Origin of the sequence: Calothrix sp. FACHB-168, assembly GCF_963889195.1 — a bacterium.
Lineage (GTDB): Bacteria > Cyanobacteriota > Cyanobacteriia > Cyanobacteriales > Nostocaceae > Aulosira > Aulosira anomala_A.
In genome coordinates, this window is the sequence record NZ_CAWPNJ010000030.1 from 288,356 (window position 1) to 346,026 (window position 57,671).

Consider the following 57,671-nt stretch of genomic DNA (forward strand, 5'->3'; position numbering starts at 1 on the left):
AAATTGGCAGCTTGCAGGTTGGCAAAATCAGATTGATGTCCTCAGCTATCCTCAAGTTCAGCAACTACTAAATCCCCAAACAGCAATTATTTACTGGCATATTAGCCCAGCCGCCTTACATACATTCGTCCTCAAAGATCAGGCTCCGTCACCTATCCTCATATTTACCCCCATGCAAGATACAGGGGTATTTAGTTTAGGTAAAACCCCAATGCGGCTGCACGAAGTTCCCCTTCCCGAAGCCGTGAGACGTTTCCTGGCCTTTGAATCTTGGTTAGAAGACTGGAATCAACAATATCAGGAATATTGTAGCCATACTGCCGATAAACAAAATCAAAGTAACCATTCCTGGCGCATGGATATGGGACAAAGGCTATTAGCATTACAAGATATCCTGAATATCTCTAGTATTATTCAAGAACTTGAAGGTATTAGCCATCTGATTTTAATTCCCCACCGCGATTTACAAAAATTGCCTCTCCATGTACTGTTTGAAAATCCGGCTATATCACCAGAATTATTGAATATACAGGCGAATTTTACTATTAGCTATTTGCCTAGTGTCTACACGGGATTAACAGGAAAATCAGCAAATATCGGAGATAGAAATACGCAACTATTCCTCAGCGTCGAAAATCCCCACACCGCCGATTATCCGCCCCTGAAATTTGCCAAACTACAAGCCGAAATTGTTAGCCAAATGTTCCCCAATTCTCACCGAATTCAGGGAGGACAAGCTAATAAAAATACTGTTCAGAATGCCTTGGAAGATGAATATAATATTTTTCATTTTACCGGGTCGATAATTCACAATGCTAGCGAACCGAAAAAATCAGAATTAGCGTTAACAGATACAGATAAACTGACTTTAGAAGAAATCTATCAACAATCTTTAGTCAGTTACAATTTAGTTAATTTATCAGCTTGTGAAACTATCACTAATCACAATTATTCAATTAATAGCGAATATGTAAGTTTAGTGCATGGTTTTCTTAGTAGTGGAGCCTCCCAAGTTATTAGTACGCTTTGGACTGTCGAATCAATCGCCAATGATTTAGCCATTGTCGAATTTTATCGCCGACTACAACCAAATAAATCAGCCGCTACTACCTTAGCTGAAGTCACAGCTTGGTTACGAGAACTCACAGCTAGAGAATTAACTCAATGGTACGAAGATTTACTAAATAATTTACATCCCGAAGATTTAAGAATTAGGACGCATGTAGCCACACAAATGTATAGAAGCAGTAAACTTCCCCCAGAGCAAAAGCTATATTCCCATCCTTATTACTGGGCTGCATTCACAATCACAGGTAGGTCATAATTAACCCCTACACCAATAATTTATCAACTAAGGACAAATGACAAATGACAATTGTACAGACAAGGGTTCATCGCGTCTCTAAGTAATAACTAATGACAAAACTATGGAACCAAAAGCAGACAACGATACCAGATTAACCTGCGAAGTAGAAATTACATTAGAAATAATTGGTGGACGTTGGAAAGTCTTAATTATTCGAGAATTAATGGCAGGGGTAAAACGCTTTGGCGAATTACAGCGTGCTTTACCAGGAATTACGCAAAAGATGCTAACTCAGCAACTTAGAGAAATGGAAGATGATGGCATAATTCATCGTGAAGTTTACCCCCAAATCCCTCCCAAAGTCGAATATTCACTCACGCCTCTAGGGCAAAGCTTACAACCAATTCTCACTGCAATGCATGAATGGGCTGTGAAACATTTTTCGCAAATACCTCGCCATCGAATTAATGAATAGTATTTAATAATAGTAGCTATTAATTAACCGGATTTTATTTATAAAAATTAATTAAAGAAATCAATATTTTTTGATAAAAAATATTGCCTAACATGCTATTGATGATAAATTCACTGAAAAAGCTTACTAAAGAAATACTGTTAATTCTGCTAAATACCTAAATTTATCATCATTTATTTTGGTTATCTGAAAAATTCTAGATAATCATAACTATGTATCTTAAGTAAATATACTGTTTCCTAATATATTTTTTATTAAATTTCTGATTAATATTAAATTTGCAGCAAGAAGCTATCAGAAATATTGCCAACTACTCAAAATGTGGTTAACTTAGCATTGTTTAAATCTATATATTGAGTTCATCGCATCACAAATGAAAAGCAAACTCTCAAAAAATCAGACAGGAATACAGCAAAATAACAGCAAAGTTATCCAATTATTAGACTTGAATGAATTAACTAACCAAGAAGCTGAAATGATTACAGGTGGTTTGAATGAGTTGGTTGGTTCTATTTCTGTTAATTGGGATACAGGTGGTGGTACTGGTGGTGGTACTGGTAGTAGTGGTGGTACCTGGTGCGAAGCAAACAGCAAGTAACAACACAGATTTAACAGCAGTCAACCAATTGTTCATCTATTAATGTTGAGTCTAGAGAATTAGCGATGGTTGTTTGATAACAACACCCCTAGTTTCTTGGCAGAGAAAATTGGGAAATGAATGTAAACACAGAATGGCTTCTCGAAATGAACATGGAAATTAAAAAAAATCATCTGACAACAGCTCACCAAAATCGCAAAATTGCAGATTTATTAGACAACCTTACCGAGCAAGAACTGGAATTAGTTGTAGGAGGTACAAATATTTCGGCTATTAGTAAAACTGTAGAAAATAGTTTAGAAACAACTAAATTAGAAAAAAATGAAAAGTGTTGGGGTAGTTCTGGTGGAGGAAGTTCGGGTGGTTCTGGTGGAGGAGGTTCTGGTGGTTCTGGTGGTTGGTAGTTTTTCTGATAGTTCAAATGTCAGATAAGTAAGTCGGTAATTAAACTAAACTATTGACTTGACTTAAATAGGCTGCAACCCCTTACAAATGAAAAATGACAAATTATATCCCTAACTAGTTATCTTTAAATGCACCGTCATACTGAGATAATTTGTAATTTTAAAAATGCTTGGCTAGAGTAACAATTAACGTTTTTGAATTTAAATAATAAACAAATGCAGAACAATAATCAAGATAAAAATCATCCCAAGATTCAACCCAAGAAACAAAAGCCCCAAATCTTAATGTTGACTGAAGTCAGCGATGTAGAAGCTGAAATAGTAACAGGTGGTTCGGAAATAGTAACAGGTGGTAGTCTTTCTAGTGGGTGGAATCAAATGACTTGGGATAATTAATGATTAAGTCTGGCAAACTTGACTAAGTTATGGTGCGTTATGGACTAAAATCTATAACGCACTATGCAAGATTATAGCTAATACCAATTTTAAAAAAGAATGAGACAGATTGTAGGCGCATGGCAATGCCATGCGCAAAAACTCCATCCACAAGGGGACGGAGTTTTTCATGAGATAATTGAGATTAAAAGCCAATTTCAATAGTCAAGCTGCGAATTTTGCCTGTATCCATTTGGGCTTTATCTGCAACCTCTAAAGTCCAATTACCCTGAGGGCTTTTACCTTTGAGAGTAGCTAAATCAGGAGTATTAACTTCATCATAGGTTTTTTTGATGTTGTCTGTCCCTCCACCTTGGCGATTATGGAGAATTATCGGTAATACGCCTGATGCTGCGGGGGGAATCAGACTGACTACCAAATCGCCAATATAGGTATGCTCAATATCTACTTCAACTTTGATAGATTTGATCGCCTTGGTGTTAGCGATCGCTAAACTGAGTGTAGATATCTGCAAATCTTTAATCGCTACATCCTGTACGGCTTTGAAAATTCCCACAGGATCTGGTTGTGGTGGTAATGCTAATTCTACGGCTTTCAGGGCATTGACGCGACCGTAACCATATAGGCGGCTGTGTCCGTTAGCATCATAATTACCACCAGCGCTATCAATGCGATCGCAAGAACGTTTAATGATATCTTTGACTTCATCCCAACGTAAATTGGGGTTACGGGAAAGAATTAAAGCTGCAACACCAGCAACCCCAGGACAGGCGCTAGAAGTACCACCAAAACTATTAGTATAGTTACCAGCTAAATCTCCTTGTTCTGTCTTACCAGAATTATACCCGACTGCACCAGTGCGATCGCTTGTCCAAATCCCTGGGGTTTGGGAACTGTAGCCGTTATTACTGGGGAAAGCACACCATACAGCATTGCCATAGTCACTATAGGCGCTTCTGGTGCCATAGTCATTACAAGCAGCTACCGCAATGATTTTAGAATAGCTGGCATAGCCATCATTATCTACACTTTCGTTGCCATTACCAGCTGCAAATAAAATTACGCAGCCTTTACCATTGCGCCCTTTCGTAAAGGCGTAATCCATTGCCAATCTGGTAGAGTCGGGTAAGGGTACTTTTTGCTTGTGAACGGGATCGTTAGCATCCCACCAATCACCATCTGGTGGCCCCCAGCTACAAGAAATGATATCTGCACCATTTTGCGCCGCCCAGATAAATGCATCGGCTTCATCTTGGGAACCCAAGGCGGAAACGTAGCGAATTGGCATTAATTTGGCTTTGGGTGCAACACCTGAAGCACCAAAGTTACCATTACCACAGGCTACCCCAGCGCAAGCTGTACCATGATGATCTGAGTTACCTGGTCTGGGATTGTTAGTTTTAAATGTTACATCTCTTGGGGCGACAATCTTACCAGCTGTCCGGAATTCTTCATGATCGAGATCTACACCATCATCAATAATGGCAATGGTTGTACCTGTACCGTCGCTTAACTTCCAAGCGGCTTCGACGTTGGCGTGGGCGTTAATTTTTGTACCATTAATTGTAGTTTCTTTTAAGTGCCATTGCTGAGGGGAAATTTGACGTTTACGAAATTCCCGCACTAGTTCTGGATGGCACAAGTCTACGGCTTGTTCATTGAGTAGACTTTCAGCTAAATCAAAGATGGCTAAACCAGTATTTGCGGGTGCGCTGACAAAATAAGCATTACGGGCGTAATCAAGTTGACGTTTCACGGTCAAATTGTAACGCCGGAAAATTTCTTCACAGGTGCTTGCTTCGACTTCATCATCAAACTTAACGAATAAGTTTTCTGTATAAATTACTGGCTGATTGGAATTGGGATCGATTAATACGCGCCCAGCAAATTGAATTTGCGGTTCTTGATTGAGAATTGTTCTAGCTTGATCGCGTAAAGCACTATCTTCTGTCGGTGCTTTTGCTTGCAGAACTTCCACACCGGCTTGGCGAAAGCGGGTTTTTACCTCAAATTGCTTCAGAATACTCCGAGCTTCCGGTGATACAGATGCTACTTCAAAAGGGCGATCGCCTACAAGTAAACTGCGGTTTTCTGTCCGCACCACAATTTGATTATCGCTGATTGCCAGTTCATACTGTTCACCGTTCTGGCCACCATAGCGAACCTGAACCATAATTTATTCTCCTGGTATCCATTGACATCTCAGCCTCTGGCTGGCTTGTGCATATCTGGAAAGTGTCACCCGCCAGCCGCAGCTGAGGAATAGGTTAGTATAGCGAGTAAATACAAGTTTGCACTAGATTTTTCCCGAAAATATCTCACGGAAGTTTAAATATCTTAGTAAATTGCAACCTGGAGAAACTTTCTGCTGTCTAATGGCGACAAGTTTTAATAAGGACTTCAGTCCTGAAGATAAAGGAACTATTGAAAATTATAGAATTTAAATCAGATGATCGAGTTTTTTCTGTTGGCTCATTCTTTACCCCCAATTGCTGAAGTGAGATTTTCCGCAGACTACTTTAGTGCATATCCCCAACAAATCAGCATAGGCAAAGATGCGCCTGTGTTATATAGTCGTCAGCCTGGGTATTATGCTGTACACTCACAGCAACCGAGAGCGATCGCATCTAACGCAGCTTTAATATTAAATGAGGGAAAAATCGCCGTTTTTGCAGGTGAACCCAAGCCAACAACCACAGATACAGTTAGCCCTGTGTATACATTACCTGGTGGTTCTCTCGCCGTTCCCACAGGTTTAGTCTTTATTCGCTTTGCAGAAAATGTTGATGTTGAATCACAGCAAGCGGCGATTAATCAAGCCGGTTATGAAGTCGCCCAAAAATTAGCTTATGCACCTCATGCAGCTTGGTTACGTGCTAAATCTGGGAAATTAAGCGATGCTTTCCCAGGAATTCGTCAATTACAAGCAATCCCCAATGTAGAAAATGTTGAACCGCAAATGCTGATGGAACGAAGACAGCGTTAGGAAGAAGAAGCAGAGTTATGTTGATATATCTACCCTGCTCGCCACCTTGGCAATTTTTGAGCAGCAGGATAGAGTAATTTCTCTTGTTGGTTTCAATTTAGCGGACTTGCTTTACTTTAATTTATACGGTCATCGCTAAATAAAAGCACGGTTTACTGGGCTTTACAAAGCTCAAGTTTTGTATATTATTTAATTGCACTGCTCTACTTAGGGAACTCCAAAAAATAAATTATGCCAAATTGTAGGGGCGGGGTAACCCCGCCCCTACGAGTTGCGGGTTTGGTAAGTTAATGATTGGAATATTTTTTTATTTGGAAGTCCCTTAATACTATCTATCGCGTTTCAATAATCCTGCGGCAAAGATTTGTTGCGCACTTACTGAATTAACTTACAGCATATTTCAGGTAAATGAGGTAGGCGCTTCGGGGCATGGCAGTGCCAGTGCCCCTACAATCAACGATAATCGATACCTCACCAACTGGCAATCTGCTGTATATACCAATCTTCCCCTCCTCGCTTGCGGGGAGGGGTTAGGGGTGGGGTTAAACGCGCTGTAACTCCTCCAATCGCGCCAGTACTTCTTGACTGTGAATATTGGGATTTACCTTGACGAAAGTTTCCCGCAAAGTTCCCTCTGGATCAATGATAAAACTATGGCGCATAGAGACATAGCCAATCCAAGAACCGTAAGCTTTACTTACTGCACCGTTAGTATCAGCCAATAACGGGAATTTTAGCCCTTCAGAATCACAAAACTCAGCGTGAGAATCAACATCGTCTGCACTCACGCCAATAATTTGCGTATTCTTTTGTATATATTTGGGTAAGTCTTGCTGAAACCGCCGCGCTTCTATGGTGCAACCAGAGGTAAAGTCTTTTGGGTAAAAATAAAGTACTACCCATTTACCATGCAATTGGGAAAGAGAAATTGTCCCATTACCTGTGTTCGTTGGTAAAGTAAAGTCTGGTGCGGGTTGATTAATTTTTGGTAGTGTTCCACCTAATGCATCAGCCACCGGAGTAAAGTTGAGCCAACTCAGAAGCGCAACACAGCTGGCAAATAATATGCTGAAAAAATTACGACGAGATATCATGTACAGATCGGAATTATAACTTTACATAAGTTTATAATTCTTGGGTACTATTTGACTCTGACTGCGACTCAGGCGGGTTATCTGTACTGTCAATATATTGGCTATCGAGTAGAAAAGCTCCTTTGGTAAAACGAATACCCCAATATCCACCAGGACGACGATCAATTACTGTACCTTCTTCACCTAAGTGAATCACATCTGGTGGACGCAGCATAGGCATGGGTTCAGCTGTTTTTACGTAAGGTGGTAGCGCTACCACCCGGACTTTACTACCAATGATAAATTCTTTAGACATGAGACATTGTGATAATACAAGGAGTCGTCAATCAGTCAGAGGTGGGAAGGCGAAGGACAAACGCATCCACAACCCTGGATATCAAAAATCTTACCGCTTCTCCAAGGGTTAGGGGCTAGAGGCTAGGGATTAAGGATTGGGTATTGGGGGTTAAGGGGTGTTTGCAAACCCCTCAAACCTTCAAGCTAAAGCATGAGGCTATATTTAACAAAGCCCACTCATTTAAGCTCAAAAGGCGCAATTGCAGGGGGGTGCAGCACTCGGAGGTGACGGCGACTGTGAAAACACGCCCTAGCCCCTAGTAGTCTGTCGCAAAAATTTCGAGGGGTACAAAACGAACCGCAAAGACACGAAGTACACAAAGGAAGAGAAAATAAGAAGAAACTTACCCCACAGAATTAATGCGATGAACCACTAGTCCCTACCTAGTGACGTAAATGTTGGGTTTCGTTCCTCAACCCAACCTACAATTAAGTCTAAATTTAGAGTTTGAAAATACACCCTAGCCCCTAGCCCCTAGTCTCTAGCCCCTGATTCTCTGTTACCTATTTCCAAAAAAGATGTATTTATTCTATAAGAGTGATTATAACTAGGTTATTATTCATCACTGTCTTAAATTAAACAAATAATGGTGAACTCTACCCTCGTGTCCACAATCTATGTTAATTCTGTACAAGGGAATGATGCTAACGCTGGTTCGCGGTTGAGTCCCTTTAAAAGTCTCACCCGTGCTTTAAAAGCATCAACTAAATTTACAATTATTCAGTTAAGTCCGGGAACTTATAGCACTGCTACTGGTGAGGCGTTTCCCCTAATTATTCCGGTGGGGGTAATTGTTGTGGGTAATGAAGCTAACAAAGGCGCTGGTATTGTGATTATTGGCAGTGGCACTTATCAAAGTCCGAGCTTTGGTACCCAAAATATTACGCTGCTATTACAAGAAGATGCTAGTCTCCGGGGCGTAACGGTCACAAATACTACTTCTAAAGGAACTGGTGTTTGGATTGAATCAACCGCGCCAAATGTCTCTAATAATACTTTTATTAACTGTGCGCGGGAAGGTATATTTACTACAGGTTCAGCGAAACCGGCGATTTTAGATAATGTATTTTTGCAAAATGCTGCTAGCGGATTAACAATGGCACGCAATAGCAAAGGCGAAGTATTAAGGAATATTTTCCAGAAAAATACCTTGGGGATCGCCATTAGTGACTTTGCTGCGCCTTTAATCGCCAATAATAAATTAACTGAAAATCAAACTGCGATCGCTCTTTCGCGAGATGCTAAACCTGTATTGCGGCAAAATACAATTACTAACAATACCCAAGGCGGTTTATTGGTGAATGGTAACGCCATTCCTGATTTAGGTAGTACCCAAGACGCAGCTGGGAATATTTTCCACAATAATCAAGGATTCGATTTACAGAATGTCACTGCATTACAGCTCGTTTCTGTTGGTAATCAATTAAACCCCATCCAGGTAAAAGGAGCCGTAGATTTTCTTTCTGCGACAGTAGAAGTTCCCAGCCAGGTATCAGTTGGTACTAGTTTTTACGATCTCGGTGGACATTGGGCGGTGGCTTTTGTGGAAGCTTTAGTTGGTAAAGGCTTAATTAGTGGCTTTCCTGATAGTTCCTTTAAACCTAATGCGCCAATCACCCGCGCTCAGTATGCTGCTATAATTGCCAAAACTTTTCCACCACCGAATGGGAGTAAGGTTAGTAATTTTACAGATATCAAATCAGATTATTGGGCAGCATCAGCCATCTTAAGGGCTGCCAATATGGGCTTTGTCAGTGGATTTCCTGATGGTACTTTTCGTCCAGAACAAAACTTAACTAAAATTCAGGCGATTGTATCAATTGTGAATGGTTTGCAATGGAGTGGGGGGAACTCGAATGTGTTGAGTGTCTATCGCGATCGCGCCCAAATTCCCAGTTATGCTACTAATGCTGTAGCAGTGGCTACGCAAAAACTTTTGGTAGTCAATTATCCAACAACTGAACAACTAGAACCATTAAAAGATATTTCTCGTGCTGAAGTCGCAGCCTTAATTTATCAGGCATTAGTCGCCATTGGGCAAGAAAAAGCGATCGCTTCGCCTTATATTGTCAATCCTGAGATCAATATTCCTTCCTTTAGTGACCTAAAAGGCCATTGGGCGGAAGAATTTATTCGCGGATTGGTGAGTATGGGCTTAAGCAGTGGTTTTGCTGATGGTAGCTACCAGCCAGATAAACCCATGACTCGCGCCCAATATGCATCCTTAGTGGCGACGGCGTTTAACCCGACAGCGAAACGCCCAGCTATTGAATTTACCGATATAGCTAAGGATTTTTGGGCGGCTAAGGCGATTCAAACTGCGGCGATGGGTGGATTTGTTGGCGGATTTAGCGATCGCACTTTCCGTCCGGATCAAAACGTGCAGCGCTTACAAGTCATTGTCTCTCTAGTCAACGGCTTAGGTTTACCCGCAGCCGATATTGATAACTTACTAGCTTATAGCGATCGCAATACAATTCCCGAATACGCCCGTCAAGCCGTAGCTACCGCCACCCAACAGCAGATAGTAGTTAATTACCCAAATTCTCAGCAGCTTGTGCCAGTTCGGGAAGCGACACGTGCCGAAGTTGCTGCAATGGTTTATCAAGCTTTGGTGGCAATTCAGCGCACAAAAGCTATTAATTCCCCCTACATCGTCTCCCACGCAAGCAATTGACCAAGTAGAATAAGAAACATTTCCTATTAATTTAAAAACTCTTGGGTAAGCACCCTGTAGCTAAAAGCTCTTGTGCTGACAAGCAATGGGTAAAAAATATAACTTATGTCTGAAGCTCATAGCTCCATGTTAACACCAGTTACAGACAACTATGCCGACTTAGCAACGGCATTATTAACTCACTATAGCTTTGACCTCAGTGGTTACAGTGCCAGTGAGCTAATTAAACGTTGGCAAACCAATTACCCCATTGATTGGCTGCATATTGCCGTGATTGAAGCATTGTATCAAGGTCGCTATAAAGCAGTTTCAGTACAGCAAATTTTAAACTTTTGGCAACGGCGCGGTCAGGCGACTTATCATTTCAATATGGAATTTCAGCGTCTAATTTGTAGCAAATTCCCAGAAAGCTTAACTTCTATCCCCACCCCTATTTTATCTCCAGCAAAGAAAAGCCTCTCTCCGGAAAATAATCACTATCATTTAGCATCTGCCGATGTTTCTGGATTACCAAGCCAGTTAGATCGAGAATATAGCCAAAGAAAACTTACATCCGTAAAAGCCCTACAAGAAGCACAGCAGCCCGTTGTCAGGGAAGATAGGGTAGAAGTATCTTCTCGTGCTGTACCGCCCGTAGCGGCTGTACAACCCAGCATCCAGCCAGAGAATAATTATCGGGAACAGCGATTATTACCATCGAGTGCGAGCCACCATCCGATTGGACAATTTACACCTGAAACAAGCGATCGCACTGAATCTTTTACATCAAAACTTAAAGCTATGTCTAGCAAGCCAATGCTAGGTAGAACTCATACAAGAGAAAAAATTAAAGATGAGAATAGCGCTGTAAATTGACAATTATCGACAAAATATAAAAAATATAGAGTTTGTTTTTGATTGTATTTATGGATTAAATTCGGAAAACACGCGCTAATGAAAATGGTAAATTACTTTTTACAGTTATTGTCAAAATAAACCCTAAGTTATCTAATTAATATTATGCTCAACCCACCGAATTTACCATTTCTCAAATCTATTGGTTGGCAAATAAACAATATAAATCAATTAACTGAAAAAGAAATGCTCCAATTGTACCAGCGCAATTGGCATCACAAAAGTACTTTTATAAATTTTCCTAAAGAAGAAAAAGACTTTGTACATTATTTAGCCAAAAAATATAAATCTTGGATATTGCCAGATTTGGAAATGTTTAATTTAAGTCATCACAATACAATACTCAATATTCTGAATAATCTTAATTTTGAAGTTTTAAAAAATGCTTCTGCTCACTTTGCAGGTGGTACGCTTTTAGCTTTAGAATATGATGAATATAGGCTAAGTAAAGATATTGATTTTCTCTTTCCCTACGCAACGGAAAATTATCGATATTTAAGAAATTTAGTTTACGATGCAGGAATTGAGATTTTATTTCAAAACACTAGAGATATTCAATTAGGTGAAAGCACAATAAATCAATATGGTATTCGCTTCCCTGTTACGGTTAATGAAACAACTATTAAAGTAGAAATTGTAGCCAATGGAGCTTTTACTCTAGATCCTCCGATTTATCCAAAATGGGCAAATATTCCTTGTTTGAGTATCAGTGATAGGTTTACATCAAAACTTATGGCTAATGCTGATAGATGGAACGACTCTAGTACACAATCTAGAGATTTGATTGATTTAGCAATGTTACGAGTAAATAATCAAATGTCTTTAGGAGCAATTGCTAAAGCTGAAGCAACCTATGAAGTTAGAAAGCCGCTACTGAAAGCTATCAATAATTTTCTTGAGAAAGAAGAATATCGAAATAAATGTTTTCAGCAGCTAAATGTACCTGAAGAAAAAAAAGCAACGATAATGAATGGAATTGATTTGCTAATTGTTGATTTTCAATAATTTGAATAAAATTATCTAAATTAAGCAAGTCAGCGTAAATAAACCAAACTATATTACCAAACTTACAGCATCTTCCTGTAAATAGACCACGCTGTAGGGGCACGGCATCAGTAAAATTATTGTATGTACCAAAAGATTGTCGGTGCCGTGCCCCTACGATAGATGTGGTTCAAATAGGTGAAAACTGCTGTAAATAGCCTGTAAACCCTTACCATTGACAAATGATAAAGACAGCTCTAGCCAGTATTGTCGTTACGCCAACCTATTATTTGCGCCCCATTAAGAGATAAGTTGTGATTTTTCCAGCTTCTGGAAGTGAAATGTAACCTCGTTTTTCCAGCAAAAAATCATGACGCAAACGTTTATAAGTATTTTGTGTAACTTGAATTTGTCCGGGAATTCCTTGAGATTCCATGTAACTAGCTAGGTTTACAGTTTCTCCCCAGCGCTGATAGTTAAATTTTTCTACTTCCATAATCCCCAGAATAACAGGGCCGCTATGAATGCCGATGCGGATGTGAAAATTTTGGTGATGTTCGCTGTTAAATAAGGCGATCGCAGTTTGCATATCTAAAGCCATGTGCGCGATCGCTTGTGCGTGATCCCCTCGCCGCAATGGAAAGCCGCCCATCACCATATATACTTCATTCATCGGCTGGATTTTTTGCAGGCTATATCGTTCGCTGAGGCGATCGAAAGCAGCAAAAATGGGATTGAGTAAACTCACCAATTGAATTGCACTCATAGAGCCAGCAATTTCACTTAAACCCACAATATCTGCAAATAAAACTGTTACCTCTGCAAAGTCTTTCGCCACTACATCTACTGGTTGGGGAGGTTGCACAATTACCTCAGCCGAAATATTTTGTAATAGCCGTTTAGTTTCTTCCTGTTGATGACGTAGCGCTTGTTCAGCTAAAATTCGCTGAGTAATGTTGCGAAAAATCCCCCGAATCGCTGCTGGTTTACCTGCGACAAATTTACAATTAATATTCCCTTCTAAAAAGATTGTTTGCCCGTTTTTGCTGACAAATGCCGTTTGCACCTGTTCTAAAGTTGCTCCTGCCATCATCACGTTATAAAACTTTTGTCGGCTGCGTTGTTGATAATCGGGGTGAATAATATCAAAAATATTCATCTCGGCAATTTCTGATTGACTATATCCTAAAGCTTTTTGCCATGCTTTATTCACATATAAAAATCTGCCGTAAACATTAACAGACTGAATTAAATCGTTAGCATTTTCTAATAAATCGCGATATCGTTCTTCACTTTCTATTAATGCTGCTTCTGTATATTTACATTTGATAAAATTGGCAATTTGACTGCCAATAGCCACAAATAATTGCAATAATTCTGTATCTTTTGGTTGCACTTCTTGACTCAAAAATACCATCACCCCGATAATTTTATTGTCGTCTAAAATCGGGAAGCCAAATGCTGAGTGCAATCCCGCAGCTGCGGCTGGTTGCGATCGCTGTGTATCATCATCATTGGCAATTTCTTTAATCCACAATGGCGAACGTCTCGCCCAAATTCTCCCAGGTAAACCGACACCAGAGTTATAAGTCGTCTGCCAAGTAATTGCTTTAAATTCTCGCGCCGAAACTAAGCGAGTAGATTTGAGTTCTACACATCTGAGAACGGCATTGTTACTATCTGTATGCACCGATGTCGTGATATATTGACCAGGCGTCCATAATTCCCCTAAATCCCAACCTAAAGTTTGACAAATTGCCTGCAAAATTCGCGGCATTGCCTCTTTGACAGATTGAGCTTCTGATAAAATGTGGGTAATAGCATACTGGGCACATATACGTTGTTCTCGACGCTGGCGATCGGTAATATCCCTACCGATATAGATAATATCTTCTAAATTATCTAAATGTTTAATAACCGAACAAGAAAAAGCAATTAATAATTTCTCTCTTTTTTTGCTCCGACAAGCTACTTCAATATTTGAAGAATTTTGCTGAGATAGGGAATATTTTTTGAGAACATTTTGAAATAATTCATAATTATCAATAATTACAGATATTGACTTACCTAATAGTTCCGCTTCACTGTAACCAAATAATTTTTTAGTTGCTGAATTAACTTTTTTGATAATTCCCGCCGGACTGGTTACCAACAATGCATCAGCCATTGAATTGATAACTTGTTCCATGTAATTTTTGTAAGCTGTTAAAGTACTTGATAGCAGACTAGCTTCATGATATCGCTGCACTAATTTATGTTCTAAAGCTAACCTATCTGTCACTTCTTCAATCAGCACAATTAACTTACTTTCAGATTGGGGTTCAAGTTGTTCGCCAATAATATATATATCTATGTAGATTTCCGATATTTCTTGATTGTCAGATATTTCCTGACTGTCTCGTCTAATTCCTTCTAGTTCAAATAACTCCTGTTCTCCGGCGATGATCGATGCTAAAATTTCTTCTAAGCCGATAAATTCTGGAAAACTCAGGCGCACATCTTTTCCTAAACTTACCTCTTCCGGTTGAGCAGCAAACCTGGTTACAGCCTCTGACATATCTACAATATGTAAATTCCCATCTAACTCCAAGCGTTCAAATTTCCGTTGGAAAGAAGGTTTATTGAAAATCCGCTCTAATACCTGGTATTTCATATTGGTGAGGGAATAACCATTCAAGCAATGACTGAATGAAAACTCAGCAGCAATTATAGGGATGAAGATGAGAGTAGGATTAGATCGCGATCGCCATATATCCCCATTCCTCTACTGAGAACTTAGCAACTCATACCCAACATTTGGTTTTCGCAATTCACCACACAGCAACACTGATAACTCTGAACCTATTGTTACCAATAGTTATTCAATAGACAAAGTTTAGTCGATTCAGCCTAAAGATTGTTCATCTGTCTGCCATTAATTTATCTTATTTTTAAATCAATCTATCCTTAGTCAAGATATATTAATAATTTTATGGTTTGATAACTAAAATTTGCTCGCCTGAATTATAGTTAAAAAATTCTGATAATAACGCTTAGAAAGGCTTATCTCAACAATGAATTAATTTCACAACTCAGATAGAATGGCTATATAAAAGCATATCGCAAATATCCTAAATTATTTTTATTTTCCTACTTCTGTAGGTTTGTATAATTAAATATAGCTGGCAAGGGTTGTCATTGGTCATTTGTCATTTGTCATTTGTCATTTGTCATTGGCAAGGGATTCCCGTCTATTTAAGTTTTATAATATAGTTTTGTTGATTAATAATTACTTTACTTTTGAAAAGTGAATTTTTAAAAGCAGAAATTCACCATAATTATAGGTCAATAGGGTTCAGAGAATGTTATGCCAGAACAATAGTAGTATCCAGACCGCAAAAATTATGTATCAGCGATATTAGCTGCTAATTTATGTAGAGACTTTCTAGCCAAAGCCTCTACATAATAAAATCAAATAGTGTAAATTTTACCTATTGCCAGCCAATTCATCTAAAAAGGAAATTTTGACTGCCAAGTTGATGATATCTTGATTAGTCCTGCGATTTTTAATTTCCGCGTTATTCAAGGCCACAATATATGGTTGTCCATCAATGACGCCAATTAAGGGGCCGCCAGAAGAACCGCCGGCTGTGTCGCAATCATGAAATAGAACATTATCCTCCTCTTTCACAATACTACATCCCGCCTGAAATCCGGCTGTGTATCCAGGGCCAGCTGTCAAATATTCATAGCCTTTTTTCGTAGGATTAGGAAAGTCACCAGAGTAGCCAACGAAAAATAATTTTTCTTTATAATTAAGTAGTGTCTGAGGTGATAGAGATTTCCAGCCTAAATAACCATATTTCCGCCCAAGGGGCTTATCAATTTTCATCACAGCCCAATCGTTAACTTGGTTACTGTAGTCATTACCAGTAAAGTTTGTGCCATAAATTACTTGCACTGCTTGGGCTACATCTCTTCTATTGCTGACAGCACCATTAACTACATTTGGTCTAAAGAGAATTTTTTGACTGAGTTGATGAGTTTCTGGATCGATTACACAGTGAGCATTGGTTAAAACTATATCATCAGCAATTAAGGTACCAGTACAGTGATATTGTTTAGCATCAGTTGTTGTTCCTTCGACCCGGCCAATTGTTGACCAAGGATAATCGCGACTCAACATGGGGACGCGATCGTCTATACCATCAGGAATTCCTCTTCTACCACCAGTTGGTTTTTCAGTTTGTCTGAGGGACTCAGGTTTAAAGGGGTTACCATTACCTGAAATTTTTGTTTGACCTGGTTTGAATTCAGTAAATTTAGGTGCAGAAGTGGGTTGTGATTCTGTCTGTGCTTGTACGGATATCGAACCACCGACAGCGATCGCACTCAAAACTCCGACGGCAAACAAAGCTAAATATTTCTTGTATATTGGTTTTGTACTCATTGAATGATTTCTCCAGGATAGAAGTAGGGGTTAGGGGCTAGGGGTTAGGGGTTAGGGATGAGATGAAAAATTTTTCACCACTATAGTATTTAGGTAGTAATTACCTATTACTTGTTCCCTAATTACAAGTCAGAATGGAGCGGATATTTTATGCTTTGTTGTATCTCAAGCACAGATCATCAATTTGTTTGACTCGGCGGATTTATAATTACGAGATACTATATATCTAGCGATTTGCAGCTTATGCAGTTTTTTGGCAGTTGAGTGCAAAAATAGGTTTCACGGACTTCCAGAAAATCAAAAACTCCATCCACAAGGCTTCCGCCGTGAGCGTCAGCCGAACGGGGATGAAGTTTTTCAGCATGAGTGATGAGGAAAATATTACTTAGCTTTAATTGGAGTTAAAGCTACACCTTGGTAATAATGTCCCAAAATTTGTAGATGGTTTGCGCCTTGGCGTGCTAAATTATACGCTCCCCATTGACTCATGCCGATGCCGTGACCAAAGCCTAGCCCTTGGAGGATAAAGCTACCATCAGCACCTTTACTGACGTTAAAGCGAGTGCTTTTTAGCCTCAGTGCAGTACGTACTTGTTCACCTTTGAGTACTTTCGTACCGCGATCGCCAATAATTCGCAGGGCTTTCACGCTTTGAAATGGCGAACGTTCTTCGGGTATCATATCTTTGACATTACCGACACCAGAAATCATAGAACCGATTTCCCCAGGCGTGAAGCTTCTCACCCAATTACACTCTTTAATATTTTGATCGTAATCTTGAACTGCACGTAGGTAAGGTTCTTTGCTTTGCCAGACATCTTCGACATTTTCTGTATGTCCGCCTGAGCAAGCGTGGAAAACTGAGAGAATAATTTTGTTGTTGTAGGTTAATACTTGCCCAGCTGTAGCATCAACTGCGGCGTAGGTTCCAGGAGACTCACTACTGACACCTTTATAAATTTGCCAGCGATCTGGAGTATCGCCTAAATCAAAAATGGGGTTACTGCGTTGCTTTTCTCTTTCGTATAAAGCATAAGTGCGTGCGGCGATCGCTTGGGCTTTTAAAGCTTCTTGCGGCCATCGGGAGTCCATTTCCCCACCGATAACGCTGTAAAGATACTCCTCTGTATCTACCCAGTTAACGGCTGTTAAGCCTTTATCTGTGGGTACAACCAGAGTTCTACCGCGATACCAGCGATCGCCAATATAAACGAATCCTTTACCTGTAGGCTCAATCCAAAATAAACCAGATTGCCATTTATCTAAAGCGACACCACCAGAAACAGCTTGCGCATAAAACGCACTCATCGCTGGTAATTGTCCGAGAGTCCGTCCTGTTCCATCCTTGATGACTGCTGCTGTCGAACTCCCAACTTTTACTTGATTAACATTCCTCTCTATGGCGATGCGTAAGATTACAGATGCTTGCGCCGGTGCAACCAAAGCTATCCACAAGAGAATACCTAACCACCAATGTTGTCCTTTAATCTGGGAAAGTATAGAGCCAAATAAAATGGGAAATTTCATGCCGATCGTTTAATCACGTTAGTATCTGTTTGAGGCTGTGGAGTAATCGCATCTACAACTAAAGATGAGACGCTTTTCCATCAATGGAGGTTGCCACCTTTTACTAATTATGCATCGTAGTCCCAGCAAAGAAATGCATGGCAATCAATCTGTTGTTTGAGGTTTTCAATTGATTTAGAAAAAGAAAAATATTTAACTTATCAACTGTATCTTGACAACTCAGTGTTAAGGATTATATCTTTAATATATAACGAGCGTTCGATATAAATTAGTCCAATTATGCCGAAGATTGTTGATCGCGAACAATACCGCAAAGAACTGCTCGGTAAGTGCTTTGATTTATTTGCGCAAAAAGGCTATAGCGCCATCACCATGAGGGAAATAGCCCAAGGCTTAAATGTATCTACGGGAACGCTGTATCATTATTTTCCCAGTAAACAAGCGTTATTTGAACAATTATTAGAAGAAATTAGCCAGCAAGATGTGGCATTAGCCTTAGCAGAATTAGGAGGTAAAAAAACACTACCAGAAGCAATGGCAGCATTAGCCAGATACTTAATCAAAAACGAAGATTACTTTATTAAGTGGACATACATTTGGGTTGATTTTTGTCAACATCAAGACTCGGAACAAATAAAAATTAGTGGTGCTTTGAAGCGGGCTAATCAGCGATATCAACAAGCAGCCTGTGATTTTTTAGGAATTGAAGATCCAGTTATAGCTTCCTTTTTATTGAGTTTCGTCAATGGTTTGATTTTGGAAAAACTATGGGGAGATGAAACGATTTGTTTTACAGAACAATGCGCTTTATTAGGTAAAATGCTCGCGGCGTATTTGCAGATAAATAGGGGCTATAGCAATCCTATGTGAGTTGTGAACATTATTTTTTAATGAACCGCCAAGACGAGGCAGTGCGTTGGGCGGCTTTGCCGACTTGAAGCAACTGCCGTGCCAAGTACGCCAAGGATAAGAGAAAAAACTGAGAATTAGTGAATTTCACAAATGATTTAGGATTGCTATAGAGGGAGGACAAGGAGGACAATTGTACAGACGCGATTCATCGCGTCTCTAAGCAATGACAAATGACAAATGACAAATGACTAATTAAGAGGAAAATATGCTACACAGGGTGTTTTTTAAACCACAAAATCGCGGAATAATTGTATTAGGAATTGCGGCTACAGCAATTACTAGTGGCATTGCTGTTTATACGATTTCTCAATTTGGTCAATTTGGGCGCACTGCTTCCTCGGAAGTACCAGCTGCACCAGTGGTACAAAAAGTCACGGCTTTAGGAAGACTGCAACCAGAAGCTGAGGTAATTAAGTTGTCTGCGCCTTTAGCCTTAGATGGCGATCGCATTGCGAAAATTTTGGTAGAAGAAGGCGATCGCGTTAAAGGTGGACAAGTAATCGCCGTTTTAGATTCGCGCGATCGCTTGCAAACTGCGGTACTCCAAGCGCAAAAACAAGTGCAAGTGGCGCAGGCGAAACTCGCGCAAGTGAAAGCTGGGGCGAAAACCGGCGACATTCAAGCACAACAAGCCACAGTGGAACGTTTACAAGCCCAATCTCAAGGCGATCGCCAAAGTCAACAAGAAGCGATCGCCCGTTTAGAGGCACAATGGCAAGGAGATAGAATCGCCCAAGAAGCGACAATTAAAAAACTTGCAGCCGAACTGAATAATGCCGAAGCAGAATATCTGCGTTATCAACAATTATATAAAGATGGGGCAATTTCTAGCTCTGCATTTGATAGTAAGCGTTTGAGCGTAGAAACCACCAAACAACAGCTAGATGAAGCCAAAGCCGTTCTCAACCGGATCAATACTACTGCTAAGAGACAACTAGCAGAAGAGAAAGTAGCACTTAACCGAATTAACGCCACAGGTAATAAACAAATCAGCGAAGCCAAAGCCACATTAAATAGTATTGCCGAAGTCCGCCCCGTAGATATAGCCGCAGCGCAAACAGAAGTAGACAATGCGATCGCATCCCTCAAACGTGCCCAAACAGACTTAGCAGCAGCTTATATCAAAGCACCCACCGCCGGACAAATTCTCAAAATTCATTACCGCGCTGGCGAGAAAATCGGCGAATCAGGAATTGCAGATTTTGCTCAAACTGACCAAATGATAGCAGTTGCCGAAGTTTATCAAAGTGATATTAGCAAGGTAAAACTAGGACAAAAAGCCGTAATTACCGGTCAAGCATTTACAGGAGAAATAGGCGGTAAAGTTTCTCAAGTAGGCTTACAAGTTAATAGACAAAACGTTTTTAGCAACCAACCCGGAGAAAACCTTGATAGCCGAGTAGTTGAAGTGAAAATTCGCCTTAACCCTGAAGATAGCAAACGAGTTGCAGGTTTGACAAACTTGCAAGTACAAACAGCAATCGAACTGTAAAGTTTATTTAATGTAAAGCATAACGAATGTTCGATATAAAGTCTGATTAGAAATTCGCAAAAAACAGTAATTTCTCGCAGGTGGATATAATCATGATGCAAATTATATACCTTTTACTTTGTATCCTGGGCTTCGTTTTACCTTACTCGCAATTCATACCATTTATTTTAGAAAATGGTTTGGATATCAAGCTATTTTTTGACCAGCTATTTGCTAATCAAATTTCTGGTTTCTTTGGCATGGATGTGATTATTTCTTCCCTAACTTTCTGGACATTAGTATTTTGGGAAGGAACAAGCCTAAAAATGAGAAATCTCTGGATTTATGTATTGTGTAATCTTTTAGTCGGTGTTTCATTTGGGCTGCCTTTATTTCTGTTAATGCGACAACGCAAAATTGAACAGCAAAGTGAAATACCAAATTATTAAGGGGTGATTTCTAGATGTTTCCTAAATTCCGTAAAACACCGCTAGCTTGGCGACAGTTAATGAAAGAAAAAACCCGCCTCGCTGTAGCAGTGGCAGGTATTACCTTTGCTGATATGCTAATGTTTATTCAGTTGGGTTTTGAGAGTGCGCTGTTTGATGCAGCCATCAAACCCCATCGGAATTTACAAGCAGATTTAGTTTTAATTAATCCCCAATTTCAGACTTTATTTTCAGTTAAAAGCTTTTCTCGCGAACGCTTATATCAAACATTAAGTCATGACAGCGTGAAATCGGTAAACTCGGTTTACATCAGCACCGGACAATGGCGAAATCCCCAAACTCGTCTCGATCGCGCCATTTTAGTTTGGGGAATAGATCCAGCACAACCCGCTTTTTTATTCCCAGAAATCAAGCAACATCAAAATGATTTGAAGCAATTATATCAAGTCATGTTTGACCAAGCAGGTCGTCCTGAATATGGCGATATTGCTACTACTTTAAAGCAAACAGGTAACTTTCAAACTGAATTAAATAGCAAAGCTATTAATGTCAAAGGTGTATTTAGTAATGGTGCTTCCTTTGCTGCTGATGGAAATGTAATTACTAGTGATTCTACCTTTTTGCAACTCTTCCCCGATCGCAAAGCCGATCGCATCGAAGTCGGCTTAATTACTCTCAAACCTGATGCTGAACCGGAAAAAGTACGATCGCAATTAGAAGCGATTTTACCTAAAGATGTTCTCGTTCTTACCCCCGAAGGCTTTGCCCAAATTGAAAAAAATTATTGGGCTACCGGTACTGGTATTGGCTTTATTTTTGGCTTAGGTGTCGGTGTAGGATTTATCGTCGGGATCGTCATTGTTTATCAAATCCTCTATTCCGATGTTTCCGATCATTTACCAGAATACGCCACCCTCAAAGCAATGGGTTATAGCGATCGCTATTTACTCGGAGTTTTGTTACAAGAAGCATTATTCTTAGCTATCTTAGGTTTTTTACCCTCCTTTTTCCTGTCTTTAGGGCTATATCAGCTAACCTACACCGCAACATTATTGCCCATTTCCATGACAGTAGAACGAGCCATTAGGGTATTTATTTTAACTATTGTTATGTGTACTTTCTCCGGGGCGATCGCTATGCGCAAACTCCGCGCTGCCGATCCCGCCGATATTTTCTAGTTTAAATGTTGGTTGTTGATTGTTGACTGTTGACTGTTATTAAATCTCTCAAAATCCTATGTTTATCGAATCTCCATCAACCGCTTTAGAACCAGTAATTAGTATTAGTAATCTGAATCATTATTTTGGTTCGGGTGCGCTAAAAAAACAAGTATTATTTGATATTAATTTAGGCATTAAAGCTGGTGAAATAGTCATTATGACTGGCCCTTCTGGGTCTGGTAAAACAACGCTTTTAACCCTCATGGGGGGATTGCGATCGGCTCAAGATGGTAGCTTAAAAATCTTAGGACAAGAAATTTGTGGTGCTAACAAACAGCAATTAACTAAACTACGTCGCCAGATTGGTTACATTTTTCAAGCCCATAACTTGATGACATTTTTAACAGCTAAAGAAAACGTGCGCATGTCGTTAGAGTTACACGATCAGTATCTACATCAAGACTTGGATAGTAAAGCGATCGCTATGCTAGAAACTGTAGGGCTAGGAGAACGTGTCAATTACTACGCCGAAAACCTTTCTGGAGGACAAAAGCAGCGAGTTGCGATCGCCCGCGCCTTAGTCAGTCATCCCAAAATTGTCTTAGCAGACGAACCTACAGCCGCACTCGATAAAAAATCAGGGCGTGATGTTGTCGAATTAATGCAAAAATTAGCCAAAGAACAAGGCTGTACAATATTATTAGTAACCCATGACAACCGTATTCTCGATATTGCCGATCGCATTATTTATATGGAAGATGGGCAATTAAAAAGTGATGATATAGATGTTGTCGCTAAAGTCAATTAAGTATTTATTAAAAAATAAATCATCATATTTATACTGTAGGCTGGGCAATGCCAAGTTTACATAGTTTGTATGATTACCTAATACCAATTTACAAAAATAAGGTGACATATTGTAGGGGCATGGCAATGCCATGCCCTCTAAATTGGATTAATGTGTCGCCAAAATTATTTGAATTGGTATAAAATCTGCATATATTAAAAATGAATATTTCAACTATGACACATTGTCAAAGATTGACTGGAGATTTTAAGCTATGATACCAGCTTAGTTAATCCAGTGGTTTGTAATTTTAAGATTGTTGAGGAGTGGCAAAATTCTCGATGAATAATATTGGTAATTTATTTACAGCAGGCGGCGTGGTGATGTGGCCTCTGTTAGGATTTTCTATCTTAGCAGTAGCGCTAATTATTGAAAGAATCGTCTTTTGGGTGAAAATAAATAATCGGCAAAATCGCGTAGTCCGAGAAGTATTACAACTGTATCGTCTAGATAATGTAGTTGGCGCTTTAGATAAATTGCAGCAAAATGCTGATTTACCCATGTCGCGGATTTTTCTCGCCGCTTTAGAATTAGAAGAACCGACTCCAGAAGAATTCCGTTTAGCCTTAGAAAGCGAAGCCCAAGCCGAAATTCCCTTACTCAAGCGCTTTCAAAACATTTTTGATACTATCATTGGTCTGGCACCCCTGTTAGGACTTCTCGGTACAGTTTTAGGATTAATTATCTCTTTTGAATCCTTAGATATTGGTGATGTTGGTAGTACAAAAACATCAAATGTAACTGGGGGGATTAGTCAAGCCTTAGTATCTACAGCCTCAGGATTAATTGTCGCTATCTTTACACTTTTCTTTGCCAATTCCTTTCGCGGATTGTACATGCGCCAGATAGCTTGGATTCAAGAATATGGCGGACAGTTAGAATTACTTTACCGCCGTCGCTATGAAAGAGGAGACAGATCCTATGCGCCTACCAGATGAACCAGATATTCCCGCCCAGATTAACATCGTCCCCATGATCGATGTGATTTTTGCGATTTTGACGTTTTTTATCATGTCAACTTTGTTTTTAACTCGTTCAGAAGGGTTACCAGTTAATTTACCTAAAGCCGGATCGGCACAACAACAAGCCAGCGCTCCGATTACTGTTACATTAGATGCAGAAGGCAAAATCAGTGTAAACCGCAAAGCGGTGGATATCGAGGTATTAGGAGAACAAGTCCGTACATTTATGGGTAATAATCCCGAAGCCTTAGTGGTAATTAACGCCGATGAACGAGTTAATCACGGTAAGGTAGTGGCTGTCATGGATCGATTACGTCAGGTAAAAGGTGCTAAATTAGCGATCGCCACTCAAAAACCCTAGTCAGCTATCAACAAATCTTTATTGTTGGGGAAAAGTACAAGTTTCATCTTTTCCCTAATATTACGATTATTGTATTATTATCAATGAATATAAATTTCTGCTAATCAACTATTATCATAACTCTGACTCAACCCTTGATTTGTCATGTCTTAGGCTGACTGCGTGAAAAAAAGTCTTACTGCTAGTTATGATTCTTAACTCATTAGAATAATTAAATTTTAGCTCAACAGCAAATTTCAGATTTAATATTATTCTAGAAATACAAATAGATTTTTTCGCTACAGTTTTGAGGGCAAACCTATGACTATTTGGGTAAACGAACAAATCGATCCGTCAGGGATGATCCATGCTTGTATTGCTTCTTGTAACGAGTCTCAAGCCAAAGATTGTCATGAATCCTTTGAGAATAACTTAAACGAGAAACAAAAAGCATCCGGTTGGGTAGCCCAATTACGGAAGGTTGATTCTTGGGATGATGTACCCGTAAATGCTTTAAAGCTAGATTAATTTTATCGAAAATACAGAATGCAACAAATTGTAGGGGCATGGCATTGCCATGCCCTTTAGAATATATAGATGTACCGCCAACACTATTTAAATTGGGATAACGTTTTTGTCTTGATAGGCTGAAAATCGCATAATTTGTGCTGTGCGTACTATTTCCCGATGATATATCTGATAGTTTGAGATGTAGGTTAACTCAACGCAATGGATAAAACATTGACCTACCATCAACTTTCAGTTGGGAAAGTCTGCAATTTAAAACTCTATACTATCAACTGACACTCAATGCAAGTAAACAAATCAGGTTACTGGGAATTAAGTTAATAAAAGATAAAAATCAGATTAAAACTTAACACTTCACCCGCAAATCTGTAAATTAACTCCAACATTATAGAAATTTGCTGATTTTTATAAAGTTTTAAGAGTTATTATTAATTCCAAGGATTAAACTTAAAAACTTGCAAAAACATCACAAATGTAGTGAACTATTCGCCAGTTTACTCTTCTGAGCAAAGCTATCCCATTAATTTAGTTGGCAAAACGGGACAAGCTATTCAGATTTCCATTCATTCACCTAGCCAGTATATCTGTGCCAACTGCGAACGGATATTACCAGATTGGAAACAGAAATCTGTTTTATGGGTAGTGATTGTTTTGCAGCAATCACAGTATCAATTAGATAAATGCACCCCCATCATTGAAGCCGAAAAAGAACGCTTACGCGAAAAATTTATGCGGTTTGGTTTTGATTTAGCATTCAATCTGCGCGATCGCCATTACTTAACCGATCTCATAGATCCTCGCACCGGCTATCCTTTACTTTCCCATCCCGGAACAGTTCCCCATGACGACACAGCCGTCGTCAAAGCTTTACTTCATTACCCGATTATTAAAAATAAATGCCGAATGCTAGTACATCCAAACTGGGGTACAGCCGTCTATCCTAGTACCATCATCTCCGAAGCACCTCCCATCACAATTGAATGGGCGATTAAAACCATAGCTGCTATGCATGGATGGCAAGAAATGAGTTAAATATCATTTGCTAGAGACGCGATTAATCGCGTCTGTACAAGAGTCAGTTGTCAGTTGTTAACAGTCAACAGTCAACAGTCAACATTATTAAATTTGTACGTCAGATAACTAAAAAAATGTAATTACGAATTATGATGTGCTTTACCGCTTGATAAATAAAGTTCGGTAAATTGGTTCACCTTTATTTTGAGTCGCAATTTCTCGTTCTGTGGCAACTGGTAACGGATTTTCTGCCATCCAATCTTGGGAACTAAGCTTTTGAAAAGCTGGATGTTGGCAAAAATTATTACGCATTTCAATTGCTAAAGATTCTATATCCGATTGCAAAAATACCACACCACCAACAGCAAGATAATTTGCTAATTCTGAGACTAAATCTGGTTGCACTATTCGCCGTTTCGCATGACGAGTTTTAAACCAAGGATCGGGAAATTGAATTGTCACTCGCTGTAAAGTACCAGCAGGTAGAGAAGATAAAAGAGTTTCTAAAGATTTATTGACATTACAAAATAAATAATGGAGGTTTGTGAAACCTAAATCAGAACATAACTGATTAGCCTCTGTTACGAGTGGTTCTCTAATCTCCAAACCGAGAAAATTCCAGTTAGGTTCTATCTTTGCCATATTCAACAAAAATCTACCCCTAGCACAACCAATATCTAGATGTAGTGGCTGGTGCGGTTGAGCATAAACTTTTTCCCAATCTAGGGATTTGACTGCTGTTTGATACTTTTGGGCAAGTGGATTAACATGTTGACGTACTCGGACAGGGGACAAGATAGACTCTCCTTAACGTAACAATATTGAATTTAATATTTTACACTAATTGCAATAGCTTTCGTGAGCCTAAAGTAAATATCTTCAAAGTAAAAACAAATAAATATTAAATATTTATTTTTGCTGAATACTGAGTGATTTTTGATTTTTTATACATATTACTTACCATCTAAAAGTTGTCAGAAACTCACTAATGGTAGATATCATCATACCTAATATATATGAACATCTATGACCAAGATAATCTGCATCAAGGCAGAGTTGGTATATTCTGCCGAGAATTTCATACGGAAATCATAAATCCTTAATGTGTATAAATATTAAGTAAAAGCAATCCGTCTCAGGGTTACAAAGCAAGCGTTATACTCTTTGGAAAAGACTTGTTTTAACTCTACTTTTAAAACTATCCCGAATCAATGTCTCTCAATTTTCGTTTTGCCATAGTGAGCGATTTACACATCGCCCTTCCCCACACCATCTGGGATCATCCTAGCCGATTTCATTTAGTGGAGGTCAGCATACCAGCTTTTGAAAGTGTCTTAGAACATTTAACACAACTAGATTTAGATTTTGTTCTCCTCCCAGGTGACTTAACCCAGCATGGCGAACCAGAAAATCACGCTTGGTTACAACAGCGTTTAGCACAGTTACCTTTTCCGGCGTATGTTGTCCCTGGTAATCATGATGTCCCTGTGGTGATAGCAGATAAACAATCCATTGGTTTTGCTGATTTTCCCCATTATTACCGCAAATTTGGTTATGAAAATCCTAATAAACTTTACTACACTACTCAATTGCTATCCGGAGTCCGGCTGATTGGGTTAAATTCCAACAATTTTAACGAGCAAGGTCAACAGATAGGACGTTTAGACAGCGAACAGCTGAATTGGTTAGAACAAGTACTAGCAGCCAGCAAGAATGAATTAGTGCTAGTGATGATACATCACAATGTAGTTGAACATCTGCCTAATCAATCTTGTCATCCAATGGCAAATCGCTACATGTTGCAAAATGCCAGGGAATTAGTACAGTTACTACAGCGCTACGGGGTGAATTTAGTTTTTACAGGACATTTACATGTACAAGATGTTGCCCATGCAGGAGGGGTATACGATATTACTACTGGCTCTTTAGTCAGTTATCCGCATCCTTACAGAGTTTTAGAGTATCACAGCGATAACTTGGGCAGACAATGGCTGCAAATTTTGTCACATCGAGTAGAATCAGTACCAGATTTTCCCGACTTGCAACAGCTATCTAAACAATGGATGGGCGATCGCTCTTTTCCCTTCCTGATGAAATTATTAACTCTACCGCCATTAAACCTACCAACCCAGCAAGCCCAAGAACTAGCGCCAAGTTTGCGGGATTTTTGGGCAACCATTGCCGATGGTGACGGATTGCTAGATTTTCCCCAATTTCCCCAAAAACTACGCCGTTATATGCAAAAATATGGCGCAATTTCCGCCGGCGGTACTCCCACTTTTATTGATAACAATAGCAGCATCTTGCTGGAGAAGAATTGAAGTGTGAGACAAGGGAAGGGGAAGAGGGACAATTGTACAGACGCGATTCATCGCGTCTCTGCCCAATGCCCAATGCCCACTCGCCCTGAGCGAAGCCGAAGGGATGCCCAATGCCCAATGCCCACTCGCCCTGAGCGAAGCCGAAGGGATGCCCAATGCCCAATGCCCTACACCATCTTCTCACCTTCGATATCTAAGGCGCGGCAAATGCCAAATACTGAGGTGTAACCGTGTAAAAAGGTGCTACCAGCTACAGGGCCGATTTCGCCGTTACAGAAAAAACCGCCGACGGGGATATCTTTGATGTAGCGCCTAAATAGTTCAGAATCAAAATTGGGTTTGCCGTAGAGTCCTTCACCACGCCCAACACAGGAAAACATTAAAGCAGCTGCGGCTGCAACTTCATCAGCTTGGCTGTCTTGATATTGTTGCAAGAGAACTTCTAAATCTTCTGCGGAGGCTTCAGCATCGCGGAGGTGAAATTGCAAACGTTGTCCGGGACGCACGCGATCGCCAATTGCGATCGCACCTGCTGTAGGATCTACACCCAAAATCCCGCGAATTAAAAAGTCTCCCTGTTGTAAAGATGGTTTAAATCCATCCATTGCTACCCCAACAAACAAAGAATGTTGGGCTAAAATACGCTCTTTTTCGCTAAGATTGGCGATTAATTCCCGCAATAGCACTAACGGTACTTGCTCATCCAGTTCTAAGATAATATTGCGTTCGGCTTTAGTAACTTGCATTGGCTCGCCAATTGGTCGGCATCCTTGAGCCACAATGGTTTCTAAGACAATATTGCCACTCAAAGCCAATCCTACAGTACCTTCGCGATAGAGGCGATCGTTACAAAATAGCGCCATCCGCCCACTCATCCCCCCGGCGCTGGCTTGTCCGCCTATTGTTACCGAGCCGGGATAAGCAAAATCTAGCCCCTGCAATAAATCATTAATTCCCGAAGCGAAGGAACCGCATAGCAAAATAAACTGGGGTGTGGGTGATGGCGGTACGCCAATCAAATCAATCCAAGCATCTGGTGAACTATCCAAATCCGGTAATTCATCCGCTAGTATGTGAAAAACTTTGACATCCACCCCTGGTAAATGAGCCAAAGTCAGACTTAAAGCTGCTTCTGCTTCTAGTTCTTGAGTTTGTCCCTTAGTTGTAGTGCCAATCACACCGCCACCACTACAGCCAATTAGTACCGGGACAGAAAGTTTCTCAGCCAGCAAAGGTAAGAGGCGGGAATACTCGCTAGCAAATGCAGAGGAAATGAATACCAGCCCTAAATCTGGAGGTGCTGTTAACGATGACACAGCCCGTTCTACCACATCTGTAATAGCTGCTTCTAAAGAAGGACGGGTTGACAGGGCATTTGTCCATTGCATTCGATCTGCCATGAGTTTTAGGCTTCTTTCTTTGGTTGGGCTGTTTTGCGTGATTTTTGCTCCTGGGGAGAATTTGCTGTGATATCAGGAGCTAGGGTTTTGATTCCCTACTAGATGCATTAAATATATTGTATGATTATACTTTTGTAGTACCGACTCTACAAAATCTTCAAAGATAAATATAAATTTAGTACTTATGCGATCGTTTATTGTATTAGTTATAGTTCATCCGACTCAAACACTAACTTAACAGCTAAGTGGTTAGAATGGTGAACGATACAACTAAAAACCGCCATTTTTAGATTTTTCTATACTGGTATTAACACCACACAACGAAACTAAATCTATGAGCGACATCCAAGAACAAATCCAAGTAGAAGTTGAACAAGCACGTGCTGTCTGTGACATCTCAGGTAGCAACTCTGCTGAATGTGCTGCGGCTTGGGATGCAGTTGAAGAACTGCAAGCTGAAGCCTCTCATCAGCGCCAAAATAAGCAGAAAAATTCCTTAGAAAAATACTGTGATGACAATCCAGAAGCAGCAGAATGCCGTGTTTACGATGACTGAAAATTAAGTTGGTAAACTGGCTTTTTGTCATTTTGGTCTAATAGACAAGCAACCAGGATTCGCTTTACTGATATTTTGCACCTTGATGTAACTCCTATTGGCATGTTTGTTCAACTTATCTTAAGATTTGCTGATTAAGTAGGAACAATCATCAATAGCTTTAAGGTTGTTAGAGGTAATATTTTTGAGGCTTAAATTTTCCCCAAACCTCTCTCCTCATCAACATTAGAGCTTGTAGGAAATCAATCTCACATCTATACTCTAGAGCAGTTTTTATAACTCATCTGGAGATTGTGATGATTTAGTGCAAAATAAAAGTTACGAAACATTGAGTTGCTTGTTTTTTTGCAAATTGTTATAAAGATTAAGCCCAATAATTCATCCCACACTGTCCCTATGAGTCAGATGTGGGGTTTATTGTTGAAATAGCTAAATAGTTGGTTTTATGTAAACTGTTAGCTATCATGTAACAGCTGTTAGCTGACTAATAGCTGTGACTCCTCTCTATTAGGAAGTACAAAAAAATACATAATCCAAATCATCCTATATTTAAGTGAGTAGGGTGTGCCAAGCAGTTGTATTATTTTCTGACACCCTACAAATTGGGTATTGTTTCTATGTAGATCCTTGAGGGTAGTTGTTTTTAGTTTCATTAGTTAATTTATAGTTTAGGAAAAACTATGGAAAATGATGTTTGGTTTCGCCAATTTGTTTGGATTGATTACAGACTGGCGGTAATATTTATGGTGATTATTCCCCTGATTCTGCTAATTTGGGCTTTTGTGCAAAAAGCTGATGGTATACAACGCTTATTAACGATTTATTGGCGAGTATCTAGTTTATTGGCAATTACTATTTACTTAATGATTGGTGGGTTTGGCGTCAGTTTTCTCTCTGGTTTGCTAGGGCGTGTATTGATCCCAATTTCTTTATGGTTCTGGGTAGATCTCAATGATGAAATTGAGTATCAAGCAAACGGGGCGTTAAAATTAGTTTTTACTTCTTGGCGATGGGCGATCACTATTTATGGAATTTTAGGAACTATAGCCTTTATTCCTTTTGTTGGTTGCGCTTTTTCTGCTGGAACTCTCAAAACTTCCTATTGCCAAGTTTGGTTAGAAGCTCCATTATTATTTAAAGAATATTTTCATGCCAATAGTAAACCTGCATTTCTCGGTTTTCTGGGCATCACATCCTTAATTATTTATGTGCTTTATCTGAGCTACTTTGTTTTAATTAAGCTAGGTAAACAGGGACGTTCCGCTACCCAACAGTAATTGTGACTGCAATCAACTTCAAAATACTTTAAGCTAGGCGATCGCGGAAAAACCCACAACCAAGCATGAAAATCTGTCTTTCCCATGCCCCATGCCCATTTTCACGTTAGTCTACAACATTCTCTATCGAGCAAAAATGAATTCCATTGGTAAGCGGCTGGAACAATATACTAATAAACGCCCCCAAGAAGTCTTAGTTGTACAGGTGGAAGTTGACAATGAGGAAGATACAATTGCTATCTTTAAGGGTTTTTCTAGTTCTTTAGTGCGCCCAACAGCATTTGATCCAGATGTCCCAGTGTTGCCAGATGGAGCGAAAATTATCAGTATCGATCGCGTCGCCACACCTTACAATCCACAAGCACCTCGTTATATTCAACAAGGAATATTATGGGAAGAGATGGAAGCTCTATTATTAAAAGTAGGTGTGTGAAGTACTCCGGCTTGCTTCGCTGAAGCCGGAGCTTCACAAAGACAACCATCAACGTTTCGCGTCTCATTCGCCGTTGCCATGTTGGGTATATCACAAGGATATTCGGGACTAAACCCGATGATGGTCTTACACAGCGTCTTTGGTATTACTACCTTTATCTCCTCATGGGGAGAACCCGCGCAGCCGCCCGCCTCCCGCAGGCAGTTTTATTACTTTCTCGTACACCTCTGTATGGCTTATCTTTTACCGCAGAGCGCAATCATGCGAACCAGTGACCGAGGTCTTTCCCCCTTTCTCACGCTCTTATACTTGGTAAGCATATTACTGCTACTGTGACCGTTTGTTATGAGCCGTGTGGGTGGGTCAACAACCACCTATATATTACCATAAATGTATCCATAGTAGTGATACATTATGAAAGAAAAATCTATCAGAATTAGGCTTTCCCAAAGAAGATACGATAAGCTCAAGCTCTATGCAGAGTCCAAGGAAAAAACAGTTACCCAGTTATTTGAAGACTGGATTGACAGGCTACCAAATCCAAAAATTGGCGACTCCGACGCTCGTTCGCTCTTAGCGTCGCCCCTTGGGCGAAGACTCGCTAACGCTCCGCTATCAACGGCCCCTCTCTCTTATCAACCTAACGGTTGATATCGGTCGGGGGTCAATCGTCGCCGCCCACTGTCCATCCCCACCTTCAGCGCTGAAGGTGGGGACTTCCATGATTTCGTTAAGGGGACAAGGGACAAGGGACAAATCACAATTGTACAGACAAGGGTTCATCGCGTCTCTAGGGACATCCAATTTTTTAAATACCCAATCAATTTGTAGTGCGAGCATCTTGCTCGCTGGTGTTCATTCATCGTGCAAGACTTCGGCGTGAGCGCTCAGTCGAACGCTGCTCGCACTACGGAATTTGGGTAATTTATTTTTTGTAAGTCCCCTAACCAATGACTAATGACTACTGACAAATGACAATTTCCGGTTCTGGATACACTCTTCCCGTTTTTGCTTGTGCTTCTGCGATCGCAGCTTTACATTGGTTACGCTATCATCAACCTTTAACTGTAGTTACCGTAGATTTAATTACACCAGCCGAAGTTGCTGAGATCCCCATTGAACAGGTAGCCGGCTTATCTGAAAATATGGCTTTGGCAATTACCCGCAGCGATCCGGGGGATAATCTTGACTTGACGAAAAATACACCGATTTGGGCGATGGTGGAATGGGCTGAGGGTGAAGGCGAAGCAGTAATTATTAAAGGTGGCGAGGGGATTGGTAAGCAAGAAAATGGTGCGGGAAAAGCAGCGATTTACGGTTATGCGCAAAGATTATTGCCAGAGAACTTAAGCCGACTTTTAGCACCAGGAGAAAGAATTACAGTCACAATTATTTTACCGGCTGGGCGATCGCTCGCACTACGCACTTCTAATGCGGCTTTTGGTGTGGTGGAAGGGCTTTCATTATTGGGAACTTCGGGAATTTCCCAACCTTTAAGTACACCAGAACAACTCGCAAATTTTCGCGCTGATTTACAACAAAAAGCTAGCCAATTTGACAGCTTGGTATTTTGTATTGGGGAAAATGGTTTAGATTTAGCCAGAAAAATTGGTATTAATCCCCAACAGTTAGTCAAAACTGCTAATTGGTTAGGGCCAATGTTAGTAGAAGCGGATATTCTTGGCGTGAAAGAACTCTTATTATTTGGCTATCATGGCAAACTCATGAAATTAGCCGGGGGGATTTTTCATACCCATCATCACCTAGCTGATGGTAGGCGCGAAATTCTCGCTACCTACTGTAGTTTAGCGGGATTAAAACAATCAGATATCCAAGTTATCTTTGATAGTCCAACGGCTGAAGCTGCATTAACGTACCTGAGATCCTTAGATGTAACTACAAGCAGTAATTGGGTGAATCAAGTTTATACTGCGATCGCCGAAGCAATTGACTCTCGCGTACAAGAATATATCCGCAATCATAGCCAAAATGGTATGTCTAGCCTAGTGTGTGGTTCAGTAATGTTTGACCGCGATCGCAAAATTATCGTGAAGAGTAAAACTGCTTGTATGTTATCCGGAAAATTATGTTAACTTAATATGAATAATCATAAATAATCCCAATAAATAAGTTTTTTGGTAGCAACTCTAGGGTAATTTTGTTTTTTTAATACCAGGCCAAATTGCTAGGCCAAACTGACGCACTGATTAAGCGCGTTTAAGGGATTTATTTACCATTATTCAGCCCTCTGCCCAATAATGGTATCAACTTGAACCACAGAGCAACTCTCTAGTCTAACACACACTCTCTTGCCATCATGAATACAGCGGTGACTCTACTAACTGAACAATTACCCCAAGTAAATGAGCATTGGGGACAGCTTAATCGCCAAATAATTGTGATCCTGGACTTCGGTTCTCAGTATTCTGAGCTAATTGCCCGTCGCATCCGCGAGACGCAAGTATACTCTGAAGTCCTGTCCTATCGTACGACAGCTGAGCATTTACGGCAACTTAATCCCAAAGGAATTATCCTGTCTGGTGGCCCGAGTTCAGTTTATGCAGAGTACGCTCCCCATTGTGACCCAGAAATTTGGAATTTGGGGATTCCCATTTTGGGTGTGTGCTATGGAATGCAACTGATGGTAAATCAGCTAGGTGGGGAAGTAGCAAAGGCGGATCGGGGCGAGTATGGTAAAGCTTCACTATATATAGACGATCCCACAGATTTGCTAACGAATGTCGAAGATGGCACGACGATGTGGATGAGTCACGGAGACTCTGTAATGAAGATGCCACAAGGATTTGAACTGCTGGCACATACAGAAAATACTCCTTGTGCCGCGATCGCCGATCACGAGAGAAAACTCTATGGCGTGCAATTCCATCCAGAAGTAGTCCATTCTGTCGGCGGTTTGGCTTTAATCCGCAATTTCGTTTACCATATCTGCGACTGCGAACCCACCTGGACAACAGCAGCTTTTGTAGAAGAATCTGTACGGGAAATTCGCGCTAGAGTTGGCGAGAAGCGCGTATTATTAGCCTTATCTGGGGGAGTTGATTCTTCTACCTTGGCGTTTTTACTTCATAGAGCCATTGGCGATCAGCTAACTTGCGTGTTTATTGACCAAGGCTTTATGCGGAAGTATGAGCCAGAAAGATTAGTCAAGTTATTCCAAGAGCAATTTCATATTCCTGTAGAGTATGTGAATGCTCGCGATCGCTTTTTGAATATCATGGTTGGTGTTACCGATCCTGAAGAAAAGCGTCGCCGCATCGGTCATGAATTCATTCGCGTCTTTGAAGAAACATCCAAGCAACTCGGTCACTTTGACTATTTAGCTCAAGGTACCTTATATCCAGATGTGATTGAATCCGCAGATACCAACGTCGATCCCCAAACAGGGGAACGAGTAGCGGTAAAAATTAAGAGTCACCACAACGTTGGCGGATTACCCAAAGACCTGAGATTTAAACTAGTAGAACCACTGCGGAAATTATTTAAAGATGAAGTCCGCAAAGTTGGGCGTTCGATTGGCTTACCAGAAGAAATTGTACAACGCCAACCTTTCCCCGGCCCTGGTTTAGCAATTCGCATTCTCGGTGAAGTGACTGCGGAAAGGTTGAACATCCTCCGGGATGCGGATTTAATTGTCCGTCAAGAAATTAACCAACGCGGCTTATATCATGATGTATGGCAAGCATTCGCTGTATTGCTACCAATTCGTAGCGTCGGCGTCATGGGCGATAAACGTACCTATGCTTACCCCATCGTATTGCGGATTGTCACCAGCGAAGATGGGATGACTGCTGATTGGGCGCGTATCCCTTACGATGTGTTGGAAGTAATTTCTAACCGAATTGTCAATGAAGTTAAAGGTGTAAATCGGGTGGTTTACGATATCACCTCCAAGCCACCTGGAACTATCGAGTGGGAATAACTAGTACCGCTATGGGGAAGTCAAAAGTCAAAAGTCAAAAGTCAAAAGACTTATATTCTTGGCTTTTGCGCCATTTGGCATAGTATGTTTACGCCGTGGTGTATTAGTTTTTCAGCGAACGGAAGAAAGAATTTAGTTTCACCCATCTGAATTTTATTTAATTGAGGGACAAAGCAATGCTTTGTCCCTTTTTTGCGGGGAAATTCATGCAAGGGCGGGGAAACCCATTGGTGTCAACTTAACGCGAAACCCTTATCAAGACTGGATTTTGCATCAAATCGTTTACCATCAAGATCCGCGTTACCCCACCCCAGTTTTGTCTAAAGCCAAAACGTCCCCTCCCCGTTTACGGGGAGGGGAAAAAGGGGAGGGGTAAAAAGCTTGTGGGGTAGGCGTTTGAACTTAAGTTGACACCAATGGGGGTTCCCCCGTCCCTACAAAAATCTTAATTATGTATCGGAACGCGGATTGGTATAACAAATGACCAATGACAAATGACAAATGACCAATGACTATTCTTGGCATCACTCTACTTAATCATGAAGAAATTATATAAATTTACTTGGGTATTACCTGATTTTGCGATCGCTTTCACGCTTAATCCCTTGTATAAACAGGATTAGCACGATGTTAAATTCCCTAAGGTGTGACACCCCCAAGAGGTCTTGACCCCCTGCCGGCTATTTATGTTAGAAAAAGCTCAGTGTTAGTTGAGATGGATCAATTAAATATATCTGTATGAAACATCATCGGGAGTGGGAATCTAGCAATCTGCTCAAATCTGCCATTATTGGCTTTCTCATAAGTACAGCTAATTTTTGATGCGTAATTTCAGAATTTATTTGATGGTGGTAAAAACTAATTTTTTATGTAAAACGGTAGGAAACTCTATCCCCTTGTGGGTGGAGTTTTTCATTGGTTATTTATCTAGATAAAATTTAAATCCGTCAAATTAATATTTTTCTTCGGATAAATTTACAAATATTTTATAAACAGGAGAAAATTTGGCAAATTTTATATTTTTTTAATTATACAAACACCATTATTTCATAAATATAACTATTGATAATATGCAAATACTGGATAAATATATGAATATAATTTCAATTCAAAATAAATATATGTTACGAGTATCATTAAAATTAGTAAATTAATAGTAGTTGGCTTAGTTTATTCAAAAACTAAATTAATCAGTTTCTATCTCGCAAGGATTTTATCGCTGATTATCTCGTGTTTACTGCAATAGCTCATTATTTCTATAATTCGTTAATATATAAAATCCCTCACAAATTAGGAATTAATTTTGATTGATTTGGTCATACCATATACTTATTTATGTTAGATAAAAACCAATTCAAGTTTATCAAAATTTTTGAGCATATAGCAGTAAAACACTTTACTAAAAATTTAATTTTTTCTAGATAAAATATAAAGATAAATAAAGTAAAAAACCAGTATAATCACTGACCAGAAACTAGTGTATTTATGGAAATAAACTGATAAAATAATCACTACAGAGTGAACTTTCAAAACCTCATTGGTAAACCTCAGATGAAGTAATCAATATAGTTAGCAACTGAATTTAGCCACAATCTACTTGATAACTGCAATTGTCAGTAGCCAGAGCATGTAAAGCAAAAATTTTTCGGGATCAGCCGTTGTGTGTTTGCAGAATCAATATTCGTCAAACTGCGCCAAAAGTTAATCATAGGACTTACGCACCGAACAAAAAACCCTCACAAGGGTGGTCAAAAGTCAAAAGTCAATAGTCAAAATTCAGGTTTTTGGACTATGGACTATTGACCATTGACAAAAAGCAGGAAAAATATCTGACACTGCGTAAGTCCTAAATACAACCTACATCAGCACAGGTTTGGAACAGTTGGCGATTGAACATAGCTGACAAAAAGCAACACCAACGGATATAGCAGCAAATCGCCGTTAGTCAATTTATGATGTTAACTGGAAAGCACAGCCATATGGGGAAAGAATCAATCTCCCCCCAACTACCTCAACAACTAGAGATACTCCAGCTACTAACTAACCTGACAAATCAGCGACTTATCCATTTACCAGATTTATTAGAATTAATAGTCAGGGAAGTGCGTAATACTGTGGATAGCGCTCAGTTTTGTTTGATAGCTTTATATAACGATCAAACTCAAGAGTTAGAATTAAATAGCACTGTGGGAATAAGTGCGGAAAAATTACGTTTTCTCCAGCTCAATAGAAATCTCAAAACTAAACATAGCTGCTGGGGTGGATGGGAAAACTCAATTGGCGATGATGAGCCTTTTTATCGCAATTCTAGTTTACTAAATCAGGTATTTGTTACTGGTGTATCCCAGCTATTTAAAGGAAGTAGGGAAAAACCAGACTCTGTTGTGGATGAGTTAGTGTCATGTCCTTTATTGTCCTATACGCCAACATATTCGACGTTTACCCCAGCTTCTATGTATGCTGTAGCCATTAAATCAGCGCAAGCAGGAAGATTGGGAGTATTGGCTCTTGGAAATTGGGAAAATCCCCATGCTTTTAATACAGCATCACAAAATCTTTTAGATGCATTGGGTGAAGTAGCGGCGATCGCGATCAACAATGCTATTATGCTGCAAGTTTTGCAGGAGCGAGAAGAACGACTAGCCAAACAAAACGAAATTTTGTTAGCGCAAAATCGCGAACTCGAACAAATTCGCCAGCAAATGCAGCTACAAAACCAACAACTACTAGAAGCAGCAGAGTTAAAGTCACAATTTTTAGCTACCACATCCCATGAACTGCGCACACCCCTGAACGTGATTTTGGGGTTATCACAGGTATTATTGCGTCAGCGCACCTCCAGCTTGTCTCAACTACAAATAGAAATGGTGCAACGCATTCTCAACAATGGAAACCATCTGCTGTCCATTATTGAAGATATGCTGGACTTTGCCAATGTGGAAGCCGGTAATGTCTGTTTTTACCCAGAAGAATTTAATTTAGCGGATTTAGTATTAACAACCGTAGCCGAACATCGTTTTTTAGCCGAAGAAAAGCTATTAGATTTACAAGTAGAGATTAACCTGGCTGATAACTCAATGATGAATGACAGCGATCGCCTCAGACAAGTTTTAGTTAAGCTGTTATTAAACGCCATTAAATTTACAACCACAGGTAGAGTCACAGTCAAAGCTTGGGACATATCCAGCGATAAAATTGCGATCGCGGTGCAAGACACAGGTATAGGAATTGCACCCCATCACTTAGAATGTATTTTTGAGCAATTCCGCCAAGTCGATCAAAGTAATAGTCGTCAATATGAAGGTATGGGTTTGGGTTTAGCCATTACCAGATCCTTATTGCAGATGATGCAAGGTAAAATCAGCGTCTTCAGCCAAGTTGGAGAAGGTTCTACATTTCAAATTGAATTACCGAGAAAAATTAGTCAATAGGCATGGGGCATGGGGCATTGGGCATTGGGCATTGGGCAAAAATCAAATAGAATTCTTAATTTTGAATTTTGAATTTTGAATTTTGAATTATTTGTCTCCCTTATCTCAATCTATCCTCTCGGCTATTCTCAACTTAGCAGAGCGCGATCGCGGATTTTGCTCTATTTCTGATTCTTGAGCTGTAATGGGTTTTTTTGTTAAAACTCTCAATAATGGCGAATTTCGTAAGCTGTGCTTGACTATTCTGTCTTCTAAGCTATGAAAGCTGATAATGGCTATTCTTCCCCCAGGAACTAGAGAATTGGGTGCTTTCTCTAAAAAGGTTTCTAGAACTTTTAACTCGTCGTTGACAACAATGCGCAATGCTTGAAACACCCTGGTAGCTGGGTGAATGCGTCCATAGCGGTATTTTGGTGGTACGCAAGATGCGATCGCCTCGGCTAATTCTACAGTAGTCTGTAAAGGACGCCGTTCTACAATGCGTCTGGCGATGCGTCGCGATAATCTTTCTTCACCGTATTTAAAAAAGATATCTGCTAATTCTCCCTCATCCCAATCATTAATCACATCAGCCGCAGTTAATGATTGTCCTCGATCCATGCGCATATCTAAGTTAGCTGCAAGACGAAAGCTAAAGCCGCGCTCTGGTGTATCTAAATGATATGAACTCACACCTAAGTCGGCTATTATACCATCAAATGTACCGTGTGTAAATTCATAAGTTGCAAAGTTGCTATAAACGAAATTTACTTGTTCTTCATATCCAGCTAAATACTTTTGTGCTGCTGCTAAAGCATCCGCATCTTGGTCAATGGCTGTAACCTGGACATTTAACGCCGCTTCTAGCAATAGACGACTGTGACCGCCACCACCAACTGTTGCATCTAGATAATGTCCCCCTGGATGCACCGCTAAACCTTCAATTAACTCCCGACTTAAAACGGGAATATGGGAAAACATTGTTGCTTCTGCATCCGATGGGGTTTGCGAGTCTATGTTCATGTTGATTTTTGTCTCTTTAACAAAGGGTAAAGAAAAACTTAACAAATTGCAATTTTAAGGATTTGATAAAGTTTTTTCTGAGATTTAGTTTACTTCTGGCGATGGGTTGACATATTGTCACTGAGGGGATTTGCGGATTTTTGACCGATGAGTTTAGTAGCAATTTACAATATGCTCATCTGTGTCAATGAGTATTATTACTCATTTGAATTACTTTGATCAGGTATTAAACTAGTCCTGAATATTAAGCTCCAGGGTATGGGAAGATAGTTCTGTTTAATTTTGATGAAGTTCTTCCCCTGAAATTTTGCATTTACCACCGTAAATTTACGCAAGAGGTTCGTCATAATAAAAATGGCTGAATCTCAGTAGATTAAGTTTGTCGTCGAGAGTGAAGACAAACAACTTTGACTTGCACATTATCAGTCCGATGGAGGTTAACAAGATTATGAAGATGTTAAGCGAAAAAGAATACCTCGCATTAAAAAAATGCCTATAGAGAATAAAAATTAGGCGATCGCACAGAATAGCGCATAGATGAAATAATAAGTTTTGTATGGCAGAGCTATCTGAGACTAACCATCAATAGGAAATTTGCTCAAATGTTTAAGCAACGCTCTAATCAGAGTCACTTCTTCGCAAACTTAGCGAACACTCAATTACCCAAAACCCTCAACTATTGGCGGTTGCGGCTAATTGAATCAATTCCATTTTTGTTAGCCTGTACAGTATTAATCAGTGTAATTAGTCTGAAAAGTCCTGTATTACTTTTTTGTCTATTAATGGGCAGTTTAATTGCCATCGTCATACAGCAAATAGGACAACAAATCAAATTACCAAAACGCCAGTTAATTTCACTGCAAATATTAGCAGTAGTCGCTCTATTGAGTATATTCTGGCTGGACTACTTCGCCGCCCCAGCACAAGCGCAATTTTTCAAAAAAGCCGAAGACTTCTTTCAAAATACCCTAACTCAAGGTAGTAGTGGCAGTAACACTCAACTAGCTGTGGGATTAGTCTTCAACGTCTTACGCGCATTGTATCTACTATATATAGCTGTCGCCTTAATTGGCGTAGTCAATGCCGTGCGCAAAGACGAAGATTGGCAAAACATCGCCAGAACTCCTTTATTAGTAGTAGTTGCAGTCACAATTGCAGATGTACTCACCGGCTTTGTCATTGGCAATCCCAGTAAATAAAGGCGCATATTGTAACCAATGACCAATGACCAATGACAAATTATCATGTCTCAAGAGCCAGATAAAGAGTTTCGTCCAGTCAATCAAATATTAGGTAGCCAACCATCATTAGGGCCGCTACCAGCAGATCAAATTCTACCTTGGACAGTCATTGCTTTAGCTGCCTACTTTATAGTTAACGGCATCTTTGGCGGACTATTCCAAGATGACTTTAAAAAATGGTTGTGGACAATCCTCATCGCCGGTTGGGGAATGGCTACTTGGTGGATATTAACTGGTGGTAGAAGTTGGAGTTTTTTAAGTAAATTCATCGGCGTTCCCGCATGGACAAGAGGCTTTGCACGTTATCAAAGCTTGTTAGAAATAAATCATGAAGCAAAAAATCGGAAAACAAAGCATCGGTACCGCCGGCAACGCCAGGTTAACACCCTTTGAAGACGCTTTACATTTAGCGACAATGTTGCGCGTCTCGTTTAATAGACGCGACGTTGGCGGTTATATATTAACTAAAGGCAACCAAAAAGATAGATTTTGCTTTGTATTTGGGTTTGAATGCCGAGGAATTCACAGTACCCTCAGAAGCGAACAAATTGATACTATTTTTGACAACATCGAAGCTGGGTTAAAGGATATCCCTAGCGGCGAAAAAATGACGTTGCATTTGGGTTCGTTTATTGACGATAAAGAACGCCAAAAAGAATTAGCTGAGTTAGCCAGAAATACCAGTTCGCGAGATATTAAATACTTGTTAATGGCAGAACGCGCCAGAACTAAGGAACTGACAAATTCTGGCATTCGTAAACCGAAATTTCTGCGAATTTACGTTACATATACCGTCGAACCCAATGCCAGCAATGCCGATGATTTGATTGAAAAATTCTTAGCTAGAAGTGAAGCTTGGTGGTTGAAATTTAAAGGTGATATTGCGGAAGTTGAAAACCAGCGTCTTGAGACTGTAATTACTAACGCCTATAAACAAGGTTTTAGTCGTTGGGAACAGTTGTTATCTAACAAAATGGGCTTAGATATTAAGCCATTAACAGCTAAACAACTATGGGGAGAAATTTGGCGGAGATTTAACGATACACCGCCGATAGAAATTCCCCAATTGCTCACCTTAGATGAAACGGGACTCCACGAACAAGCTTATTCAGAATTACCGAGTACAAAACTTTTAGTAGAAAATATTCACAGCACCACCCTACTGATGGAATCTGGCGTGCCTTGTGCAGACAGGCGGTGGGTAAATGTGAATAATAGCTATATTGGCGCTTTGACATTTTTAGAAAAACCTGGTGGTTGGGCAAATAAATCTTCTCAACTGCGGTATTTATGGGAATTACTTTCTAGAGAAACCGTAGTTAATACGGAAATATTTTGTCAGTTGACAGCCGCTAATCCGGCGTTAGTTAAAACTACCTTACAACGAGTTTTGAAGCAGTCAAATATGACAGCGCTGATGGCTCAAGAAAAAAGTCGGACAATTGACGTTAATGCCCAATTAAAGTTAAAGAAATCTGTCGCCGCTCAAGAACAACTTTATGAGGGAGCCATACCTATATATACAGGTATAGCGATTTTTGTCCATCGTCCAACTGTGGAACAATTGGATGAAGCTACAAGATATATTGAAAACTGTTTCCAACGTCCAGCCAGGGTAATTAGAGAAACCGAATATGCTTGGAAGATTTGGTTACAATCTTTGCCCATAGTTTGGGAAGGTTTATTAGTTAAACCCTTTAACAGAAGACAATTATATTTAACTAGCGAAGTTCCCGGATTAATGCCTGTGGTATTAACAAGACAAGGTGATAGTCAAGGGTTTGAATTAATTGCTTCTGAAGGTGGGACACCCGTACATTTAGATTTATTTACTCAGCATAAAAATTTAGCTTTGTTTGCGACAACTAGAGCCGGAAAATCGGTGTTAGTGTCGGGAATTTTAACTCAAGCTTTAGCCCATGATATTCCCGTTGTGGCGCTAGATTTCCCCAAACCCGATGGCACATCTACCTTCACTGACTATACAGAATTCATGGAGAGAAATGGAGCCTATTTTGATATTTCTAAACAATCAAATAACTTATTTGAGCAGCCAGATTTGCGTGCTTTAACTGCAGAAGAACAAAAAGATAGGATGCTCGATTATACAGCCTTCCTAGAATCGGCGCTGATGACAATGGTATTGGGTTCATCGATAGAAAACCCCCTATTGGCACAGACAGTGCGTTCCATAATCAACTTAGCATTGTCAGCCTTTTTTAGCGATCGCACTATCAAACAGCGTTATCAAGAAGCAATGGCTGGCGGTTTCGGTTCTCTAGCTTGGCAAAAAACCCCTACCCTGAAAGATTTCTTATATTTCTGTTCCCCAGAACATCTGCAACTCGATTCTCTCAGCAGCAGAGTAGAAGATGCATTGAGTCAAATTCAATTACGCTTGCGGTTTTGGCTTTCTAGCCGTGTCGGACAAGCAATTTCTTCCCCTTCCAGCTTCCGTACAGACGCCAAACTATTAGTATTTGCACTCCGCAACCTCTCCGATAGTGAAGATGCGGCTGTACTTTCCTTGAGTGCTTACTCTGCTGCTTTACGTCGCGCACTCAGCAGTCCCGCCTCGATATTCTTTATCGATGAAGCGCCGATTTTGTTTGAATTTGACCAAATTGCCAACTTAGTGGGCAGAATTTGCGCTAACGGTGCTAAAGCTGGGATTAGAGTCATTTTATCGGCTCAAGACCCCGATACCATCGCCAAATCCACCGCATCCGCCAAGATTTTACAAAACCTCACTACCAGATTAATCGGTCGAATTCAACCGGTAGCTGTGGATAGTTTCGTCAATATCTTGAAATATCCCAAAGAAATTATCGCCCGCAACGCATCGGAAAGCTTTTTCCCCCGCAAAGAGGGAATTTATAGCCAATGGTTGCTAGATGACAACGGAATTTATACATTCTGTCGCTACTATCCCGGTTACGAACAACTAGCCGTAGTTGCAAACAACCCCAACGAACAATCTGCGCGTCAACAATCAATGCAACGCCACCGCGATAAATATGAAGCAATTTCCGTCTTTGCGCGTCAATTAGTCGCTTCTTTGCGCGGAAGTTAGAAGGAGGACAAGGGGGACAAGGGGGACAAGGGGGACAAGGGAGACAACTGACAACTGACAACTGACAACTGACTAATGACTAATGACAAATTTATGAAAAAAACTCTTATTTTCACGCTTAGTTTAGGATTGCTAGCCACACTCCCAGCAATGGCACAATTAGGCAGTGTTTTAGCCGATTTTCAATCCTATTCCAGCGAATTACAAAACTATCTCAAAAATAATTTGAGTTCGACATTAAAGCCTGTTGAGATGCAGTCTCAAAGTGCGCTGAATGAATCTACAGGACAGATGAATCTACCTAATCCGATTACAGCAGGAGATAGGTTAGAGAATGTGATGGTTGTCAATTCTATCTCTGATAGATTTGATAACAATCCGGCGCTGAAGTCGAAAACAGCTACTAATGAAATTAATCGCCTCATTACCCTTAGTTCTATAGCTAGCGTTTTGGGTAAAACTGGTCAAATCAGAACAAAAATTAAGTTACAAGATACAGAAAAAACTCTAGCAAATATTTCCCAAATTGCCCAAGAAGCGGATCAAAGCCATCAAAATTTTCTGGGTAGCTTTCAATCACAACTCGGTCAATTAACTACTGCGGGTATTCCTGGTTTAGGAGCATTATTAAATAGCAATGAATCTGATTTACAACTGAAAAATATTCAAATTCAAAGTCAACAATCCAGAATTGTTGGAGAAACACTAGCGCAGACAATGCAGGTAAATCATTTCTTGCAATATTCTAATTTAAATTTAGCCAATATTTCCCAACAAATCGAAGACAATAACCGGGCGCGGCGTGTTGATTCCTCCGCCGAAGCTGCTAGGCTTTTACGCACAACTTCGCAAATGGATTTATTTGGGAGGAAAGAAAAGTAAGAGTCAATGGTCAATAGTCAACAGTCAATGGTCAACAGTCAATGGTCAATAGTCAATGGTCAATGGTCAACAGTTAACTTTCCTTCTGCCCTCTGCCCTCTGCCTTCTGCCTTAATTTAAACTTAAAAATGCAGTATATTCTACAAATTCCAGCGAATACAGGTATTAATGATGTTCTCGGTAATGGGGTAACAACTGCCCAAAGTATTGCTGAAAGCTGGGAGAATCAATGGCTAGATTTATTACAAAAAAATCCCAGTGACAATATATATGGTTCACTGACGAATTTAGGCATATTTTTTGCAGTAGGAACTTTATTAGTTTTCCTCATCCAATGGCTGAAAGATGTACTTGAGGGTGAATATTCTCGTCCGATTTCATCGATGATTTGGCCGTTTGTGGTGGTGATTTTATTAAATAATACTGGGAATGGAAGTATTCTTTCGAGTTTGACTTTAGGGGTACGCAACTACATTAATTCGGTGAATCAACAGGTAGTGACTACAGCAGATACCGATAAAGTTTATCAGCAAGCGCTGAATATGAGTGTGGCGGAAGAGGTGGCTGGTTCTTTGTTGCGTCCTTGTCAGTCTTTGAATGGGGAACAACAATCCCAATGCTTTACTAAAGCTACAGAGAAAATCAATAATCTTTGGCAAGAATATAGAAATTCCTATGGTAATAAAACTTGGATTGAAAGATTAGAAAATAAGGTAAATCAGATTAGCTACGGTACAGGCGATGTTTCGGAAACTGCTTTTAATGCTTTGTTAGGTTCGACAGTTCAAACTAGTATTAAAAATTTCTTATTTTCCTTACAGTATGCTTTTCAAAATTTAATTGAAGCAACAATGTTACTGATAGCAGCTTTAGGGCCGCTAGCGGTTGGTAGTTCATTATTACCTGTCGCAGGTAAACCGATTTTCGCTTGGTTGACTGGGTTTATTTCTCTGGGAATTGCCAAGATTTCGTTTAATATTATTGCGGTGTTAACTGCATCTGTAATTGTCAATGGCCCGGCACAAGATCCAAATGCTGACCCTGATTTGATGTGGTTCATCATTTTCTTAGGAATTTTAGCGCCAATTTTATCATTATTGACGGCGGCGGCGGGAGGATTTGCGGTTTTTAATGGAATTGCGAATACAGCTAACTGGGTAAAAGCGAGGGTCTAGATGGTAAGGTTATTAGAGAAGAAAAAACAGACAGTTAGTATTTTAACAATTTTTGCGATCGCTACTTTTGGATTGCAGGTATTATTGCTGCTATTTTTAATGATGCAAGGCTTGAATATTCGCCAGCTTAGTTTGCGAAAACAGCCGAATTTTGTGCAGACAGTTGATGGTAAACCTGTTGGAAATACTGATAATTTAGCACGAGATCCAGAAGGAATTCGCCAATTTGTAAGTAAAACTATGACTTCAATTTTTAATTGGTCAGGAACTTTACCGCCACAAACAATTGAAGAAGTAGGTAACCCTAAACCAGATTTAGGAATATTAATTAAAACGCCATCTGGTGGAAGTCAAAAAGTTACTACTAGTAGTTGGATTGGAAGCTTTGCTTTATCTGAAGATTTTCGCAAAGGCTTTTTAAGCCAAATTGCAGCTATGACTCCACCGGAAGTTTTCGCGAATAATCAAGAACAAGTTATTTCCGGTAAATTAGTGATTAAAAGGGTGTATCCTCCTAAAGAAATTGAACCAGGTAAATGGCAAGTGGGGATGGTAGCCGATTTAATTCAAACTAAAAAATCTGATGGTAAAAGACTCATAGTGCCTTTTAATAAAGATATATTGGTGAGGGCAGTAGATTATTTTGATTATCCGCAAATTGAGCAATTAACAGTTTTGCAAAGAGCAATTTATGCTGTACGTGCTGAACAGCTAGAAATTTACGAGATGCGCAATTTATGTTTAATCGACGCCTATGATAATTTACAAGGTGCAAATTCAAATCAATGTGAAATTGAACGCAAAACTGGTAATTTTACTCGATAAAATCACTATTTAAAAACAAATGAAAACTGTAAGGGCGGGTTCACAGATATCATCAAATATCCATGAAAATCTCTCACAAACCCGCCCCTACTAACAACTAACAACTGACAACTGACAACTGACATAATGCAGCTACTTAAATCAGAAAATAAAAAGACTAATATTTTACCAATGTTTGCCGTTGGAACATTGGGAGTTAATATCTTAACTTTATTTGTTTTGATGTTTCATGGGTCGATGTTGCAGCGATTGAACCAGCAAATCGCCTTACCAAGCCTGGTACAGCTAATTGATGGTCGGTCAATTACAGCCAATCCACAAGAGAATCAAGAAAGATATCAACAAACTATTCGCCATTTTGTTGGCGAAACTATGACTTTAATGTTAACTTGGTCACAGCAACTACCACCAAATACAGTTTGGGACATTAGCTCTCAACTGGTGACTGAAGATTTTCAACCAAAATTACAAACACAAATAAATAAGTTAAATTCTGAAAAAAGAATATCTAGTTCTTATCAAGCTACTGAGCAGATATTGGCAATTCAAAGAATTTCTCAACCCGAACAAATCGCTGAGGGTAAATGGAAAGTCGAGATGATTGCTAATCTCTTAGTTTTTCACAACTCAGATAGGCTTGGTGAATCAATTCCCGTAAATCAGCAAATTTTTATCCAGACTACCGATGAACCTGTTGCTTCTTTACCTCAATCTCCCACTGCTTTACATTTGGCTGCTTATCGCCTTGGTGCAGCTAGACTGCAAATTTACAAAGTTTGTGACTTAAAAGATAAAACCTGTTCCGAAAAGTTACCTTAGGACGTACTATGACTCGCTACTCAAGTTCAACCAAAATTTCCCTAAATGATGATTCTCAATTAGAAATCGATTCTCAAGATTGGGAATTAAGGATGGCAAAGTTAGTAGGGTTAGACAATGGAGAGTTTTCATTTGACCGTGATGACACAATAGAAGAATCAGTTAATGAATCAGCTAACTTAGAACCATCGTTTTCTCAACCATCAGAAGTTAAAACTGAACAATCTTTTGCTTCCAATCCCTTTGCCAAATTAGGTTTGGTAGGTACGGCGACTTTTGCTGTGGCTTTGTGTGCTGGTGGGTTTTTAACTCAACTTATGTCTAGCAACAATCAAAAGGCAAAAAAGAAGAATATCGCTTCCCCGGTAAAAACGCCGCTACTTGATGAATCGCAACCCAAAGAGTTAGAAATTGAAACTCTTAAAACTAAATTAGCGCTGACTGAACAAGCAGAGGCGGTACAGTTAGCACAAAAACAACTGAGAAATATTCAAAATCAACCGCCAAATCAACCCCTATCAACAGTTGCACAATCTACCGCAACAACAAGCAACGTACCCAAAATTATGACTGTTGAGCGCATGGTTGATTTACCCACTCCATCACAAACACCCATCGCCTCTCAACCGTTACCAGTACCCCAACCACCCCAAATAGTAGCTGTCAAACCAGATATTCCCCCAGCAGTTAAAGCCACGCCTCAACCTAAATTAGATCCTTTTCAGATGTGGAATAATTTGGCTAAGTTAGGTAGTTACGGTCAAGTACCTGTTAGAGACATAGCATCAGCAAATATTAATACTCCAACAGCCAGCAATCCCCATCCAGAACAACAAGCAAATAACCCTGCTGCGGCATCTACACCAGAATCACAAACAACAGCCAGTGAAACAGACAACTCTACTCTGATAGCGAATAAAGAAGCCAAGAGTTCCAAATCCTTAGCTGTAGGAACAAGCGCTAAAGCGGTGCTAGCGACGGCTGTATTTGGCGAAACTGCTAATGCATCCGCTAACAATAGCGATAATGAAGGCGAGAGCGCTAAAAATACCTTTGTGGTGCGGGTACAAGAGCCTTTAAAAGGTGTAGATGGCAGCGTGGCTATTCCGGCGGGAACTGAGTTATTAACAGAAATAAGCTCCCTTTCTGAACAGGGATTAGTACAGCTGAAAGTTGTAAAAGCGATCGCTAAAGATAGCAATGGCATCACTGAAAATAGTTTACCGCCAAATGCGATCGTGATTCGCGGTACTCAAGGTAGACCGCTAGTAGCCAAACAATATCCTAATCGCGGCTCATCTATTGCCGGTATGGATATAGGATTGTTTGTCTTGGGTGGTTTGGGTAAAGCTGCTGAGTTAATGAATCGTACAGACTCTCAAGTTGTAAGTACCAGCGCCGGAAGTACTGTAGTTACCACCAATAACCCCCAACGCAACATGATAGCCGCCGCCTTAGAAGGTGGGATGAACACGGTAGTACCGCAAATTGCCCAACGCAATCAACAAGCCATCTCCGAGATGATGCAACGCACTAACGTCTGGTTCTTACCCGCCGGTACAGAAGTGGAAATCTATATCAATCAAACAATGGAGTTTTAGGATTTGGGCATGGGGCATGGGGCATTGGGCATTGGGCATTGGGCATTGGGCACAGACGCGATGAATCGCGTCTCTACAATTGTCCTCCTTGTCTCCCTTGTCTTCTCTCCCTGCTCCCTGCTCCCTGCTCCCCTGCCTCCTTGCTCCTCCTCATGTGCCTTGGTTTATATATGAGAAAAAATCGCCTTTTTTGCCTGGATATATTGAATAATTCTAAATTTCTGCCTTGGGCTGCTTTTGGGTTTATGGCTGTAATTGTATTGCTAGGAGGCCGCGCTGTAGCTGAAAATGCTGTTTTACGCTCGATTTTCTCTTGTCAAGCTCAAGGTTTAAGTGGCGTAGTACCTACCATTAAAATTTGGTATCAACAGGGAACAAACCTCAGTTTTATTCCCTCAGGAGAAAAAATTAGAAAAGTTTGGTTAAATGACCCATCCCAGGTAACGATAGACTTTGACGGGCCGATGTGTATGCAATTCGGTCAAGGTGCTGGTACAGGAGATTGCCAAAACTCTTCAGCTAATGTCATGCAACTCAGACGAATTAAAAAACTGGCAATTCCCGGCTTACCTTATACAGATAATACATTATTAACCGTAATTACCGAAGGTGGGCAAAGCACGAAATTGTATACCTTCCGCATTTTATACGGCGATGGCAGTCCAGAGTATCATACTTTAGCTGTGTTCCCTGATACTGATGCTTCTAGTACCTCACCTTGCGTAAGACCGCCGCAGTAAGGGACAGGGAAGGAGGACAAGGAGGACAAGGGAAGGGGGACAAGGAGGCGAAATGACTAATGACAATTGTACAGACGCGATTCATCGCGTCTCTAACAAATGACCAATGACAAATGACCAATGACCAAATCATCATAAAAACCCTGCTGATTCATAAAGGCGTTTGAGCATAGCAGTAATTTTTGTACCGTAGTCTAAATCTGCTGACCAGCGCCCTGATAATTGATCGACTAAGGGCGCAACACCACGGGTGACAAAACGAAATCTGGGGTCTACAACTTCGTTTACTAAAGGTTCTAAACTGGCGTAAGCTTTTAAATGTTGGATATGTGCCCTAACGCCAATTCTCGCACTGGTAAAAGATGCGGCTTCGGCACTACCACCAATTGTACCTAACCCGGCAAAGTTATTTTGCTCTGGTCTAATATCATTACCAAAGCGTAAAAATCCGGTTTCTACACACATTTGGCAGAAAGCAATATCGTAGTTGATTCCTTCTGTACTTGCTTCTTCGCGGTAGAGTTTGGGGATATCTGGAAATTGCACTAAAGCATTTTCATTATTATTTCGCAGAAATAACTGTAATTGGACTTCGGAAGTATTACCATTGGAGATAATGCGGTCAAATTGACCAGGACAAACTACTAAAATTGAACGTAAACTGACAGTGCGAGTTGCTGCATCCCAACCTATAGATACGTTAAAATCTCGCAGTTCAATTGCTTTAATATAGACTACTTTATGATAAGTAATCCGGCGAACTTCTGGTATTTTGGTTAAATCAACTCGTAAGCGGTCAGCTAAATCAATGGGGATATAAGCATTGCCATTAATTAATATTCCTTGTTCTGAATATTTTTGCCCGTTAACTGTAATATTAATTGTTGGATAAGTTGGTTCTGGGGGAGTTCCTTGATTTGGGTCAACTGCGCGACTCCAAGAAGCCAAGCCATCAGAAATTCCTAAAGCAAAATCGCGACGACGATTTTGGAGTAAAGCACGGTCTTCTGGACTGCTGAGGAAACCGACTTGCATTAACAAAGACGCGATCGCAGTTTGTCTACAAAATATTAATCGCCCCAATCCACTATCGCTATCAGGCCTAACTCCCCGATTTGGTAACTGGGGAACACGGCGTAACAATCCTAACAGTAAAAGTTCCGCATTACTTTTACGCTGATTATTATTGGCAATATAGAACACGCTAGCCCCCCGGACAGTGGGGCTACTAGCTGCATCAGCGTGAATTTCTAACGCCACATCAGTGGAACGCCCGCGAGAATTGATCCAGGCGATAGTATTGGCTGCACTCAAATCGTCAGGAACTGCTAAAACTTCAAAACTCCGCGCCCGCAATTCGGTTACAATCAAATCGCGCAGCAGAATCATTTCTCTAGCTTCTGTTGTCCCGCCTGCGATCGTCCCCGGATCGACTCCTCCGGCTTCTTTTCCTCCGTGAGCAGCAGAAATAAAAATACGCCCCATGTTCAGTATTTCCTCTTATAAGAATCAGCCTCAGCAATCCTATATATCATTTCTTGGTTTAGCATCAACAATATAATAGCCATCAGGAGCGATTGATCATTTGTTTCTTAAAGAAAACAGCAGTCTGAGGGGATGAGGAGGATAAGGAGGACAAGGAAGATTAATGACAATTGTACAGACAAGGGTTCAGGGACATCCAATTTTTTAAATACCCAAGAAATTCGTAGTGCGAGCATCTTGCTCGCTGGTGTTCAAAAGCGAGCAAGATGCTCGCACTACGAAATATTAGACGCGATTCATCGCGTCTCTGCCCAATGCCCCATGCCCAATGCCCAATGCCCCATGCCCAATGCCCAATGCCTCATGCCCAATAACCAACTATGTACATCCCCCGCTTGCACCCCAATACAATTGAAGAAGTTAAACAACGCGCTGATATTGTAGATGTCATCTCAGAGTACGTAGTTTTACGCAAGCGCGGTAAAGATTTTGTGGGTTTATGTCCGTTCCACGATGAGAAAACTCCTAGCTTTACGGTGAGTCCAACGAAGCAAATGTATTATTGCTTCGGCTGTCAAGCTTCAGGAAATGCAATTAAGTTTTTGATGGATTTGGGGAAGCGTTCGTTTGCGGAGGTGACTTTAGATTTAGCTAGGCGCTATCAAGTACCTGTACAAACCCTAGAACCTGAGCAAAGACAGGAACTGCAACGACAGATTTCTTTGCGCGAACAGTTATTTGAAGTTCTAGCTTCCACAGCGCAATTTTATCAACACGCCCTGAGACAATCTGCCGATCAAAAAGCATTACAGTATTTAAAAAGCGATCGCCTGCTGAAAGAGGAAACCATACAGCAGTTTGGCTTAGGTTATGCGCCCGCAGGTTGGGAAACACTATACCGTTATTTGGTGGATAGTAAACATTATCCGGTGCAATTGGTAGAAAAAGCCGGATTAATTAAACCACGCAAGGAAGGGAACGGTTATTATGATGTGTTTCGCGATCGCTTGATGATTCCCATCCGTGACATCCAAGGGCGCGTAATTGCCTTTGGTGGGCGCACTCTCACCGATGAGCAACCAAAGTACCTCAATTCCCCCGAAACCGAGCTTTTTAGTAAAGGTAAAACTTTATTCGCCCTCGATCAAGCTAAATCGGGGATTTCCCAATTCGATCAAGCTGTAGTGGTGGAGGGATATTTTGATGCGATCGCTCTTCATGCTGCGGGGATTAATAATGCTGTGGCTTCTTTGGGTACAGCTTTAAGTTTAGAGCAAGTAAAGCTAGTATTACGCTATACCGAGTCTAAACAGTTGGTGCTGAATTTTGATGCTGATAAAGCAGGAAATAATGCTGCAAATAGAGCGATCGGGGAAATTGCCGAACTCGCTTATATGGGCGAAGTTCAGCTAAAAATTCTCAATATTCCCGATGGTAAAGATGCTGATGAATACTTGCATAGCCATAGCCCAGAAGATTATCGCCAATTGTTATCTGATGCGCCTTTGTGGCTGAATTGGCAAATTGATCAAATCCTCAAAGACCGGGATTTAAAACAGGCTACAGATTTTCAGCAAGTAACTCAGAGTATAGTAAAATTACTTAAAAATATAGTTAATAACGATACACGAAATTATTATATTTCCTATTGTGCGGAAATTCTCAGCTTAGGAGATAGCAGACTCATTCCTCTACGAGTCGAAAATTTGCTGACTCAAATTTCACCTGCTAATAGCTATTCTCAACCTGTACCACTTAAGAGAAAGGCGGAGATTAATAAAGCTTCTCAGGCTTCACCTAGTTCTAGCGAACGCGGTTTGTTAGAACGTGCGGAGGGTTTATTATTGCGGATTTACTTACATTGTCCCGAACAGCGCCAAACGATTTTAAACGCTTTAGAAGAGAGAGATTTACAATTTAGTCTTTCTCACCACCGTTTATTGTGGCAAAAGATTTTCGAGTTACCAATACAGCAAATAGATTTAATTTCCAATTTGCAAGATAGTTACTTGGAATCATCTGAAGATTTAAGTTTAGTATCGCATTTATTTCATTTGAATGAGAAAAGCAAGAAAGATATTTTGCGTACTCCGCAAGTAGTTCAGGCTGCGATTACTTGTATAGAACTAGTGATGTGTGAAAAACGCTATCGCCATTTTAAAGAACTATGGGAAGCAATTGATGAACAAGCCGAAGCAGATTTATATGAATATTATGGAAAAGCATTTCTAGCAGAAAAACATCGGTATATCAAGTTAAATGCACAGCGCAATTTCTCTATAGAAGAAGTTCTGAAATACGCCTAGAAGCTTGGGGAGCATCCCAATTTTGACGCAATACCCTAGAAGGGTATTGCTATACCAACAAAGCCTGCCTTCGCAGGCTATCAAACTTTTAGCCTGCGAAGGCAGGCTTGGTATTTCTAGCCCCACCCTTATAGGGTGAGGGCGTTTTTGCACATTTGGGATGCTTCCGAAGCTTGTATATAAGTTTTTGGTAATCACTGAATATATTATGTTCTAGACACGCTTCAATCAAATATATATTTGATGCTTTTCTAATGCTGAGTGAGCATAAAATTTTTATAATTTTTGAGAATAAATATGTTATTCTCCTTGATTAAATCACCAGTAAATAGCACTGGTAAACGCTCTTGATAGGCTTTAATAGCTAAAATATATTCGTGGTCAGCTAGTTCTGTTTTAATTTGACGAAGTCTATCAAAAACCACACCGAGTAATGTAATTTCTCCACTCAATTTATCAGCGTTAGGAGCTTCAATCCCTATAACTACTCCTTGAATTGTAATATTAGAGGCATTAGTTATTAAGTCACTTAAAATCTCAATCTGTGAGCGATTTTCTACTTCTTCTAAAATTGCCAGAGCTTCCTGAACTCGCGTAGAATAATCGCCAAGATGTTGTTTAGTTGGTAATAAAATTTCAAAGTCTTGATGTTCGGGTTTGAGCCAAATTGTCGCATTATCAAGAAAAGGATGGTCTTCATACCAACCATGAGATTTTAAGTAATCTTTTAGTTGTTGTATTTCGATACTCTTGAGAATTTCTACATCCCGTACAGTAACTTTCATGGTTTTATTCCTTGACCAATTCCTTGCATAATTGATTGGAGCGCGGTCACTGTAAATTGATTAGTTCTCGGTATAGTAATAGTTACAGCCGTTGTATTCTTTGTCAGAGCGATTCCCCTAATAGATACCCAGTATCCGCAATATTTCATACAGAGTTCTGTTTCTGATTGTTGTAAGCAGTCTGCTAAGTTATCAGGGATTAACACTACCACTAAAATTCTGGGAATAGCGAAGTCATCTAATCTTAAGTCATTATAGTTTTTGAGTTTGAGCGGATAGCGAATAGCCTTGTCATCGAGAACTTCTCTTGATGTTGATTTTAACTGCAATTCTAAACGTGGCGATCGAATGCGTCCTGTACCTCCTCTTGCTGCTATGCCTAAGTCTACACTGTCATCGTCTACTTCTGGTCTGTAGACAGAATAGCCAGCAATTGATGCAACTGCTCTGACATAAGCATTACTAAATTGTTCTTTTTGCTGATTAACATCCACGCTTAAATTGCCTTTATTTTACTCCTCTTCAATCCAATCATCATCTTCACTCCAATATTGTTGGGGTGCATCTCCGTGAATTTCTAAAATCTTGGCTTTTTTAATTTTGTTATCTGGCGGTTCAATGGCTTCTAATTGGACATTAAATTTCCAGTTGTCGCCAAAATCATAATGATAAATCATGCTTGCACCCGGTTCTAAAGGTAAATCGCCAATGCGGACTTGATCTGCAAATGGGGGTGATTCCATGTAAGGATGACCGATTGTACATGTGCGACCAAAACGGTCTTTATAAATAAATTCATATAGGTGGTCATCATCAAAATCAAAAGCATCAAGAATTGTTCCAGCTAACCAGCTTAATTCTCTTTTTGCAGAGATAGCAATTCGTCGCCAAGATTTAGAAACAGATACTTTAAAAATATAAATTCCATCAGTAAACCCTTGCTGAGGAAGCATTAAATTATTTTGCCATTCTGGGAAAAATGGCTGTAAAGTTGGATGTAATTGTCCAAAATTTACATTAATATCTTCATCAAAGTTTCCAGTAAGACCAATAGGAAACAGCAACATAAATATAGCATCACCAAGTGGTAACCTTTCTACACTAGCAATGCGCCAGCCTTTACCTTCTTGAGCTTTTCCGGGGTTAAGAGTTAAGAATCCAAATAACTCTAATAAAGCGACATTATGCAGTCCAGGATAATAGCCAAGACTTTGTTGATCGTCATATTTGGTAAATGTTAAGCCTTTATCGGGTATCCTGCCCCAAAACTGAATACATTTAAATAAATTATTCCATGAATCGTGACGTTCGCCTAAAACTTCATTATTTCCCCAAATTAACCAAGCTTCCAGTAAGGTGAAATAACGTTCTGTAACATTGAGTTTAGACCAACATTCTAATACAGCTTCATCTAATACTAAAAATTGTTTTTTACCTTGAGATGTAATTTGCCCAATTCCCGAACTACGTAATAATAAATAAAGTCCATTGATGTAAGGATAGGATTTTTGTACAGGACGTTTCAGTTTTGTATCAATTGGGTGACTTAAACGTAAATTAAGTTCCGAGAGAACTTTTAAAGGAAGCAGATTATTTACACTACTGACTTCTACACCTTTAGGTTGAAGAAAGTCAATTAAAATTTGAAAGTCATGCAGAATTGTACCCGGTTGATTTTCATCAATGCTGGTTTCTTTGAGTAGTTTTTGCTGTACATCTGAGAGGGAAAGTATTTCCTGATTCAGAATCGGTTCTATGTTGGCAAAGAAGTCTTCCATAATTAAAAATTAAATTCACAATTTAAACTTTAATTAAATTTAATTTAATCCTATGTATGAAGAGCTAGACAAAATTGAGTAAATGATGAATGCTAATATTTTCGCTTGCTGGTGGCAAATATTACAAATTTGATATGAACAGTAACACTCGCTTACAGACGATCTTAGCTGATACACCTGTAGGGATGATTTTACCCGCGATCGCGCAACTTCATCTACCTGATTGGTGGTTAGCCGGTGGTGCGGTACGTAATACAGTCTGGCGCGCAATTTTTGGCGATGACTGCGAGTTAGTAATTAAGGATTTTGATATTGCATTTTACGATATCCAAGGCGATCGCGCTCAAGAACTAGCAGCAAAAGCTACACTCACCGAACAATTCCCCGACCAGCAATTTGATGTGAAAAATCAAGCTAGTTTTAACCGTTGGCGCAAAGGTGAAACAACCTACCAGAGTACAGAAGATGGTATTTCCCAATGGTTGCATACTGCTACGGCTGTAGGGGTGCGCATAGATTTGCAAGGACAATGGGAGTTTTTTACCCCCTACGGCTTAGATGACTTATTTAATGGAATTATCCGCCCTACACCCGTCCATATTGATAATCCTAATGCGCATGACAAAGCAGCTAGTTTTTTAGAAAAGTGTCCTTATTTGCGATTAGTGTAGATTGGTCATTGGTCATTTGTCATTATTAAATCTTGTAGAGACGCGATTTATCGCGTCTCCTCCACAACCCCAAAACCCCAAAATCATGACTATGTTGTACCAATTTGAAAAAAGAATACAATCGTGCCCTCTAGAATATA

49 protein-coding genes (1 of these 49 cut by a window edge) are annotated in these 57,671 nt (G+C 40.0%); 36 read left to right on the top strand and 13 right to left on the bottom strand.

Annotated elements, in window-relative coordinates:
- From AACW45_RS19370 to AACW45_RS19390, 5 genes are all read left to right on the top strand, one after another.
- Nucleotides 1-1,324 carry the final stretch of a CHAT domain-containing protein gene (locus tag AACW45_RS19370; RefSeq protein ID WP_190628625.1) on the top strand. Its footprint begins 2,600 nt before the window's first position, so 1,324 of the gene's 3,924 nt are visible here — the last part of the coding sequence; its start codon lies off the left edge, out of view; it ends in the stop codon at nt 1,322-1,324.
- 103 nt (nt 1,325-1,427) lie between these two features.
- On the top strand, nt 1,428-1,781 hold the full coding sequence (locus AACW45_RS19375) for a winged helix-turn-helix transcriptional regulator (RefSeq protein WP_190628628.1): 354 nt from the start codon (nt 1,428-1,430) through the stop codon (nt 1,779-1,781).
- Nucleotides 1,782-2,154: 373 nt separating this feature from the next.
- Nucleotides 2,155-2,379, top strand: a complete 225-nt coding sequence (locus AACW45_RS19380) for a hypothetical protein (RefSeq protein WP_190628631.1) — start codon at nt 2,155-2,157, stop codon at nt 2,377-2,379.
- Between the two features lie 116 nt (nt 2,380-2,495).
- On the top strand, nt 2,496-2,783 hold the full coding sequence (locus tag AACW45_RS19385; RefSeq protein ID WP_190628633.1) for a hypothetical protein: 288 nt from the start codon (nt 2,496-2,498) through the stop codon (nt 2,781-2,783).
- Between the two features lie 216 nt (nt 2,784-2,999).
- A complete protein-coding gene (locus AACW45_RS19390; RefSeq protein WP_190628636.1) occupies nt 3,000-3,179 on the top strand; it encodes a hypothetical protein in 180 nt (59 codons plus the stop codon).
- Nucleotides 3,180-3,363: 184 nt separating this feature from the next.
- Here AACW45_RS19390 and AACW45_RS19395 read toward each other — a convergent pair whose 3' ends face one another.
- A complete protein-coding gene (locus AACW45_RS19395) occupies nt 3,364-5,352 on the bottom strand; it encodes a S8 family serine peptidase (RefSeq protein ID WP_190628639.1) in 1,989 nt (662 codons plus the stop codon).
- A 276-nt stretch (nt 5,353-5,628) separates the two neighbouring features.
- Here AACW45_RS19395 and AACW45_RS19400 point away from each other — a divergent pair, with 276 nt between their 5' ends.
- On the top strand, nt 5,629-6,165 hold the full coding sequence (locus AACW45_RS19400; protein WP_190628641.1) for a hypothetical protein: 537 nt from the start codon (nt 5,629-5,631) through the stop codon (nt 6,163-6,165).
- A gap of 542 nt (nt 6,166-6,707) precedes the next feature.
- On the opposite strand, the gene AACW45_RS19405 is transcribed toward AACW45_RS19400, so the two are convergent.
- Together AACW45_RS19405 and sipA are read right to left on the bottom strand one after the other, a co-directional pair.
- On the bottom strand, nt 6,708-7,259 hold the full coding sequence (locus AACW45_RS19405; RefSeq protein WP_190628643.1) for a peroxiredoxin: 552 nt from the start codon (nt 7,257-7,259) through the stop codon (nt 6,708-6,710).
- Between the two features lie 31 nt (nt 7,260-7,290).
- On the bottom strand, nt 7,291-7,554 hold the full coding sequence (gene sipA / locus AACW45_RS19410; protein WP_190539021.1) for a regulatory protein SipA: 264 nt from the start codon (nt 7,552-7,554) through the stop codon (nt 7,291-7,293).
- Nucleotides 7,555-8,182: 628 nt separating this feature from the next.
- On the opposite strand from sipA, the gene AACW45_RS19415 reads away from it, so the two are divergent.
- The 3 genes from AACW45_RS19415 (at nt 8,183) to AACW45_RS19425 (ending at nt 12,172) form a co-directional block, all read left to right on the top strand.
- Nucleotides 8,183-10,273, top strand: coding sequence for an S-layer homology domain-containing protein (locus tag AACW45_RS19415; protein WP_190628646.1), 2,091 nt, complete (start codon nt 8,183-8,185; stop codon nt 10,271-10,273).
- A gap of 105 nt (nt 10,274-10,378) precedes the next feature.
- Nucleotides 10,379-11,128: a hypothetical protein gene (locus AACW45_RS19420; RefSeq protein ID WP_242045515.1), complete on the top strand. Its 750-nt coding sequence runs from the start codon at nt 10,379-10,381 to the stop codon at nt 11,126-11,128.
- Nucleotides 11,129-11,272: 144 nt separating this feature from the next.
- Entirely contained in the window at nt 11,273-12,172 is a 900-nt protein-coding gene (locus AACW45_RS19425) for a nucleotidyl transferase AbiEii/AbiGii toxin family protein (protein ID WP_190628649.1), read from the top strand.
- Between the two features lie 265 nt (nt 12,173-12,437).
- Here AACW45_RS19425 and AACW45_RS19430 read toward each other — a convergent pair whose 3' ends face one another.
- The 3 genes from AACW45_RS19430 to AACW45_RS19440 all read right to left on the bottom strand — a co-directional run bounded on the left by AACW45_RS19430 (nt 12,438) and on the right by AACW45_RS19440 (nt 18,107).
- Nucleotides 12,438-14,804, bottom strand: a complete 2,367-nt coding sequence (locus tag AACW45_RS19430; RefSeq protein ID WP_190628651.1) for an adenylate/guanylate cyclase domain-containing protein — start codon at nt 14,802-14,804, stop codon at nt 12,438-12,440.
- A gap of 813 nt (nt 14,805-15,617) precedes the next feature.
- Nucleotides 15,618-16,580: a trypsin-like serine peptidase gene (locus tag AACW45_RS19435; protein WP_190628653.1), complete on the bottom strand. Its 963-nt coding sequence runs from the start codon at nt 16,578-16,580 to the stop codon at nt 15,618-15,620.
- 381 nt (nt 16,581-16,961) lie between these two features.
- A complete protein-coding gene (locus tag AACW45_RS19440) occupies nt 16,962-18,107 on the bottom strand; it encodes a SpoIID/LytB domain-containing protein (RefSeq protein ID WP_190628656.1) in 1,146 nt (381 codons plus the stop codon).
- Between the two features lie 279 nt (nt 18,108-18,386).
- Here AACW45_RS19440 and AACW45_RS19445 point away from each other — a divergent pair, with 279 nt between their 5' ends.
- The 9 genes from AACW45_RS19445 to AACW45_RS19485 all read left to right on the top strand — a co-directional run bounded on the left by AACW45_RS19445 (nt 18,387) and on the right by AACW45_RS19485 (nt 25,808).
- Complete coding sequence (locus tag AACW45_RS19445; protein ID WP_190628659.1) at nt 18,387-18,977, top strand: TetR/AcrR family transcriptional regulator; 591 nt, start codon at nt 18,387-18,389, stop codon at nt 18,975-18,977.
- A 247-nt stretch (nt 18,978-19,224) separates the two neighbouring features.
- Entirely contained in the window at nt 19,225-20,511 is a 1,287-nt protein-coding gene (locus tag AACW45_RS19450; protein ID WP_190628662.1) for an ABC exporter membrane fusion protein, read from the top strand.
- A gap of 92 nt (nt 20,512-20,603) precedes the next feature.
- Nucleotides 20,604-20,939: a DUF2834 domain-containing protein gene (locus AACW45_RS19455; RefSeq protein WP_190628664.1), complete on the top strand. Its 336-nt coding sequence runs from the start codon at nt 20,604-20,606 to the stop codon at nt 20,937-20,939.
- A gap of 14 nt (nt 20,940-20,953) precedes the next feature.
- Nucleotides 20,954-22,117, top strand: coding sequence for an ABC transporter permease DevC (devC, locus tag AACW45_RS19460; RefSeq protein ID WP_190628667.1), 1,164 nt, complete (start codon nt 20,954-20,956; stop codon nt 22,115-22,117).
- A 58-nt stretch (nt 22,118-22,175) separates the two neighbouring features.
- Nucleotides 22,176-22,907: a DevA family ABC transporter ATP-binding protein gene (locus tag AACW45_RS19465; protein ID WP_190628669.1), complete on the top strand. Its 732-nt coding sequence runs from the start codon at nt 22,176-22,178 to the stop codon at nt 22,905-22,907.
- Nucleotides 22,908-23,227: 320 nt separating this feature from the next.
- Entirely contained in the window at nt 23,228-23,884 is a 657-nt protein-coding gene (locus AACW45_RS19470; protein WP_096645951.1) for a MotA/TolQ/ExbB proton channel family protein, read from the top strand.
- Nucleotides 23,868-24,269 carry an ExbD/TolR family protein gene (locus tag AACW45_RS19475; RefSeq protein ID WP_190539030.1) on the top strand — a complete coding sequence of 134 codons (402 nt, stop codon included), beginning with the start codon at nt 23,868-23,870 and terminating at the stop codon, nt 24,267-24,269. The genes AACW45_RS19470 and AACW45_RS19475 overlap by 17 nt, the downstream gene beginning before the upstream one ends.
- Nucleotides 24,270-24,569: 300 nt before the next feature.
- The gene (locus tag AACW45_RS19480) at nt 24,570-24,776 is read left to right on the top strand and encodes a glycogen debranching protein (RefSeq protein WP_096645949.1); all 207 of its coding nucleotides are present in this window, start codon (nt 24,570-24,572) and stop codon (nt 24,774-24,776) included.
- A gap of 477 nt (nt 24,777-25,253) precedes the next feature.
- Nucleotides 25,254-25,808, top strand: a complete 555-nt coding sequence (locus tag AACW45_RS19485; RefSeq protein WP_190628672.1) for a methylmalonic aciduria and homocystinuria type D protein — start codon at nt 25,254-25,256, stop codon at nt 25,806-25,808.
- 141 nt (nt 25,809-25,949) lie between these two features.
- On the opposite strand, the gene trmB is transcribed toward AACW45_RS19485, so the two are convergent.
- The gene (gene trmB, locus AACW45_RS19490) at nt 25,950-26,585 is read right to left on the bottom strand and encodes a tRNA (guanosine(46)-N7)-methyltransferase TrmB (RefSeq protein WP_190628675.1); all 636 of its coding nucleotides are present in this window, start codon (nt 26,583-26,585) and stop codon (nt 25,950-25,952) included.
- A gap of 416 nt (nt 26,586-27,001) precedes the next feature.
- On the opposite strand from trmB, the gene AACW45_RS19495 reads away from it, so the two are divergent.
- Nucleotides 27,002-28,111, top strand: a complete 1,110-nt coding sequence (locus tag AACW45_RS19495; protein ID WP_190628677.1) for a metallophosphoesterase family protein — start codon at nt 27,002-27,004, stop codon at nt 28,109-28,111.
- A 167-nt stretch (nt 28,112-28,278) separates the two neighbouring features.
- Here the strand turns inward: AACW45_RS19495 and AACW45_RS19500 are convergent, their stop codons facing one another.
- Entirely contained in the window at nt 28,279-29,511 is a 1,233-nt protein-coding gene (locus tag AACW45_RS19500) for an FIST signal transduction protein (protein ID WP_190628680.1), read from the bottom strand.
- Between the two features lie 334 nt (nt 29,512-29,845).
- Here AACW45_RS19500 and AACW45_RS19505 point away from each other — a divergent pair, with 334 nt between their 5' ends.
- The 6 genes from AACW45_RS19505 to AACW45_RS19530 all read left to right on the top strand — a co-directional run bounded on the left by AACW45_RS19505 (nt 29,846) and on the right by AACW45_RS19530 (nt 39,148).
- Complete coding sequence (locus AACW45_RS19505; RefSeq protein ID WP_190539034.1) at nt 29,846-30,067, top strand: Calvin cycle protein CP12; 222 nt, start codon at nt 29,846-29,848, stop codon at nt 30,065-30,067.
- Nucleotides 30,068-30,747: 680 nt separating this feature from the next.
- Nucleotides 30,748-31,344 (top strand): DUF3177 family protein, encoded by a 597-nt coding sequence (locus AACW45_RS19510; RefSeq protein WP_190628682.1) that lies wholly within the window; start codon nt 30,748-30,750, stop codon nt 31,342-31,344.
- A gap of 136 nt (nt 31,345-31,480) precedes the next feature.
- The gene (locus tag AACW45_RS19515; protein WP_190628768.1) at nt 31,481-31,777 is read left to right on the top strand and encodes a DUF7734 family protein; all 297 of its coding nucleotides are present in this window, start codon (nt 31,481-31,483) and stop codon (nt 31,775-31,777) included.
- A 971-nt stretch (nt 31,778-32,748) separates the two neighbouring features.
- The gene (gene cbiD / locus AACW45_RS19520; protein ID WP_190628684.1) at nt 32,749-33,870 is read left to right on the top strand and encodes a cobalt-precorrin-5B (C(1))-methyltransferase CbiD; all 1,122 of its coding nucleotides are present in this window, start codon (nt 32,749-32,751) and stop codon (nt 33,868-33,870) included.
- A gap of 224 nt (nt 33,871-34,094) precedes the next feature.
- Entirely contained in the window at nt 34,095-35,717 is a 1,623-nt protein-coding gene (gene guaA / locus AACW45_RS19525) for a glutamine-hydrolyzing GMP synthase (RefSeq protein WP_190628686.1), read from the top strand.
- Between the two features lie 1,979 nt (nt 35,718-37,696).
- Complete coding sequence (locus AACW45_RS19530; RefSeq protein ID WP_190628688.1) at nt 37,697-39,148, top strand: GAF domain-containing sensor histidine kinase; 1,452 nt, start codon at nt 37,697-37,699, stop codon at nt 39,146-39,148.
- 105 nt (nt 39,149-39,253) lie between these two features.
- Here the strand turns inward: AACW45_RS19530 and rsmH are convergent, their stop codons facing one another.
- Nucleotides 39,254-40,150, bottom strand: a complete 897-nt coding sequence (gene rsmH / locus AACW45_RS19535; protein WP_190628690.1) for a 16S rRNA (cytosine(1402)-N(4))-methyltransferase RsmH — start codon at nt 40,148-40,150, stop codon at nt 39,254-39,256.
- A gap of 602 nt (nt 40,151-40,752) precedes the next feature.
- On the opposite strand from rsmH, the gene AACW45_RS19540 reads away from it, so the two are divergent.
- From AACW45_RS19540 to AACW45_RS19580, 9 genes are all read left to right on the top strand, one after another.
- Nucleotides 40,753-41,349: a hypothetical protein gene (locus tag AACW45_RS19540; protein ID WP_242045517.1), complete on the top strand. Its 597-nt coding sequence runs from the start codon at nt 40,753-40,755 to the stop codon at nt 41,347-41,349.
- A gap of 45 nt (nt 41,350-41,394) precedes the next feature.
- Nucleotides 41,395-41,784, top strand: coding sequence for a hypothetical protein (locus AACW45_RS19545; protein WP_190628693.1), 390 nt, complete (start codon nt 41,395-41,397; stop codon nt 41,782-41,784).
- Nucleotides 41,720-44,464: a hypothetical protein gene (locus tag AACW45_RS19550; protein ID WP_190628695.1), complete on the top strand. Its 2,745-nt coding sequence runs from the start codon at nt 41,720-41,722 to the stop codon at nt 44,462-44,464. The genes AACW45_RS19545 and AACW45_RS19550 overlap by 65 nt, the downstream gene beginning before the upstream one ends.
- 75 nt (nt 44,465-44,539) lie before the next feature.
- A complete protein-coding gene (locus AACW45_RS19555; protein ID WP_306414980.1) occupies nt 44,540-45,346 on the top strand; it encodes a hypothetical protein in 807 nt (268 codons plus the stop codon).
- Nucleotides 45,347-45,474: 128 nt separating this feature from the next.
- On the top strand, nt 45,475-46,521 hold the full coding sequence (locus AACW45_RS19560; protein WP_190628697.1) for a hypothetical protein: 1,047 nt from the start codon (nt 45,475-45,477) through the stop codon (nt 46,519-46,521).
- Nucleotides 46,522-47,346 carry a hypothetical protein gene (locus AACW45_RS19565; protein ID WP_190628700.1) on the top strand — a complete coding sequence of 275 codons (825 nt, stop codon included), beginning with the start codon at nt 46,522-46,524 and terminating at the stop codon, nt 47,344-47,346.
- Nucleotides 47,347-47,472: 126 nt separating this feature from the next.
- A complete protein-coding gene (locus tag AACW45_RS19570) occupies nt 47,473-48,165 on the top strand; it encodes a hypothetical protein (RefSeq protein WP_190628702.1) in 693 nt (230 codons plus the stop codon).
- 8 nt (nt 48,166-48,173) lie between these two features.
- Nucleotides 48,174-49,766 (top strand): TrbI/VirB10 family protein, encoded by a 1,593-nt coding sequence (locus tag AACW45_RS19575; RefSeq protein WP_190628704.1) that lies wholly within the window; start codon nt 48,174-48,176, stop codon nt 49,764-49,766.
- A gap of 170 nt (nt 49,767-49,936) precedes the next feature.
- Nucleotides 49,937-50,506, top strand: coding sequence for a hypothetical protein (locus tag AACW45_RS19580; protein WP_373462032.1), 570 nt, complete (start codon nt 49,937-49,939; stop codon nt 50,504-50,506).
- A 132-nt stretch (nt 50,507-50,638) separates the two neighbouring features.
- On the opposite strand, the gene tftA is transcribed toward AACW45_RS19580, so the two are convergent.
- Nucleotides 50,639-51,991 (bottom strand): hormogonium tapered terminus morphoprotein TftA, encoded by a 1,353-nt coding sequence (gene tftA / locus AACW45_RS19585; protein WP_190628707.1) that lies wholly within the window; start codon nt 51,989-51,991, stop codon nt 50,639-50,641.
- A 380-nt stretch (nt 51,992-52,371) separates the two neighbouring features.
- Here tftA and dnaG point away from each other — a divergent pair, with 380 nt between their 5' ends.
- Nucleotides 52,372-54,297 carry a DNA primase gene (dnaG, locus tag AACW45_RS19590; RefSeq protein WP_190628709.1) on the top strand — a complete coding sequence of 642 codons (1,926 nt, stop codon included), beginning with the start codon at nt 52,372-52,374 and terminating at the stop codon, nt 54,295-54,297.
- A gap of 251 nt (nt 54,298-54,548) precedes the next feature.
- On the opposite strand, the gene AACW45_RS19595 is transcribed toward dnaG, so the two are convergent.
- The 3 genes from AACW45_RS19595 to AACW45_RS19605 are packed head-to-tail and all read right to left on the bottom strand — an operon-like array spanning nt 54,549 to nt 56,860.
- Nucleotides 54,549-55,082, bottom strand: a complete 534-nt coding sequence (locus AACW45_RS19595) for a hypothetical protein (protein ID WP_190628711.1) — start codon at nt 55,080-55,082, stop codon at nt 54,549-54,551.
- Complete coding sequence (locus tag AACW45_RS19600; protein ID WP_190628714.1) at nt 55,079-55,576, bottom strand: DUF4365 domain-containing protein; 498 nt, start codon at nt 55,574-55,576, stop codon at nt 55,079-55,081. Before AACW45_RS19600 ends, AACW45_RS19595 begins: the two co-directional genes overlap by 4 nt.
- 18 nt (nt 55,577-55,594) lie before the next feature.
- On the bottom strand, nt 55,595-56,860 hold the full coding sequence (locus tag AACW45_RS19605; protein WP_190628716.1) for a plasmid pRiA4b ORF-3 family protein: 1,266 nt from the start codon (nt 56,858-56,860) through the stop codon (nt 55,595-55,597).
- Between the two features lie 134 nt (nt 56,861-56,994).
- Between AACW45_RS19605 and AACW45_RS19610 the strand changes: the two genes are divergently transcribed.
- Nucleotides 56,995-57,531, top strand: coding sequence for a nucleotidyltransferase family protein (locus tag AACW45_RS19610; RefSeq protein WP_190628718.1), 537 nt, complete (start codon nt 56,995-56,997; stop codon nt 57,529-57,531).
- Nucleotides 57,532-57,671 lie beyond the last annotated feature (140 nt).

Excerpts from the sequence above, each read along its gene's own strand:
- AACW45_RS19395 (WP_190628639.1), bottom strand. The coding sequence starts at position 5,352 with ATGGTTCAGGTTCGCTATGGTGGCCAGAACGGTGAACAGTATGAACTG.
- AACW45_RS19480 (WP_096645949.1), top strand. The coding sequence starts at position 24,570 with ATGACTATTTGGGTAAACGAACAAATCGATCCGTCAGGGATGATCCAT.
- AACW45_RS19605 (WP_190628716.1), bottom strand. The coding sequence starts at position 56,860 with ATGGAAGACTTCTTTGCCAACATAGAACCGATTCTGAATCAGGAAATA.
- AACW45_RS19405 (WP_190628643.1), bottom strand. The coding sequence starts at position 7,259 with ATGATATCTCGTCGTAATTTTTTCAGCATATTATTTGCCAGCTGTGTT.
- AACW45_RS19500 (WP_190628680.1), bottom strand. The coding sequence starts at position 29,511 with ATGGCAGATCGAATGCAATGGACAAATGCCCTGTCAACCCGTCCTTCT.
- AACW45_RS19375 (WP_190628628.1), top strand. The coding sequence starts at position 1,428 with ATGGAACCAAAAGCAGACAACGATACCAGATTAACCTGCGAAGTAGAA.
- AACW45_RS19430 (WP_190628651.1), bottom strand. The coding sequence starts at position 14,804 with ATGAAATACCAGGTATTAGAGCGGATTTTCAATAAACCTTCTTTCCAA.
- AACW45_RS19465 (WP_190628669.1), top strand. The coding sequence starts at position 22,176 with ATGTTTATCGAATCTCCATCAACCGCTTTAGAACCAGTAATTAGTATT.
- AACW45_RS19550 (WP_190628695.1), top strand. The coding sequence starts at position 41,720 with ATGAAGCAAAAAATCGGAAAACAAAGCATCGGTACCGCCGGCAACGCC.
- AACW45_RS19415 (WP_190628646.1), top strand. The coding sequence starts at position 8,183 with ATGGTGAACTCTACCCTCGTGTCCACAATCTATGTTAATTCTGTACAA.
- devC (WP_190628667.1), top strand. The coding sequence starts at position 20,954 with ATGTTTCCTAAATTCCGTAAAACACCGCTAGCTTGGCGACAGTTAATG.
- AACW45_RS19515 (WP_190628768.1), top strand. The coding sequence starts at position 31,481 with ATGAATTCCATTGGTAAGCGGCTGGAACAATATACTAATAAACGCCCC.
- AACW45_RS19440 (WP_190628656.1), bottom strand. The coding sequence starts at position 18,107 with ATGAAATTTCCCATTTTATTTGGCTCTATACTTTCCCAGATTAAAGGA.
- AACW45_RS19555 (WP_306414980.1), top strand. The coding sequence starts at position 44,540 with ATGACTAATGACAAATTTATGAAAAAAACTCTTATTTTCACGCTTAGT.
- AACW45_RS19445 (WP_190628659.1), top strand. The coding sequence starts at position 18,387 with ATGCCGAAGATTGTTGATCGCGAACAATACCGCAAAGAACTGCTCGGT.
- AACW45_RS19475 (WP_190539030.1), top strand. The coding sequence starts at position 23,868 with ATGCGCCTACCAGATGAACCAGATATTCCCGCCCAGATTAACATCGTC.
- AACW45_RS19495 (WP_190628677.1), top strand. The coding sequence starts at position 27,002 with ATGTCTCTCAATTTTCGTTTTGCCATAGTGAGCGATTTACACATCGCC.
- AACW45_RS19540 (WP_242045517.1), top strand. The coding sequence starts at position 40,753 with ATGTTTAAGCAACGCTCTAATCAGAGTCACTTCTTCGCAAACTTAGCG.
- AACW45_RS19450 (WP_190628662.1), top strand. The coding sequence starts at position 19,225 with ATGCTACACAGGGTGTTTTTTAAACCACAAAATCGCGGAATAATTGTA.
- AACW45_RS19595 (WP_190628711.1), bottom strand. The coding sequence starts at position 55,082 with ATGAAAGTTACTGTACGGGATGTAGAAATTCTCAAGAGTATCGAAATA.
- rsmH (WP_190628690.1), bottom strand. The coding sequence starts at position 40,150 with ATGAACATAGACTCGCAAACCCCATCGGATGCAGAAGCAACAATGTTT.
- AACW45_RS19560 (WP_190628697.1), top strand. The coding sequence starts at position 45,475 with ATGCAGTATATTCTACAAATTCCAGCGAATACAGGTATTAATGATGTT.
- AACW45_RS19470 (WP_096645951.1), top strand. The coding sequence starts at position 23,228 with ATGAATAATATTGGTAATTTATTTACAGCAGGCGGCGTGGTGATGTGG.
- AACW45_RS19390 (WP_190628636.1), top strand. The coding sequence starts at position 3,000 with ATGCAGAACAATAATCAAGATAAAAATCATCCCAAGATTCAACCCAAG.
- AACW45_RS19610 (WP_190628718.1), top strand. The coding sequence starts at position 56,995 with ATGAACAGTAACACTCGCTTACAGACGATCTTAGCTGATACACCTGTA.
- AACW45_RS19575 (WP_190628704.1), top strand. The coding sequence starts at position 48,174 with ATGACTCGCTACTCAAGTTCAACCAAAATTTCCCTAAATGATGATTCT.
- AACW45_RS19380 (WP_190628631.1), top strand. The coding sequence starts at position 2,155 with ATGAAAAGCAAACTCTCAAAAAATCAGACAGGAATACAGCAAAATAAC.
- AACW45_RS19505 (WP_190539034.1), top strand. The coding sequence starts at position 29,846 with ATGAGCGACATCCAAGAACAAATCCAAGTAGAAGTTGAACAAGCACGT.
- cbiD (WP_190628684.1), top strand. The coding sequence starts at position 32,749 with ATGACAATTTCCGGTTCTGGATACACTCTTCCCGTTTTTGCTTGTGCT.
- guaA (WP_190628686.1), top strand. The coding sequence starts at position 34,095 with ATGAATACAGCGGTGACTCTACTAACTGAACAATTACCCCAAGTAAAT.
- AACW45_RS19565 (WP_190628700.1), top strand. The coding sequence starts at position 46,522 with ATGGTAAGGTTATTAGAGAAGAAAAAACAGACAGTTAGTATTTTAACA.
- dnaG (WP_190628709.1), top strand. The coding sequence starts at position 52,372 with ATGTACATCCCCCGCTTGCACCCCAATACAATTGAAGAAGTTAAACAA.
- AACW45_RS19510 (WP_190628682.1), top strand. The coding sequence starts at position 30,748 with ATGGAAAATGATGTTTGGTTTCGCCAATTTGTTTGGATTGATTACAGA.
- AACW45_RS19570 (WP_190628702.1), top strand. The coding sequence starts at position 47,473 with ATGCAGCTACTTAAATCAGAAAATAAAAAGACTAATATTTTACCAATG.
- AACW45_RS19435 (WP_190628653.1), bottom strand. The coding sequence starts at position 16,580 with ATGAGTACAAAACCAATATACAAGAAATATTTAGCTTTGTTTGCCGTC.
- AACW45_RS19455 (WP_190628664.1), top strand. The coding sequence starts at position 20,604 with ATGATGCAAATTATATACCTTTTACTTTGTATCCTGGGCTTCGTTTTA.
- AACW45_RS19545 (WP_190628693.1), top strand. The coding sequence starts at position 41,395 with ATGTCTCAAGAGCCAGATAAAGAGTTTCGTCCAGTCAATCAAATATTA.
- AACW45_RS19530 (WP_190628688.1), top strand. The coding sequence starts at position 37,697 with ATGGGGAAAGAATCAATCTCCCCCCAACTACCTCAACAACTAGAGATA.
- AACW45_RS19425 (WP_190628649.1), top strand. The coding sequence starts at position 11,273 with ATGCTCAACCCACCGAATTTACCATTTCTCAAATCTATTGGTTGGCAA.
- AACW45_RS19580 (WP_373462032.1), top strand. The coding sequence starts at position 49,937 with ATGAGAAAAAATCGCCTTTTTTGCCTGGATATATTGAATAATTCTAAA.
- tftA (WP_190628707.1), bottom strand. The coding sequence starts at position 51,991 with ATGGGGCGTATTTTTATTTCTGCTGCTCACGGAGGAAAAGAAGCCGGA.
- AACW45_RS19385 (WP_190628633.1), top strand. The coding sequence starts at position 2,496 with ATGAATGTAAACACAGAATGGCTTCTCGAAATGAACATGGAAATTAAA.
- sipA (WP_190539021.1), bottom strand. The coding sequence starts at position 7,554 with ATGTCTAAAGAATTTATCATTGGTAGTAAAGTCCGGGTGGTAGCGCTA.
- AACW45_RS19400 (WP_190628641.1), top strand. The coding sequence starts at position 5,629 with ATGATCGAGTTTTTTCTGTTGGCTCATTCTTTACCCCCAATTGCTGAA.
- AACW45_RS19420 (WP_242045515.1), top strand. The coding sequence starts at position 10,379 with ATGTCTGAAGCTCATAGCTCCATGTTAACACCAGTTACAGACAACTAT.